Genomic DNA, 52,610 nt, shown 5'->3' with positions numbered 1-52,610 from the left:
AGCATCACCGGGCATCGGGATCCGAGGCAGCTGAAGCGCTATGCCAACCTGCGCGCATCCACACTGGCTGACCACCTTTGGTGATCAGCCTTTGACCTCGTATGCCGCGAGGTCGGGCGGGGAGATCCGCCGGACCTTCGCCGGCCTAGCCCGCGGGGGCGCAGGCTGCGCGCTGTTGGCGGCCGGCCGCTTCCCGATCGCTGCCTTCCTTTCCGCTGCCTGACGCCGGCCCTCTGCGCGCAGGAACTCGATCAGGTCCTCGCGCAGCATGACCGTGTGCTTCTGGTTGAGGCGAACAGCGGGTACCGTGCCTTCTTCCACAAGAGCCTTCATGGCTTCGAGGCCGAGGCGTAGGACCTTTGCGGCGTCCTCGAGGCCCAGGGTGTCTTCCTGCTCAAACTGCTCCCGACGTGCGCTCATGTCGCCTCCGACATTCGGTGGGCGGCAGCAATCTTCGTGCCTATCCATCTGACGACGGGTACGGCGAAGCTGTTGCCCAGCAGCTTGTAACGTGGGCCGTCTGCCATGGGCTTGCCCTTCGCATTTGGCGTCAGTGTCCAATCGTCGGGAACGCCCTGCAGCCGCTCGCACTCCCGCGGCGTTAGCCGGCGAACTCCGAACCACTGCGCGTCAAGCACGGACCACTCGACGAGACCGTTGTCACCCAGCGCAATGCCTTCGGATCCCCAGCCATTTGAGGGGACAGGCAGGTCGCATCCTGCCATCGCACCAACCACGACAGCAAAGTCTCGGCCCTCGTTGCTGCTGAATGCTCCAGGGACGTTCTCCCAGATGAGCCAGCGGGTGCCGCAAAAATGTCGAGCTGCATTGAAGATCCTCATCTGGTGGTGGAAGAGACTCGACCGCGCTCCAGCGAGGCCTGCGCGGCGGCCAGCGACAGACAGGTCTTGGCACGGGCTACCCCCGATCAAAACATCGAACGGTCCCAGAGCGGCCACCTGTCCGTCGGTGATCTCAGTGACACTTCCTAGGTTGGGAATGTGGGGCAGGTGGTACGCCAGCACCGCGCATGCAACCGGCTCGATTTCAGCCACGCCAACGCAGGTCCACCCTAGTGCTTCCCACGCGAGGTGCGCCGCTTCCATGCCGGAAAATAGAGATACGTAGCGCATCAGGCATAATCCGGCGTAAGGGACCGCCCGCATCGAGCGTGCGATCGATCAGTAAACCCAAGGAGGGCAACATGTTGGACTTTCTTCCGAACAGCCCAGATGCATTGCTGAAACTGCAGACCGTGGCATTCATCATGCAAGCGATTGGTGCGCTCGCAGCTTTGGTGATTGCGCTGATAGTTTCTGGCTGGCAGACAAGGGCCAGCAGAAAGATTGCTGAGAGGCAGGCAAGTGCAGCAACCCTCTTGGCGGAAGGCCAGGAAAGGGCGGCAAACGCCCGAGCGAACGAACAGGGCATAGCGGCAGCCGCTCTCGCGAAAGCTCAGAGGGACGAAGCGGTGCTTCGAGCCACTGAGCAGAATACTTGGGCGAGGGAGCTGGCTGAGCAGCAAGCTGCTAGTGCGAGGGGTCTCGCACTGAGCCAAGCAGAGGCTGCGAGGGTCTTGGCCGGTCAGCAGACGGCCGCTGCTGACGAGCGAGCCGCGCGACAAAACAACGCTGCTATGGCACTCGCAGAGAGTCAGCACAATGCAACTCTCGAGCTCTCGAATGAGCAACACAATCGGACCGTTGAGTTGATGAGGGCCGAGTGGGCGCGAGCCGATGCTATGCGCACGGGAGCGAGAGAGGACGACAGGAGGTGCATCGAGGAACTCTTCTCGGATTTCATCGCTGCCCTGGAAGGACTCTACGGGTCGGCATGCGTCGTGCCGAAGCGAGATCAAAATAATGTTGAGATCGCGACTACCGGTGTTCAGTTCCTTAGCACTGCGTATAACAATCTTAAGAACGAGGCTGGCTCCGCTAAGGACGAACTGGCTACAGTCCGTCCTGCACTTTTGCGGTCGCTTAGGGGAACGCTTGCTTATGCGCGACTCGAGGCCGCGATTGGGAAATGCGTGCGGCTTGACTACATGACGAGCATTCAACTTGCTGAAAATCATGAGTTTGCGAAGAACTGGGCAAGTGAAATAAAGGAAGAATTGAAAAGGGCTATCGACACCCTCTGAAGGCCGCAGTCGCAAGGCGTAATCGGGTTGTCCTACTGGGGTTCGCACGCTGAAGTCCTAGTGATGGTTGCCGGCTCGTGGAACCCGGCCGGCGCGGGACTCGGCATGGCCGAGCGGGCGAATTCAGTGGTGCCGGTAGCGCTTCTGCTGCGCTGCTCGACGGCGCGCGTCGGTGCGCACGCGCATCTCTCCCTTGAACGCTGGCCAGTTCTTGCGGGTTTCCGCATAAGTGCGCCAGGCGAAGAAGATCAGTGCGCCGAGGAACACGGCGACGAACGTGTGCGCACTGGTCCAGATCGCGCGCAGCAGCAGCGCAACCAGGAATGCCGTGGTGCCGGCGCAGTAGAGGGGGACGGTGAGGTGGCTCATCCCTTGGCGCTCTTCGCCATGCGGCTGTCGTTGCCTTGGCGGCGGTTCATTACGGACTTAAAGGGCGTGTTGCCTAGGACCTCTACCTTGCCGCCGGCCCGGCGGAACGCGTCGAGCTGGTCAGCGATCGCGGCACGTGCATCGTCTTTGTGCCGGATCGTCGTGCTGCTTTCGGACGGGCGGGCAGACGCCGCAGGGAGTGCACGCCGCGGACGGTTGAACACCGCCGCCGTAGCAGCCATTCGAGCCATCTCGGCCCGCGTCTTTGGCGTCAGGTGCCAGATGATGCTGTTCGGGCCCATCGCCATGGTCACCTGATCGCTCTTGCGCATGGCAATGAGCGAGGTCCCGATCGCGCTGAGCCTGTCGGACAGGTCGGCCGCAGCCTTGATCTCTACGGTGGTGGCGCCGGTGGGGATCGCGAACAGCACGTCGCGGATCTTGGCTGCGCGGCCGTAGCGCTGGATCTTTGCGGTCATCGCGCGGCCTCACTTCTCAGGGCGCGCATGGCAGCGCCGAAGTGCATCGATTGGTCGGTGCCTTGCACCTGTGCTTCAGGGTTGCTCGTAAGCACCAAGGCGCCTTCGCGCGGGTAGGCGCTTAGGCCGTCCCAGTCGTCGACCGTGGTTTCCAGTTCGAAATGGACGCGGAGCTGTTCCGCGTGCGTTGTCTTGCCGCACGCTCGCGGCCCGTAAATGACGATGGATCGGTTGCTCATACTGCCTCTGCGGGATTGGCTGCCCGGGTGCGGGCGGTGGTGGACACGGCGCGGACCGTCACTCCCTGGCGGTCGAGCCAGCGGTGTGCTGCCTGAAGCGACTTGCCGGTAAGCGGGAACGCGCCTGCACCGACCAACAGCTGGCTCGGAGTGATGCGGACCCTATGGCCGACGGTTGCCGCGACCTGGTACGGAGTGATGCTGTACGGCGTGGCGTAGAGGCCAGCCCACAGCCAGCCGGCACACACCATCAGCACCAACGTGGCGCCTTGCTGGCCGGTGGCGAAGGTGGCCTCGATGCAGCAGAGGGTCGACGGATCGTGGCTAGCGAGACTGAGTCCCGAGGATGGGTTGCATGCGCCGCTGCTGCTCAGGCCGTGCAGTTCGTTCGCTGCCGGCCGGCGGGGATGCGAGATGTGGGCGCTACGCCATGAGCAGGCGCTGCGCCGGAAGGTCGCAAAAAAGCTGCAATGGATCCAGGACAACGTCGTGCTGAGAGGCAGGGGGAAGCAGCTCGATCCCCAAAATGTCCTAACTGCATGCAGAGCTGGCTAACCTCTGACATTATTGCGTTCTGTCGCAGGGTTATGGAGGGGCATCTGTGAGATTGATTAATTGGCTTCGAGCGGTTTCGTGGGTTGGGCTTACGCTTTCCGTCGTATGGCTTGCAATAGACCGTTCGATTGAAGCATTGGTGCCTTTCTGTTTCGCAGTTGTTACTGTCGGGACTCTTTATCTTAAGAAAAGCCCGAAGAGCGCTGTCGGCGCGCAGTCACAGTCTCAGAAAGTGGCTGCAGGTGGTGTGGCCATGCAGGCTGGGCGCGATATCAATGTGCGAAAAGGTGACGCCGGTGAGCCATAAGCAATCGCAGTCGGTCGCCGAAGCAGGCACGGCGTTACAAGCAGGCGGTGACATTACTGTCTACTCAGGGGTGTCTTACGGGGAGGTGAAAGAGATAGCATTGGATGTCTTCAAAGCCAATTTCTATCAGCTGGCCGGCCCCGCAAGGGAGGAGGCTGGGCGTCGTGCGACTGAAATTACTGAGGGGTTTTTAGATAAGCTTCGTGCAGAAAATCCTGCTGGGTTTGGCGGTGCGGATGATCCTGGCTTCCAGTATGCGCTCTATTCTGTCCAAAGAGAGTACGCCAGATCGGGCGACAAGGACCTGGGTGATCTCTTGGTTGATTTGCTCGTTGATCGTTCGAAGCAGGAGCAGCGGGACATACTGCAGTTGGTCTTGGATGAGTCCCTTGTTACCGCTCCTAAGCTTACACGCGGGCAGTTTGATGTGCTTGCTCTTATTTTTGTTTTTAAGAACACCAGGAATGCCGGGGTTTTATCTTTAGATACGTTAGATACGTATCTAGACAAGTATATCCAGTCATTCATCAGTGAAAAGCCCGCGACCGATGCCTCGATGCAGCATCTCCAGTTCACTGGCTGCGGTGCTTCTAGCTTGTCGGTGTACTCACTTGAGCATTGTCTTATGAGGAGTTACAAAGGGCTGTTCATGAAGGGGTTCACAGCTCAGGATCTGGTTAATCGTGGGATTGAGCTGCCGGTGACTCACCCGATTTTCGTGAAATGTTTTAATGATTCTTCGCTGGGCCAGATCAATGCGATAGATGATGACCACTTGGCTCGTACTCTTGGCGAGCTATCCGTTTCGAATGATCAGGGTGAGTTGATTAAGAAGCTTTACGGTGAAAATGTTATGGATGAGGCGGGCATCAGGAGCATGGTTGTTGGGAGGAGGAGTTATATGGATGATTTGTTTACGCATTGGTCCTCTTCAGGTATGAGTCGATTTACGCTAACTAGCGTGGGTATGGCAATAGGGCATGCCAACATGAAAAGGCTGATCGGCGATTTTTCTGACTTGTCCATATGGATAAATTGACTGCGCGTGTGCCTGATGAGCCCTCTTGTCGCCGCAGGCTGGCGTGGATGAGTCAGTGGGCGCCGGGAGATAGTGCGGATGCCTCCGTAAAACCCGATGGAACGCGCCCAAGGAGCGGGGGTTTGCGTTGCAGGAATCCGTAACTATTATCGCTTTAAGTCTTTGATTCCTAAGGTCAGCGGTGAAGACTTTTAATCTTCTGCCTAATTGAGGCAGGGAGCTGCCCTTGTCCCAAGTTCACTAAGAGTTTGCTCGCGGGGCTTGCAGGGCAGGACGGAGTGTCGTAAAAGCTGTGCGCTGAACAACTAGTGAAGGAGCACCTATGTTGGAGCATGTACAAATTTCAGGGCCCTTGGCTCGCAATTCAGGACTTCCAGAGCACGCGATTAGTGGACTGGAGCGCTATGTAGTACTGGCGGGTAAAAATGGCAGCGGGAAGTCAAGAATTCTTAATTTTGTTAGTGAGTCATTAAGAATATCGGACGGCCATTCAGGACTGGACGAGCAACAGTTAGATGCGCACATAAATCATTATCAGACGGCTGTTGATAAGGGGCAGGTCGGACTCAAAACTATGCTTGACGAGCATTTGAGTACGAGGCATGTTCGCCAAAACTTTCGCTTTGATGCAATCCCCGGCTCAGCGCTTAAGTTTACGCCTTCTGCAGGCGATCTGGTTGATCCGGCTAAGCTTACCGAAGAGGCTATATGGGCGAGTGCTGAGCGTTTGTCCACCTCGCACGCTTCCGACTGGAAGAAGGAAGCTGTGCCGTATATCAAAGAGATATTTGACCGGCACTTCAATACTTCGCACGGTACGATTCAAGCGGAGGGTGTCAGAGCTGAGGATGCAGCGAAGTCATTTTCGTCTCTAGACGATGCTATCTTCAGCTTCTTGGGCCAGCGCCTCATGCGGGATGGGCGCGGCCGCCCCACGTTGTTTGGTCGGCCTATCGCTAACGCAGGGCTGTCTTCCGGCCAGATGGTTATGCTCCAGCTGGTTACAGCCTTGCATGCGAAAGCTCAAGGAATAGGGGAGGCAATCTTGTTCATGGATGAGCCGGAAACTCATCTGCATCCGTCAGTACTGGTGGATTTGCTGCAGCATATCGAGCAGAACGCGCCGCTTGTCCAGGTTTGGATCGCAACACACTCAATTCCTCTGCTATCTTTCATAAATTCTAGAAACTCGAGGAGTATCTGGTCAGTCGTCGAAGGCAAGGCTACTCGTGCGGGCCGCAATCCAATGAAGGTGATTTCTGGGCTTCTAGGTGATGAGCAACAAGTCGCAATGCTTGCGTCTTTCCTTTCTCTGCCTGCTCAGATCGCGGTCAACAATTTCTCCTACCAATGCCTAATGCCACCTGCTGTTGTGATGACAGAAGCAGATGATCCGCAGCTCACGCAGATAAGGGAGACGCTTGCTAAAATAAGCAGTGATGCTGAGTTGAAAATTGTGGATTACGGAGCGGGAAAGGGTCGGCTAGTTGACGCGCTGAAGGAGGGTGGAAGATCCATCTCTTACCATGCGTTTGATGCCTATACCTCTGATAGTGAGGAGTGCAAGGCTGCAATCGAGCTTTATCACGGGAGTCATTCTGGGCGATATTTCAATGACGTCCATTTAATGCTTGGAGAGCTGGGGCTCGGAAGTATTGACTGCATAGTTATGACAAATGTGCTTCATGAGATCGAGCCTGACCAATGGCCTGGGTTGCTCGGTAAAGGTTCTCCGCTATTTAGGTTGCTCAAGGACGATGGCTACCTTCTCATCGTTGAGGATCAGCGTCTGCCTACTGGCGAGCGCGCATACAGCGATGGTTTTCTGATTCTCGACACGGCCGATCTTCGCGAACTATTCTGCATACCCAGCGTCGGTGCATCCGAAGACTCGTTTTACGCTGCCCGGGCCCGCGAGGGTAGGCTAACGGCACATCTCGTCTCAAAGAACCATATGGCTTGCGTGACCGCCGCTTCACGCAATGAGGCTGTGAGGAGCGTTACTAACCATGCGCGTACTAAAATTCGAAGTCTGCGAAACTCTCAGCATGAGTTCACAAGTGGTCTGGAGCTGGCACTATGGGCCCATCAGTTCGCCAACGGTATGCTAATGCTTGAGCAGTGGGATTAGGCGGTCGTGCTGCGAGCTAATCTTCATGGCAGCGCTAACAACGCCCGAGAACGTGGCAGGTGGAGTGGCAAGCATCTATAAGCATATGACACAGCGGAAGTTGGCGAGGCCTGCAAAGCCGCGTACGCCGGTTCAATTCCGACCCAGGCCTCCAGACAAAGCCCTGATTTATCAGGGCTTTTTTTATGTCTGGCGTTTGGCAGGCAGGTCTGCAGTCCCCTGATTTGGGGGTGAATCGACGCGCCGCCACGCAGTACGTGTTCGCGCGCGCTATCCCGCGGCCCCTGGCACTGGAAGGAGGTCGCCCCGGACCACGTGGTGCAGGAGGACTATCTGGATCGCCACCGTCACCGCGCGTAACGGCGACGGTGCCAGCAGCTTGACGACAGACGACGGGTGAAAATGCGTGCTGTCGAACAGCTGGTCTTGCCGATTCCTTACAAGGATGTGCGGGTGCGAAGCGGGCGTGTCCTTGAGGCTGCGCAAACCTGAGGTGGTCCGTGAAAGGCCGGGCGAGCCTGCTCCGCGCTTCTATCCGATGGCTCGCCACGTTTTCGCTCTAGATGAAGAGAATACGAGCCCGTCCAGCGAAGAGGGGCGCGCCGCTGAAGTAGCTCTCGTGAAGTCAAGCAAAAGTTGGCCGGCAGCATGCAGCAGCCATACAACCACGGATTTGTGGCGCTCCTTTCAGCATTTGGTTTTTCCCTCGAGTGCACTTGACCTCGACAGGTTGCCGATTGTTCCTGGCTTCTTGAAGCGCGATCATTTCGTCTCGATGTGAGGTATTACAGGCTCAATCAAGTCAGACATGCTTGCTCGACATGGCGAGTTTGGTGCAGAGTCCTTCATGAGTCTTTCTATCTCAGTGGACTGCTCTCACCAGCTGGTGCTGTAAGTGTCAAGAGATCGATGGGTCAACAACCCTGCATCTGCCGACGCTGCCGCGTGGCCGCACGAAAATTTTGATCGCCACTTCAATTGAACTGCACAAAGCCCTCGTCGTTGACGTCGCGAAACTACAAATTGGAGCGAACTAAGATGGCGGCACTGCTTGCGATCATTCAACTATTTCTTGTGCCTGTACTCCTCATTCCCGCACTGGCTGTTCGCTATGCAGGAAAATCTCGGCCGCTAAATGTCGTCAACTACGCGCGAGTAAACGACCCTTCCGCCCTTCACCGCTGGGCTGGGAATCGACTTGCTGTTCTTCCTCTGCTCTTCCTGATATCTGGACTGGTTTCGCTGCATAAACCAAGTCTATCAGCGGCGCTTCTAACGCTGATGATAATTACAATGCTGGTTGTTGCCGTATCAATTGCCGTAGGCTCTGAGAAGTTTCAAAGCGCGCCCTGACGTGAAGGCAGGTGCACCGCCGGCCGTTCTCTACTTCGGAACGACACCACCGGTGGCTGCGCCACGCTATGGCCCTTAGGAAAGAGCCATAACGTCTGGCTAAGGCCCCAAGTAAGAAACGGTGCACCCGGCCTGCAGTAGTTGCGTGTAGCACAACTGGGCTACTGAGGTGCGCTAGCCAATTTCTCAAGGAGCGCATCGTGCATCGCTCCCGTGCTGAGCTTGGACAGATCGACATCAACCAGCATCCAAAAGCCGCCGGTGTGCTCGCCGCTCTGGCTGTAGCGATCCAACCGCGATTTGGGCTTGGGACCGTTCGATTCGCCCTCGTACACCGCCTCTACCTCCTCCTGCCCCATGCGCGATATATCCGCTGCCTCGTTGGCTGCAGAGAAGACGCCAGTCACCCCACGCCCATCGCCAGCAGCGCCCGGCTGGTCCGCATCGTGCGGTCGGCCATGCCCTCCGGCGTGGCCTTGCTGGTGCTCGATCCCAGGTTGATCCGTCGGCTTACACCCAGCAGGTCATCGCGGTCGGCCAGTGCATTGAGGCCGGCATCCTGCCACCACGCTGCAGCAGCCAACGCACCCACTTCCGGTGATTCCAGCAGCTCGGGCTGTTCCTCCAGCGGCAGGCCGAGCAGCTCGCCGATGCGGCGATAGTTGTCGCGGCCGGTCAAGGCGATCGGTCCGCGGCCGCGGTAGCGATACCCATCCCCACTGGCCTCGTCGCGGTTGCCATTGCGGTTGGCGTACACGCGGTTGGCCAGCCGCTCCGGCTTGCGCACATACTGCGGCTGCTCGGCCTCGGACAGGCGCCGGCCGAATACCTCACCGATGCGTTTGCGGCTGTATGAAAGGTTTTCCTGCAGGTGCTGCAGGCTCAGACTTTCATGGCCGATCTGTGCCAGGAAATGCGCGATCCGCCGCGGGATGGTGATGTCGAAACGTTGCATCGCCTCGTTCAGCGGCGCGGTCCAGCGCTGGGCCAGCGCCAGGGGGCACATCAGGATCTGCGAGAGCAGGGCGGCGTTGATCATCAGTCACTCCACGGGCTGGCGTTGGAAGGTGTGCACCAGATGAACGCACCATCGCCCTGCAGTGGCCTGCAATCCAGTAGGGGCCGGCCGCGCGCTGCGCCACAGGGGGCAACTGATGCGCGGTCCGCAAACGGCCACGCGCATTACGGCATCCCGCGCAGCCCCTTATGCGGCTGCTGTCGTCACAACTGCGATGAATCCACATAGTGGCGGCCTTGCTGGGTCAGGTCGATGTCGCCGTCTTCGCCCTGTGCGGCAAGTCCCGCTTCAACCGCCCAGTTCGCGTCTTCCTGCGCAACCGGGCGGGTGGCCTGTATGTCTTCCAGAATGCGTTGTTGCTGCGCGGTCAACTGCATGCGCGTTTTCTCCGTCTGGCGATTGAAGGTTTCAGCCTACGCAAGCGCGGTGAGGAGCGCGTCGGGACACGTCGCAGCACGCCACACGCGGCGGGCGATTGAGGTGAATCATTCAGTGAGGTTCGCGGAATGTGTCTGCTGTGTCATTGACGCGTAGACAAAAGCATGTCTAATTCATAGGCATCGTGTTGCCTCGACGGATGCCCCCGCATCCGCTGCCACCGATTTCGTGGAGGTCGTACATGGATTACGGCAGACAGGACCTGGCCGACCAGGTTCGCGACGAGCTGCAGGACAGCTACCAGCGGCATGGATGCGGCCCGGAGTTCTGGAATACCTACCAGCAGGTGCTGGCGCGGCTGGTACCGGAGGGGCGTGAGCGCACCCAGGTGACCAACGATATGGCGTTGCTGATCGAACAGCTTGGCATCGTCCGGCGCGCCCAGCTGGTGCCGCCGGCGGACCCGCCATCGCGTTGATTCACCCTGCCAGCGCGGCACCCAGCACGATCAGTCCCAGCAGCAGGCTCAGCAGTCCCAGCAGCGCAAGCGTCCGCGGTCGTATCCACTGCAGCCGATGTCCGGCCAGTCGCTGCGGGCTGATGTGCTGGATGAGCCCGGGGCCCAGCCCTGCCGCCCGTTGCGATTGCTCACAGGCCACCGCGCAGGCACCGCAGTCCAGGCAATCGGCCTGCGGGCCATCGCGCACGTCCAGCGCCATCGGGCAGGCCTGCACGCAGCGTCGGCAGTCGGTGCAGTCGCCCAGCCGATCATCGGCGAAACGGGGCATCGGTCCGGCCAGCTGCGGATGGGCCCAGCGGAATACGTAATCCTGTGCGGTGCCGGCATCGAGCAGGCCGCGTCCGCGCTGGGCAATGCTGCCACCTCCCGGCCGCCTTGGCCCGCGCGGCTCGCCACGAGGCGCCAGGTACAGCATGCGCGGGGTATGTCCATCGCGCAGCAGCGGCTGCAGACGCGCGAAGGGACACAGCAGGCGGCAGACATGCCAGCGCAGGAAACTGGCGTTTCCCCATGTGGCCACGGTGTAGAAGACGATCCAGAACGATTCGAAGCCGTCCAGCCGCAGGGTGACGGCGCGGGCCAGCAGCGACTGGATGGGAGTGAACAGGCCGACGAAGCTCAACGCAGTCCACAGCGCGATTACGATCCAAAGCGCATGGCGCGCGAGCGGCTCTACGCGGGACTTTCCAAGCAGGCGCCGTGTGCCGTGCTCCACCCAGGCGAACAGCGTGCTCCACACGGTCTGCGGACAGGCATGCCCACACCACAGGCGGCCGGCCAGGTGCGTGCACAAGGCCAGCGTCACCGCCAGCACCGCAAGCGCCCCCAGCAACAGGCCGGCCTGGCTGGGCCACAGCGTGAGGCAGAACACATCGAAGCGGCGCTCCACCACGTCCAGCAGCACCGCCTGGCGGCCGTCCCAACGAAGCCACGGAAGGGCGTGGAAGCCGATCAGCAGCACGACCGGCAGGGCCGTTCGGGTCCATGACGGCAGCGTGGGCGGATTCATCCCAGCGGCACCTCGTCGTCGTCTCCACCGTGCGCCGATGCCGGCCGCAGCAGGTAGCAGGTGGTGGCGCTGGACAGGCTGGTGATCCCCCAGAACATGAAGAACCCAAGCGTGTAGCCCAGCCCGCGGCTGATGCCGTGGCCGGGGAAGCTGATATCGCGCAGGCGCAGCGGATCGACGAAGGCGAAGAACACCACGCACGCCAACGCCGCGGTGATGAAGCCTGGCCAGAGGATCGCGCCCAGCGCGGGCAAGCGTCGCCCTGGGGGCCAACGGGCGTGGGTGAGGCACTGTCGGGGCATGGGTCACATTCCGGCAGGAGGGCGGTGGGGACCGACGGGAGCAGGGAGCGTCCCACCGGCAGCGGCCACTGTAGAAACCGCCCAGGCCGGCGTCCTTGATCCTGATCAAGCGGGAGTTGTGGAGCCCGGTGCGATCATGGGCCATCAGATCCGCGCCGATTCCATGGACACCCTGCCACTGCCGCTCCCCGTAGCCTCCCCCGACCTGTGCACCGAAGCGGAAGTGACCCGTCTGGTCCACGACTTCTATGCGCGCGTACGTGACGAACCCCGGCTGGGTCCGGTGTTCACTGCGCACGTGCAGGACTGGCCGACCCACCTGGCGCAGCTGGTCGATTTCTGGTCGGCCCTGCTGCGCGGCACCCGGCGCTTCCAGGGCTCGCCGATGTCCAAGCACATGGCCATCGATGACATGGACCGCGATCTGTTCGACCGCTGGCTGGTGTTGTTCCGGATGACCTCGGCGGAAAGTGGCAACCCGCAGATGCAGCGGCTGGCCGATGACATCGCCGCGCGCATCGCCGATACGTTCTGGAAGCGCTACCGGATGCTGCGCCTGCCATCTATCGGCCTGCCGATCGTCGGCTGATCGGCCTGGATTGATCTGGGTCAAGGCGTCTGCGCGCGGGCGCAGGCACGCTGCAGGCATGGACACGTACTCACCTGTTGAAGGCGGCCTGGCCTGGTGTTTCGACGCAGCGACCCTGCGCCGGCACGACAAACCGGGTCCGCGCTACACCTCCTACCCGACCGCGCCGCATTTCCATGAGGCATTCGGCGAGAGCGAATTCACCGCTGCCTTGGCACGTAGCAACGGGCAGGCACGCGCGTTGTCGTTGTACGTGCATGTCCCGTTCTGCAGCAGCCCGTGCTTCTATTGTGGCTGCAACCGGATCATCAGCCGCGACCGCAGCCGTGGCCACGCGTACGTAGCGCGGGTGCTGGCCGAGGCGGACCTGATCGCTTCGCACATCGACCCGTCCCGCGAGGTGATCCAGCTGCACCTGGGCGGCGGAACGCCCAATTTCCTCACCCGTGAGGCGATGACCGAACTGCTGCAAAGCCTGCGCAGGCGCTTCCGATTCAGTACTTCCGCGGCGCGCGATTTCTCCATCGAACTCGATCCGCGCTTCATCGACCGCGACGACGTGGCCCTGCTGGCCGAACTGGGATTCAACCGGGCCAGCCTGGGAGTACAGGATTTCGATCCGGCGGTACAGGCATCGATCAACCGCCTGCAGGGCGTGGAGCAGACGCTGGATATCCTGCAGGCCTGCCGCGATCACGGGATGCGCTCGGTCAACGTGGACCTGATCTACGGCCTGCCAGGACAGAACGAACAGGGCTTCGGGCGCACGCTGGAGCAGGTGTTGGCACTGCGCCCGGATCGGCTGGCGGTATACGGCTATGCGCACCTGCCACAGCTGTTCCGCGCGCAGCGGCAGATCGACGAATCCCGGCTGCCGGCGCCGGAGCAGAAGCTGGCGCTGCTCGGGCTGGCAGTGGAGCGGCTGCTGCAGGCCGGCTACCAGTACATCGGCATGGACCATTTCGCGCTGCCGGAAGAAGACCTGTCGCGTGCCCAGCGCGCCGGCCAGCTGCACCGCAACTTCATGGGGTACACCACCCATGCCGATACCGATCTGCTGGGCCTGGGGGTGAGCGCCATCAGCACGGTGGCCAGCACCTACAGCCAGAACCCGCGAGACCTGCCGGCGTGGGAGGCGGCGGTCGATGCCGGGCATCTGCCGGTGTGGCGCGGCGTACAGCTCGACCAGGACGACCTGCTGCGCGCGGAGATCATCCAGCGGCTGATGTGCCACGGCCACGTCGATGCGGCGGCCCTGTGTGCCGCGCGCGGTATCCTCTTCGAAGCGTACTTCGCCGATGCGCTGGTGCAGCTGCACGCGCTGCAGGCCGACGGGCTGGCCGAGCTGGACGAGGGAGGGGTGCGTGCCACTGAAGCGGGGCGCCCGCTGCTTCGCCTGCTGGCGATGTGCTTTGACCGCTACCTGTCGCGGCCGGGACAGCCGGCGCGTTACTCGCGTGCCCTGTGAGGCATCGGGGTGCTGGCAAGCGGATCTGGTGCCCGGAGCCGGGATCGAACCGGCAAGACCTTGCGGTCGGCGGATTTTAAGTCCGCTGCGTCTACCAGTTTCGCCATCCGGGCCGCGCGGCATAGGGTGCACCACGGGGCGCGAATTTGGAATGGCGGCGCGCGTGCGTGGAACCGTGACCAGATACGCGGTATGGGCAATCCAACTGTAAACAGTGCGTCGTTCATGCCATATTCGGCTTTGTAAGGGGCCAGGGAGTGACCATGTCGTTGCACGCGATTGCCTACGTCAGCCAGGCCCGTCCGGAGCTGGCACCGCAGGAGCTGGATGCGCTGCTGGCCGATGCGACGGCGTTCAACCGGATGGCCGGTGTCACCGGCGTGCTGATGTTCGATGGCGAACGCTTCCTGCAATACCTGGAAGGCCCCCGTGATGGCCTGGATTCCGTCTACGGCAGGGTCCTCAACGCCAGTCGCCACCATGGCGTACGGCAACTGGCCGCGGCAGTGGTGGGCACGCGCCGGTTCCCCCACTGGACCATGGCCAACCGGCGGATCGATCCACTGACGATGAGCCACATCATCGACGCGCCCTGGACGGGCATCAGTGCCGACCCGCCCACGGCCGAGCAGGGGCTGGCGCTGCTGCTGCGCAGCTGGACCGGCGGCGATGGCGAGCTGGAGCCCGCGGCGGTCAGCCTGGGCTCCTGATCACGGGCGTGGTCAGCGCCGGGCATGGCGGTTACCCTTGTGCCTCTTTGAGTTGGAGGCGGGTGCGCAATGGAACGATCGAGCCGCATCGCGCAGCAGGAAGGCTTCGCATGAGCGTCCCGGTTTCGGCTGCTGCGTCACCGCGTCCTGCGATCATCGGCCTGGGGTATGTCGGCCTGCCGCTGGCGGTCGCCTTCGGGCGGTTGTTCCCCACCCTGGGCTTCGACATCGATGCCGCGCGGGTTGCCGAACTGCAGCAGGGCCACGACCATACCCTGGAACTGGAGGACGGCGAGCTGGCGGGCGCACCGCTGCTGCGCTGTAGCGCCGATGCGGCCGAACTGGCGGCCTGCAACGTCTACATCATCACCGTGCCCACGCCGATAGACGCGCATGAGCAGCCCGATCTGGGCCCGCTGCGCTCGGCCAGCGAACGCGTGGCCAGCGTGCTGAAGGCCGGCGACCTGGTGGTGTATGAGTCCACCGTGTATCCCGGCACCACCGAAGAAGTCTGCATTCCCCTGCTGGAAGCGGGTTCGGGACTGCGCTTCAACCAGGACTTCTACTGCGGCTACAGCCCCGAACGGGTCAGTCCGGGCGACCGCACGCGCCGGCTGGCCGACATCCGCAAGATCACCTCCGGTTCTACCCCGGAGGTCGCCGCGATCGTGGACGCGCTGTACCGCCGGATCATCACCGCCGGCACGTTCCCCGCACCGTCGATGCGCGTGGCCGAGGCCGCCAAGGTCGTGGAAAACATCCAGCGCGACGTCAACATCGCGCTGGTCAACGAACTGGCGCTGATCTTCGACAAGCTCGGCATCGATACCCAGGACGTGCTCGACGCAGCCGGCAGCAAGTGGAATTTCCTGCCGTTCCGGCCCGGCCTGGTCGGCGGGCATTGCATCGGCGTGGATCCGTATTATCTGCTGCACAAATCCGAGAGCGTGGGCTACCACCCTGATCTCATCCATACCGCACGCCAGGTCAACAACCGGGTCGGCGCGCACGTGGCCGAGCGCGTGCTGTCGCTGCTGGCCGAACGCGGCCGCTCCCCGGCCCAGGCCCGCATCCTGGTGCTCGGGGTGACGTTCAAGGAAGACTGCCCGGACCTGCGCAACAGCCGTGCGCTGGAACTGGCCGGACAGCTCCAGGCCAGTGGTGCGCGGGTGGAGGTGCACGATCCATGGGTGGGTCCGGCGGTATTGGCGGACACCGCGGTGCAGTGGGTCGCCCGTCCAGAACCCGGTGCCTACGATGCGGTGGTGCTGGCGGTGGCGCACGCCGCGTTCCTGGACATGGATGCGGCACGGATCGCGGCCCTGCAGGCACCGGGCGGCATCGTCTACGACGTCAAGTCGGCGTGGCCCCGTGCTTCGGTGGACGGCCGCCTGTAAGCGGCTGGCGCGGCGTCGACGCCGTCGCGGGTAGACTGGTTGCAGCCATCCTGAAAGGAACGCCATGCACCGCTACCTGGCCTACGCGCTCGCCATCATCCTGTTTCCGGTCTGCCTGTGGCTGGCCACGTACTGGGTCGCCTGGTACTGGGGGGTAGGGCTGACGGCTGCATTGGTGGTGCTGGGCACCTGGGACCTGCTGCAGTCGCGCAGCACGCTGCGCCGCAACTATCCGGTGCTCGCGCATTTCCGTTACGGGCTGGAATCGATCGGCCCGGAGATCCGCCAGTACTTCGTGCAGAGCGACCTGGAAGACGTGCCGTTCTCGCGCCAGCAGCGCGCGCTGATCTACCAGCGCGCCAAGAACGAGATGGACGTGGTGCCGTTCGGCACGCTGCGCAGTACCTACGCGGTGGATTACGAGTGGATCAACCACTCGCTGGCGCCCACCAGCATCGGTCACAGTGATTTCCGCGTGCTGATCGGACCCAACTGCGCCAAGCCCTATTCGGCCAGCGTGTTCAATATTTCCGCCATGAGCTTCGGCTCGCTGTCGGCCAATGCGATCCGCGCGCTCAACGAAGGCGCGCGGCGCGGCGGCTTCCACCACGACACCGGCGAAGGCTCGATATCGTCCTACCACCGCGAGAAGGGCGGCGACCTGGTGTGGGAAATCGGCTCGGGCTACTTCGGCTGCCGCCATGACGATGGCAGCTTCAGCGAAGAGCGCTTCGTCGCCAATGCGACCACCGATCAGGTCAAGATGATCGAGATCAAGCTTTCCCAGGGCGCCAAGCCGGGCCACGGGGGGGTGCTGCCGGCGGCCAAGGTAAGCGCGGAGATCTCCGAGACCCGCGGCGTGCCGATGGGCGTGGACTGCGTGTCGCCCTCGCGGCACTCCGCGTTCTCCACGCCGATCGAACTGCTGCAGTTCGTCGCCCGCCTGCGCGAGCTGTCCGGCGGCAAGCCGGTCGGATTCAAGCTGGCGATCGGCCATCCGTGGGAGTGGTTCGGCATCGCCAAGGCGATGAGCGAGACCGGCCTGCTGCCGGACTTCATCGTCGTCGATGGCGCCGAGGGCGGTACCGGCGCGGCCCCCGCCGAGTTCGTCGACCATGTCGGCGTGCCGATGCACGAAGCGCTGCTGCTGGTGCACAACACGCTGGTCGGCCTGGACCTGCGCGATCGCATCCGGCTCGGCGCGGCGGGCAAGATCACCAGCGCCTTCGACATCGCGCGCATCATCGCGCTGGGTGCGGACTGGTGCAATGCCGGGCGTGGTTTCATGTTCGCGCTGGGCTGCATCCAGTCGCTCAGCTGCCACAGCGACAAGTGTCCTACCGGTATCGCCACCCAGGATCCATCGCGCTGGCGCAGCCTGGACCCGACCGACAAGGCCGAACGCGTGCACAACTACCATCGGCATACCCTGCATGCGTTGAAGGAGCTGCTGTGCGCGGCCGGACTGAATGATCCGGCCGAGCTGGGGCCGGAACACATCCTGCGCCGGGTATCGCCGGTTGAGATCCGCTCGCTGGCCTCGTTATACCGCTACCTAGCCCCGGGCGAGCTGCTGCGCCAGGTCCCGGACCACGCGGTATTCCACGATTACTGGGCCGATGCGCGCAGTGATTCGTTCCAGCCACCGGCACGGATCCAGGCGCTGCGCGCGAGCAAATCGCGGTGAGCGTGGAGGCGTTGCCGCGCTTCCGTGGCGGTCGCGCCGACGATGCGCCGGCGCTGTGGGCACTGCGCACGCGTTGCGTGCGCGAACTGTGCCGCAGCCACTATCCACCGGACGTGATCGCGCGCTGGTCGGCTTCACCGCCGCCACCGCGATATGCGGGGCTGATCGCCGAAGGAGGCTGCGTGGTGGCCGACGATGCGAACGGACAGTTGCTCGGCTACGGGATACTGGTGCTGCAGGACAACGAAGTCGATGCGCTGTTCGTCGCCCCGGAGCAGGCCGGGAAGGGGCTGGGCCAGGCCGTGCTGCAACAGCTGCTGGCCCTGGCTGATCCGCAGCGCGACGTGCTGCTGTCGGCCTCGCTCAACGCGGTCGCGTTCTACCAGCGTGCCGGCTTCCTGGATGAAGGGGAACAGGCGTACCCGCACCCCAGTGGCATCACGCTCGCAGCCAGGCGCATGCGCCGACCCGCGATGTCAGCGCGTCGCTAGCCAGTGGATGACGCCGTCGGCCGCCCGTTTGGCGCTGGCATAGCAGGCGGTCAGCAGGTAGCCCCCGGTGGGGGCTTCCCAGTCCAGCATCTCGCCTGCGCAGAACACGCCCGGCACGGCCTTCAGCATCAGCCCGGCATCCAGCGACGGCAGGGTCACCCCGCCGGCGGTGCTGATCGCCTCGGCCATCGGCCGCGGGCGCTGCAGCGGGATGGGCAGGCGCTTGAGGGTGGCGGCAACTGCGGCGATGTCCTGCCCGGCGTCCTTGCCCAGCACCTCGAACAGCAGCGATGCCTTCACCGCATCGACGCCGGTCTGCCGGCGCAGGTGCTCGCCGAAGCTGCGACCCTTGCGCGGGCGCGCCAGGTCGGCCGCCAGGCGGTCCTGCTCGCGTCCCGGCACCAGGTCCAGCCACAGGGTTGCGCTGCCATCACGATTGATCGTCTCGCGCAGGTCGGCCGACAGCGCGTAGACCAGGCTGCCTTCGATGCCGTACTCGCTCACCACGCATTCGCCTTGTTGATGCCGCGGCGCGCCGTGCAGGTCGGTCCAGTGGGCCACCACGGACTTCAGCGGCGTGCCGGCATGGCGCTGCACGAACCACGGGGTCCATGGCACATCGAAACCACAATTGGCCGGTTGCAGCGGCGCAATCGCCGCACCGCGGGCCTGCAGCAGGGGAACCCACGCACCGTCCGAGCCCAGCTGCGGCCAGCTGCCGCCGCCGAGCGCGAGCAGCGTGGCGTCGGCGTGCACCCGCTGCTCGCCGTTTTCACTGGTGAAGCGCAGCGCGCCGTCGGCGTCCCACCCCTGCCAGCGATGCTGCACGTGGAACCGGACGCCTTGTTCCTTCAGCCGGCGTACCCAGCCGCGCAGCAACGGGGCCGCCTTGCGGTCCACCGGGAACACGCGCCCGGAACTGCCGACATAGGTCTCTACGCCAAGGCCGGCGGCCCAGCGGCGCAGTGCGTCGGCATCGAACGCGTCCAGCCATCCGGCGACCGCCGCGGTCTGTTCGCGGTAGCGGCTGTCGAACAGCGGGCGGAGGTCGGAATGGGTCAGGTTCAAGCCGCCCTTGCCGGCGATCAGGAACTTCCGCCCGGGCGAGCCCTTGGCTTCGTACAGATCCACCGACAATCCTGCCGCGCACAACTGTTCGGCGGCGAACAGGCCTGCCGGGCCGCCGCCTACCACCGCGACGCGCGCGGGCGGGCCGGATTCAGCGGGGCTGGACATCAAGCAGCTCGACATCGAACACCAGCGACGACCCGGCCGGAATCGGCCCTACGCTGCGCTGTCCGTAGCCCATGTCCGGGGTGATCATCAGGGTGCGCTTGCCGCCTACCTTCATGCCGGCCACGCCTTCATCCCAACCCCGGATGACCTGGCCACCGCCGAGATCGAACGAGAATGGCTCGCCACGGGTCACCGAGCTGTCGAAGGTCTGGCCATGCTTGTCTGCTGCGCGCTCGTCGTAGATCCAGCCGGTGTAGTGCACGGTGACCTTGCTGCCCGGCGTGGCGACCGCGCCGGTACCGGGCTGGGTATCGATGGTTTCAAAGGCGGCGATGGTGCCACCCGGCGGTGGGCCGGACGGCGCGCACGCGGCAAGGGCCAGGGACAGCAGCAGGGGAGCGAGCAGGCGGCGCATGGGCGGCATCCAAATCGAAGGGATGCAAGGGTAGCGCATCGCGCTGGAAACGGAGGCCGCGTCACTACCGGGAGCCGCCCGGCGCGCCGCCGCGCTGCCCTGGAACGACGACATGGCCCAGGGTGACCAGATGAAAACGCTCAAAACGTGGCACAACCGCATTGACCAGCGTAATGCCGTTGTCGAAGGTGTGGATCACGTTGTAGCCGGCAACCAGCCCGTCTGCTTTCAGGGCCTGCGCGAGCTGCTGGACCTGTGCCTCCACTGTCCCTGCCGGCCGATCTTCCAACGGGACGGTAATGATCGGCTGGCTCGCCAGGCGGTCTTCGATGTCCATGCGTGCGCTGGGCTGCAGCCGCGGCCATTGCTGCAGCAACTGCACCGGATGGACGGAGGCGGCCCGACCAGCGCGTGCCGGGGTGGCGTTGCTGGCAAGCGCCAGATGCGACTGCAGCAGCTCGTGCAGGGCCCTGCGTGCGGCGTGGGCGGGATTGAGTGAAGCGCCAGCGCCATATGGGCGTGCGTGGTCATAGCAGAGGTGCGCGACGGCAAGGCAGCTGGTGATGCCGGGCGTGCTGGAAATGTCGAGCAGGCAGATATCGGCATCCACGCACTGTCTGACCTGGCGATACAGATCAGCGACATCAGCGGGCAGGCCCGCAGGACCGACCACGCGCAGTGATTCGTTGGCGGCGTGGAAGAAGTGGGTGAGCAGGAACATGGAGATGGCATCGCGCTCGGCGCATTCGTTGAGTGCGTGCAGCAGCGCTTCGTCCAGGCTGCCGCCGATCGCCGTGCCGCTGTTGCTGGCATAGCGGCGCAGGGGAGCGTAGTCAAACGTGTCGGCCGCCAGTGGTGCATCGGCATAGGTGGGTGCGGAGAGCGCAACCGGATAGGGGAAGTCCGTCGCGCCGACCAGGCCGGTGTAGCAGCGCGTGGCGATCGTTTCCTCGATCTGGTCGAACAGCAGCGCGCCGGGCAGGTAGCCGGTGAGATCAGGACCGAGCAGCCCGATCAGGTCCTCCACCGGGCGCACCTCAGCCCCGTGCGCGGCATGGCGATCCATCAACAGGTGTTCCATGGCCTCATACAGCGACCCGACCGCTGCCGCCTCACGCGCGCCTTTCCCCCATCCGCCGGTCAACAGGACACCCTCGGCGTCGTGAAGTTCGGTCAACGCAGCGCACGGCGACTGCCCGGTAAAGGTCGTGACAGGCCGTATATCGAGACTGTCGAACGCTGCCTGGATGCGCTGCGCGGCATCGAACAGGCTGAAATGTCGTTCCTCGGGAATGCTTGTGTTCATTGTCTGCACGGGTCCGCAGGAGGGGGCTGGTGGCGATACTGCTTGCGAACCGGCACCGCGCCTGCGGTCCAGTCCGGTGTCGAAGTGACTGCGGGTGCGAAGGCTGCAGCCCGAAAGCGGGAGGGCTGCAGCGCTTTCACTCAGCCTAGGGTCAACCCAGCAGCGCGATTTCCTGCGCATTGAGCTGCAGGTCGGCGACCTGGATGGCGCCGGAGATCAGGAACGGAATATTGAAGATGCCCATGATGTTTCCTTTGAAAGGATCGCCGCCGTTTGCGGCAAGGCAAGGGTCTCAACCCGGCAGCTGCACAGGCATCATCCACTGCAGCGCAACGGCGTAGGAGTAGTCCGTGGCCTTATGATGGGCACCATGTCGAAACTCCTGCTCAACCTGCGCCACGTCGGCGATGACGAGTACCACGATGTGTGCACGCTGCTGGATCAGCACCGCATCGCGTGGTATCGCACCGAACCCAGCCCTTGGGGCATCTCCAACGGCGGCCTGTGGATCGGCGAGGACGAAGACCATCCACGCGCCCGCGAGCTGATCGGCGCCTACCAGGCGCAGCGCAGCGTGCGCATGCGCGCCGAGCGCGCGCAGGCCCTGCAGGACGGCAGTGCGGAGACCTTTGGCAGCCTGCTGCGGCGTCGGCCGGGGTTTGTCGTGCTGGTGCTGCTGGGCATGGGGGTGGCGGCCGCGCTGGTGCTGCTTCCGTTCATGCTGCTGCGCGGCTGAGCGGCCGCGCAGCGGGTAAAATGGGCGGATGATCGCCAATACCGCTGCCTACCACTTCGTCACCGTTGAAAACCCCCAGCAATTGGCCGACCAGCTGCTTGCGCGGGCCGAGGCCGCAGGGCTGCGGGGCAGCATCCTGGTGGCGGGCGAGGGGCTGAACCTGTTCCTGGCAGGAGCGCCGGCTGGAATCGACGGCTTCTATTCAGCCCTGCAGGCTGACGACCGATTCGCCGGGATGCGGGTCAAGACCAGCTTCAGCGAGCACCAGCCGTTTGCCCGGCTGAAGGTGAAGGTGAAGGAAGAAATCATCAGTTTCCGTCGCGATGACGGCCAGCCGCTGGCGTATCCACGCGCCCCGGCGATCGACCCGGCCACCGTCCAGCGCTGGCTGCGCCAGGGCCACGACGATGCCGGAAAACCGGTGGTGATGCTCGACACGCGCAACCTGCAGGAAGTCGAATTCGGCACGTTCCAGGATGCGCTGGTGCTGCCGATCGAGAAGTTCACCGACCTTCCGGCAGCGCTGGCACCGCACCGCGACGCGCTGAAGGACAGCACCGTGGTCAGCTTCTGCACCGGCGGCATCCGCTGCGAAAAGGCCGCGCTGTGGATGCGCAACGACGGCATGGAGAACGTGCTGCAGCTGGAGGGCGGCATCCTGGGCTACTTCGAGGAAGTGGGCGGGGAAGGCTACGACGGCCGCTGCTTCGTGTTCGACGAGCGGGTGGCGTTGGATGCACAACTGCAGCCCTTGGTGGACCAGCCGCTGCCGGAGCCCAGGCCCAGCGCGTTCTGACTTCGGGCGGTAGCTCCGAGCCAGGCTCGGCGGGTAGTGACGGGGCATCGTGGGATCCGAAGCAGGGGCCGCGGGCATGGCCCGGCGCTACCGGGGGTTCACGGCATTCAGGGCCACGGGAATCAGCGTCCCGCCATCGACACTGGCAAGCGTGTCCGGCCGTCCCCATACCGTGGGCATCTCCTGATGGAATGCCTGCCTGATGATTCCCCTGTCGATCCTCGACCTGGCCCCGGTCTGCGAGGGCAGTGACACCACCGCCGCCTTCGCCAACATGCTCGAACTGGCCCAACAGGCCGATGCGCTGGGCTACCGCCGCTTCTGGCTGGCCGAGCACCACAACATGCCGGGCATCGCCAGCGCCGCCACCGCGGTGCTGATCGGCCATGTCGCCGGTGGCACCCAGCGCATCCGGGTCGGGGCTGGCGGCATCATGCTGCCCAACCACGCCCCGCTGCAGGCCGCCGAACAGTTCGGCACGCTGGCCTCCTTGTATCCGGATCGCATCGACCTGGGGCTGGGCCGCGCGCCCGGTACCGACCAGCCCACCGCCCGCGCGCTGCGGCGCTATTTCGACAGCGCCGACCAGTTCCCGCAGGATGTCCGCGAGCTGCTGCACTACTTCGAGCCGGCTCAGCCCGGGCAGGCCGTGCAGGCGGTGCCGGGGGCTGGCCTGCGGGTGCCGGTGTGGATACTGGGCTCGAGCCTGTTCGGCGCGCGCCTGGCCGCCTCGCTGGGCCTGCCGTACGCCTTCGCCTCGCATTTCGCGCCTGATTCGATGGACGAGGCGCTGGCCGTCTACCGCCGTGATTTCCGTGAATCGGCCACGCTCAAGCGGCCGCATGCGATGTTGGCCCTGAACGTGGTGGCCAGCGAAAGCGAAGCCGAATCGCGGCGGCTGTTCACCAGCCAGCAGCAGAGCTTCGTCAATCTGCGACGCGGCAATCCCGGCCGGATCCCGCCGCCGGTGGACGACATCGATACGTTCTGGCAGCCGCATGAAAAGGTAGGCGTGGAGCGTGCGCTGGCCTGCACCGTGCTGGGCGACGCGCAGCAGGTGGGCGAGGGCATCGCCGCCTTCGTCGATCGCCACCAGCCTGACGAACTGCTGTTGACCGCGAACATCTACGACCATCGCGCGCGCCTGCGTTCGTTCGAACTGGCCATGCAGGCTTGGCACACGCGCCACGCTGCCTGAATGCCGCGCGTACGCCACCACGCGCGCTGAACATCCGCCTCACGCGGCGTTGCACGGCGCTCGCGTGAGATGGAGCTCTACCAAGGAGCAACTCATGAACGCAGATCGCCAGCAGCACATCACCCAGCTCGCCGCCCTGATCAAGGATGTCGAGGTGGCGATGTTCACCACCACCGGCGTCGATGGTCGCCTGTACAGCCGCCCGCTGGGCACCCAGGAAGTGGAATTCGACGGCGACCTCTGGTTCGCCACCTCGGCCGACAGCCCGAAGGTGGCCGAGATCGCGCTCAATCCGCGGGTCAACGTGGCCTATGCGTCGCCTTCAAAGAACAGCTACGTGTCCGTCGCCGGCACCGCGCGGATCGTCGACGACCGGGCGAAGATCGATGCGTTGTGGTCACCGGCGATGAAGCTGTTCTTCCCGGAGGGCAAGGATGATCCGAACCTGCGGCTGATCCACGTCCAGGCCGAATCGGCCGAATACTGGGATGGCCCGGGTACCCTGCTGGGCAAGGCGCTGAGCTTCGTGCTGTCGGCGGTGCAGGATGAGCCGAGCCGGCTGGGCGACAACGGGTTCGTCGACCTTCGTTGATTCCCGGTCTGCTGTGTCGAGCAAGCTCGACACTACGGTCTGGTCGGCAGTCGGTCAGTAGTGTCGAGCTTGCTCGACACTGCGGTCGGTCAGAACCAGCGCTGCAACAGTTCCGCTACGTACTCGACCAACTGCCCGGAACTGAAACCGAAGAACACCACCGCGACCACCGCGGCCATCCAGTTCACCAGCATCAGCACGCCGTCGCGTTCCAGCAGCGCCAGCGAAAACAGCAGCAGCTGGAAGCCGAACAGATAATTGGTGAAGGGGATCGGCAGCGACAGCAGCACCCCCAGCAACACCAGCAGCAGGCCGCTGAAGGCGTTCGCGGCAACCGGCTGCAGGAGCTGCGGCAGCCGGGGCTTCAGCAGGCGGTCGAGCCGGCGCAGCGCGCCACCGATACGGTCCAGGAACCTGTGCATCGTGCCGCGCTTGGGTCCACGGCGGGCGATGAAACCCGGCACCCACGGCTTGCGCAGCCCGCACATCATCTGTGCGCCGATCAGGATCACCAGCGGACCGCTGAGGGCCCCACCCACGCCCGGAATCGGGATGAACGAGGGCAGGATGGCGATGAACAGGAACACGCCGAACGCACTCTGCTGCAGGTTCTGTAGGATCTGCCCCAGCTTCATGTGCTGGGCCGGGTCGCCGAACTCGAACATCGCCAGGAGCGTGCGGATGCCTTCGTTGCGGTAGGTCGACCCGCTGTCTGCGGGGCACGCCTCGTCCGGCGGCAGGCCGGGATCAGGCGGTGAGTTCATCGGCCTGCTCGTCGGAAAGCGTGCGCAGCAGCAGTTTGTCCACGCGCGCACCGTCCAGGTCGATCACCTCGATGCGCCAACCGGCCCAGTCGAAGTACTCGCCCACGTGCGGGATGCGGCCGAAGAAATGGATGCACATGCCGGCCAGCGTGTAGTAATCGCCATCCTCGGCATCGGGCAGGTCATTGGTGCCCAGCAGCTCGCGCAGGTCTTCGATCGGCAGCGAACCGTCCACCAGCAGCGAGCCGTCTTCGCGGGTCACCACCAGCGCATCTTCGTCGGCGTTTTCGGTGGCCTGCAGACGGCCGACCACCGCGCCCATCAGGTCGCTGATGGTGACCAGGCCCTGGATTTCGCCGTACTCGTCCACCACCAGCGCGACCGACTGCTGTTCCTCGCGGAAGATCTCCAGCAGCTTCATCGCATGGGTGCTTTCAGAGACGTACAGCACCTCCCGCAGGTTCTGGAACAAGGCGTGGTCACCGCGCGCCATGCGCGTGGCCAGGCTCTTCATTTCAAGGATGCCGACCACGTCCGAGTCATTGTCCCGGTACACCGGATACCGCGAGAACTCGTTCTCGCTCATGATCTCCAGGTTCTTCTCCAGCGCGCCCTGGGTATCCAGCCATGCAATGCGGTTGCGCGGAGTCATCAGGCTGTCGGCGGTGCGGTCGCCCAGCCGCATCACGCGGTTCATCATGTCGCGCTCGTGCGCGTCGATCACGCCGGCCTCGTGGCTTTCGGCCACCAGCATGCGGATCTCTTCTTCGGTGACGCTGGCCGCTTCATCCTTGCCCAGCCCGATCACCCGCAGCACAAGCCGGGTGCTGTGGGAGAGCAGCCAGACGGCCGGGAAGGCGATCCGCGACAGCCAGCCCATCGGCCAGGCAACCAGGCCGGCGATATCTTCCGAGCGGGTGATGGCAAGACGCTTGGGCACCAGCTCGCCGAAGATGAGCGTCAGGAAAGTGATCAAGGCCACGGCCAATGCCTTGCCGACCTGGCTGGCGTAGGCGAAGCCGGGGAACAGCTCGTGCAGCCAGGTGGCGATGGCCAGGCCGATCGCCTCGCCACCGAACACACCGGTCAGGATGCCGATCAGGGTGATGCCGATCTGCACCGTGGACAGGAAGCTTTCCGGTTTTTCGGACAGTTCCAGTGCGCGTTCGGCGCGCTTGCTGGTGGCGGCCATCTGCTTGAGGCGGCTCTTGCGCGAGGTCATGACCGACATCTCGGACATGGCGAAGAAGCCGTTGAGCAGGATCAGGGCCAGGACAATAATCAGTTCAAACACGGGCATCGTCCCCGGTTGGTGGCAGGGAAGAAGGGTGTCTGCGATGGCGGCAGGCGCTGGGGACCGGGGTCGGGCGCGGCGGCGGGGGGTAAGGGTCGTCGTCCATAGGTGTGCGCCCGTAGGCGCGCTGGCATCTTAGCAAACCGAGGGTGGCGAGCGGCAACTGCCCGTTCAGGTTGGGGGCGGATTCCGTCAGAAACGTCCGGGAGTACCCGCAACGGTCATCTAGCCGTCATAATTCCATCTGGTGCCGTCCTTCCCGTGACGGCGAACAGGTTTCTCAATGTTCTCTCTGCAGACCATTTTCGGCTCCGGCAAACAGTTCTACACCCTGCTTGATGAGGCCGCCGTCGCGGCCAGCGACAGCGCACGCGCCCTGCACGCGATGATGCGCGAGTCCGACCGCCAGCCTGCGCTGGATGCCTTCAAGCTTGCTCGTCTGCGTGAACGCGCCGCGTCGGACAAGATCAGCCAGGCGCTGGTGGACAGTTTCATGACCCCGATCGAGCGCGAGGACATCGAAGCGCTCGGCTCGGCGCTGTACAAGATTCCCAAGCAGGTCGAAAAGTTCGCTGACCGCTATTCGCTGGCCGTAGCCCACCTGGAGCACATCGACTTCGCCCCGCGCGCGGCGATGCTGGAACAGGCCGCTGCGGTGGTGGTGGAAATGGTGGCGGACCTGCGCCACATGAACCTGGACCGGATGACCGCGCTCAACGAAAAGCTGCGTGCGCTGGAAAACGAGGCCGACCGGCTGATGCTGGAGCTGTACCGTGACATCTATTCCGGTCGCCTGGACCACCTGCAGATGTTCCTGCTGAAGGAATTCTTCGAGATCCTGGAAAAGGCCATCGACCGCTGCCGCGAGGCGGGCGTGGTGGCGTACCAGATCGTCTTGAAGAACAGCTGACGGGCCGCACGGATGCTGACCCTTGTCCTGGTGGTGATTTTCGCCGCGCTCGTCTTCGAGTTCATCAACGGCTTCCACGATACCGCCAACTCCATCGCCACCGTGGTCGCCACCAAGGTGCTGTCGCCGGGTTGGGCGGTCATGCTGGCGGCCTTCATGAACCTCATCGGCGCACTGACCGGCACCGCCGTCGCGCTGACCATCGCCTCCGGCCTGCTCAACACCAACGTGGTCGACGTGACCCCGCAGGTGATCCTGTGCGCACTGCTGGGCGGCATCATCTGGAACCTGATCACGTGGTGGAAGGGGCTGCCGTCCTCTTCCTCGCACGCGTTGATCGGTGGCCTGTGCGGCGCCGGCCTGGCCGCTGCCCACAACAACTGGGATGCGTTGATCTGGTCCGAGCGGCTGGGCAGCTGGGCGCAGAACAAAGGCCTGCTGTGGAAGGTGTTCGTGCCGATGATCACCTCGCCGGTGGCCGGCTTCCTGCTCGGCATCGTGGTGATGCTGCTGCTGTGGGCGATGATCGCAGGCCTGGCAAAGGTGGGCGGGGCGATCGGTCGCTTGGCACGCCCGCGCTTCGTCAACATGTTCTTCGGCAAGGCGCAGATCGTTTCGGCGGCCTATATGGGCTTCGCGCACGGGCACAACGATGCGCAGAAGACGATGGGCATCATCGCCATGACGCTGATCGGCGCCGAGGCCACCGGTGCACTGGACAACCTGCCTTCGTTCCTGGCCTTCATGCATCCCGACGCGAGTGCGGGTGACGGCATCGCGATGTGGATCGTGCTGACCTGCGCGGTGGTGATGGCGGCCGGTACCGCGTCTGGTGGCTGGAAGATCATCAAGACGCTTGGCCACAAGATGGTCAAGCTGCACCCGATCCATGGCTTCGCTGCGGAAACCAGCTCGGCCACGGTGCTGACCGTGGCGGCGCACTTCGGCATGCCGGTGTCGACCACGCACAGCATCTCCACCGCGATCATGGGCGTTGGCTTTGCCAAGAACCCGCGTTCGCTGCGGTTGGGCGTGATCGAGCGCATCGTATGGGCCTGGATCCTGACCATCCCGGCGGCCGGTGGCTGTGCCTACCTGATCCTCAAGCTGTTCGAGATGGTGGGCTGGGCCTGACCGCCCGACGCCGCGCATCGGCACAAAAAAACGCCGGCCCTCAAGGCCGGCGTTTTTTGTTGGTCAGGCTTCAAGCGAGGCCAGGTCGCCCTTGGTCTCCAACCACCCCTTCCGATCCGATGCACGCTTCTTCGCCAGCAGCATGTCCATCAGCGAATGGGTCTGCTCGCCATCATCGATGGTCAGCTGCACCAGACGGCGCGTATCGGGATGGATGGTCGATTCACGCAGCTGCGGCGGGTTCATTTCGCCCAGGCCCTTGAAGCGGGTCACGCTGATCGCACCCTTGATCTTCTCGCGCTCGATCTTGTCCAGCATGGTGCGCTTTTCTTCCTCATCCAGCGCGTAGAACACCTGCTTGCCCACGTCGATGCGGAACAGCGGCGGCATCGCCACGAACACGTGGCCGGCATCGACCAGCGCCGGGAAATGCTTCAGGAACAGCGCGGTGAGCAGGGTGGCGATGTGCAGGCCGTCGGAGTCGGCGTCGGCCAGGATGACGACCTTGCCGTAGCGCAGGCCACTGATGTCTTCCTTGCCCGGATCGCAACCGATGGCGATGGCCAGGTTGTGCACTTCTTCGGAGGCCAGCACGCTGTTGGAGGAGACCTCCCAGGTGTTCAGGATCTTGCCGCGCAGCGGCATGATGGCCTGGAAATCCTTGTCGCGGGCCTGCTTGGCGCTGCCGCCGGCCGAGTCACCTTCCACCAGGAACAGCTCGGTGCGGGACAGGTCCTGGCTGATGCAGTCGGCCAGCTTGCCGGGCAGGGCCGGGCCCTGGGTGACCTTCTTGCGCACCACCAGCTTTTCGGTCTTCAGGCGCGCGCTGGCGCGTTCGATGGCCAGCTGGGCGATGCGCTCGCCGATCTCCACGTTCTGGTTCAGCAGCAGGCTGAAGGCATCATGGGCGGCGCCTTCGACGAAGCCGGCGGCCTGCCGCGAGGACAGGCGTTCCTTGGTCTGGCCGCTGAACTGCGGGTCGGTCATCTTGATCGACAGCACGAAGGCGACCCGGTCCCAGACATCTTCCGGCGCCAGCTTGACGCCGCGTGGCAGCAGGTTGCGGAAGTCGCAGAACTCGCGCAACGCCTCGGTCAGGCCGGTACGCAGGCCGTTGACGTGGGTGCCGTGCTGGGCGGTGGGGATCAGGTTGACGTAGCTTTCCTGCACCAGCTCGCCTTCGGGCATCCACGCCACGGCCCAGTCGGCGATCTCGCTTTCCTTCTTGACGTGGCCGACGAACAGATTGCCCGGCAGCATCTCGCGCTCGCCGAGTTCCAGCTTCAGGTAGTCGCGGAGGCCGTCTTCGTAATGCCAGGTATCGACCTCACCGGTCGCCTCGTCGGTCAGCTTCACGGTCAGGCCCGGGCACAGCACGGCCTTGGCGCGCAGCAGGTGCTTGAGCGCGCGCACCGCGAATTTGGGCGTATCGAAGTACTTCGGATCCGGCCAGAAGCGCAGGCGGGTGCCGGTGTTCTTCTTGCCCACGCTGCCGACCACTTCCAGCGGCGAGGCCAGATCGCCGTTGCGGAAGGTGATGCGGTGCTCGGCGCCTTCGCGCTTGATATGCAGTTCCACCAGGGTGGACAGCGCGTTGACCACGCTCACGCCCACGCCATGCAGGCCGCCGGAGAAGGTGTAGTTGTTGTTGTTGAACTTGCCGCCCGCGTGCAGGCGGGTCAGGATCAGTTCCACGCCGGGGATCTTCTCTTCCGGGTGGATGTCCACCGGCATGCCACGGCCGTCATCGCTGACTTCCACGCTGCCGTCCTTGTACAGCGTGATCTCGATGGAGCGCGCGTGGCCGGCCAGCGCTTCGTCCACCGAGTTGTCGATCACTTCCTGCGCCAGGTGGTTCGGGCGGGTGGTGTCGGTGTACATGCCGGGGCGGCGCTTGACCGGGTCAAGGCCGGACAGGACTTCGATATCGGCGGCGTTATAGCGGGTGTTCATCTATGTTTCAAAGCGTTGGAGCGACGCGCAAGTGTGCGGTCTGGGCAGGGATTTTGCACGCCTGCGGTTCATCTGCCGGGCCAGCGGCGGCGCTAAAATGGCCGCAGCTGGGAAATCGACCCCAGCGCCCCGATGTTCAGGGTCGTTACCGCGAGGAGGACTCCATGAAGAAGCTGCTCACTATCGCCATCGTTGCCGCTGCCGTGGTCGCCGTGCCGCTGGCGCTGGCCCAGAACGCCGGCCAGCCGGCGCCGCAGCAGGGCGACCAGGCCAATCCGGCGCAGGCCGAAGCTGATGCCAAGGCCAAGCGCCGCGCGCAGGCCAACGCCGAAATGAAGGCCAACGGCCAGCAGGCGCCGCAGCGCGAGGAAGAAGAGGAAGAAGCCCGCAAGAAGCGCTGATCTGCCGCGCTTGCGTGCCCGGGCCCCGGTTCTGCCGGGGCCTTCTTTTTGCCTGGTTGTCGGCTGCCCCTTGGGCTTGGGGCCTTCAATCTGTAAACTATCGCTTTCCGGGAGTAGTGCGTGTCCACCATCAGCGATTGGACTGGCAAGGCCATGCGTGGCAGCCAGCAAGGCTGGGCGCAGGTGACGGTCTCCACGACCGGCACGGCCAAGCTGACCTCGCTCGCTGGCCACCGCCCCACCTCCCTGCTCGCCGCCTCGGCGAGTCGCCAATCCCCCTTTCTGCCTACCCCCCGCCCGTTGGGCCGGAGGGGCGTGGCCGTTCCTCAATTCAATACAGGATGCTTGCAGCCATGACTCCCTTGATTTTCGTAACCGGCGGCGTGGTGTCCTCGCTCGGCAAAGGCATTGCCGCCGCGTCACTGGCCGCAATCCTCGAAGCCCGTGGCCTGAAGGTCACGATGATGAAGCTCGACCCGTACATCAACGTCGACCCGGGCACCATGAGTCCGTTCCAGCACGGCGAGGTGTACGTCACCGATGACGGCGCCGAGACCGACCTGGACCTGGGCCACTACGAACGTTTCGTGCGCACCCGCTTGAGCCGCAAGAATTCGGTCACCACCGGGCGCATCTACGAGAACGTGATCCGCAAGGAGCGTCGCGGCGACTACCTCGGCGCCACCGTGCAGGTGATTCCGCACATCACCGATGAGATCCGCCGCTGCATCGACGAAGCGACCGAAGGCTTCGACGTGGCGCTGGTGGAGATCGGCGGCACGGTCGGCGACATCGAGTCGCTGCCGTTCCTGGAAGCGATCCGCCAGGTACGCACCGAGCGCGGCCCGGAGAAGGCGTTGTTCATGCATCTCACCCTGGTGCCGTACATCAGCGCGGCCGGCGAGCTGAAGACCAAGCCGACCCAGCATTCGGTCAAGGAGCTGCGATCGATCGGCATCCAGCCGGACGTGCTGCTGTGCCGTTCCGAACAGGCAGTGCCGGACTCGGAGCGTCGCAAGATCGCCCAGTTCACCAACGTCTCCGAGCGTGCGGTGATCAGCGTGCCGGACGTGGACGTGCTGTACAGCATCCCGATGGGGCTGCACGCGCAGGGCCTGGATGACATCGTGGTGAACCAGTTCAAACTGGCCGACAAGGCCGGTCCGGTCGACCTGTCGATGTGGGAAGACGCGGTGGATGCCACGCTCAACCCGCTCGATGCGGTGACCATCGCGGTGGTGGGCAAGTACGTGGACCACCAGGATGCGTACAAGTCGGTGGGCGAAGCGCTCAAGCATGGCGGCCTGCGCCAGCGCACCAAGGTCACCCTGAAGTGGCTGGAAGCGCAGGAGCTGGAAGGCAGCGACATGTCCGCGCTGGCCGATGTCGATGGCATCCTGGTGCCCGGTGGCTTCGGTGATCGCGGCTTCGAAGGCAAGGTGCTGACCTCGCAGTACGCCCGCGAGCACAAGGTGCCGTACTTCGGCATCTGCTACGGCATGCAGGCCGCGGTAGTGGATTACGCCCGCCACGTGGCCGGCCTGGAAGGCGCCAACAGCACCGAGAACGACCGCCAGTCGCCGGACCCGGTGATCGGCCTGATCACCGAATGGCGCACCGCCACCGGCGACGTGGAGAAGCGTGACGACAAGAGCGACCTTGGTGGCACCATGCGCCTGGGCCTGCAGGAGCAGCGCCTGAAGCCGGGCACGCTGGCCCGCGAGCTGTACGGCAAGGACGTGGTGGAAGAGCGCCACCGCCATCGTTACGAGTTCAACAACCGCTACCGCACCCAGCTGGAAGATGCCGGCCTGGTGATCGCCGGCAAATCGATGGACGACACCCTGGTGGAAGTGATCGAACTGCCGCGCAGCGCTCACCCGTGGTTCCTGGCCTGCCAGGCGCATCCGGAGTTCCTGTCCACCCCGCGTGCCGGCCACCCGTTGTTCATCGGCTTCATCCGTGCCGCGCGCGAGCGCAAGGCGGCGGGCCAGCCGCTGGCCGACGCCGTCGCCTGACTTGCAGTGGGGGCGTGCAGCCCCCATGTTCCGCGCTTGAACCCCTGATGCCTGCCGGCCCGTGCCGGCGCCGCGCCACAACAAGGAAACGCCATGAAACTGTGTGGATTCGAGGTCGGGCTGGACCAGCCCCTGTTCCTGATCGCCGGCCCCTGCGTGATCGAGTCGATGCAGCTGCAGCTCGACGTCGCTGGCCGCCTGAAGGAAATCACCGGCCGGCTCGGGGTGAATTTCATCTTCAAGTCCAGCTTCGACAAGGCCAACCGCACTTCCGGTACCGCCTTCCGTGGCCCGGGCCTGGAGGAAGGCCTGAAGGTACTGGCCGAAGTGAAGAAGCAGATCGGCGTGCCGGTGCTGACCGACGTGCATGAATACACCCCGATGGACGAAGTGGCCTCGGTGGTCGATGTGCTGCAGACGCCTGCGTTCCTGGTCCGGCAGACCGATTTCATCACCAAGGTCTGTGCCGCCGGCAAGCCGGTGAACATCAAGAAGGGCCAGTTCCTGTCCCCGTGGGACATGAAGCCGGTGGTTGAGAAGGCCAAGGCGACCGGCAACGAGCAGATCATGGTCTGCGAGCGCGGCGCCAGCTTCGGCTACAACAACCTGGTCAGCGACATGCGCTCGCTGTCGGTGATGCGCGATACCGGCTGCCCGGTGGTGTTCGATGCCACCCATTCGGTGCAGCTGCCGGGCGGGCAGGGCACCAGCTCCGGTGGCCAGCGCGAATTCGTGCCGGTGCTGTCGCGTGCCGCGGTCGCGGTCGGTGTGTCCGGCCTGTTTGCCGAAACCCATCCGGACCCGTCCAAGGCGCTGTCCGATGGCCCCAATGCCTGGCCGCTGGATCGGATGGAAGAACTGCTGGAGACCCTGATGGAGCTCGATGCGGTGACCAAGAAGCACGGTTTCTCGCGCTTCGCATGAGTCTTGATCCGTGGGCGGCGCTGGATGCGCGCCGCCAGCGGCGGCAGTGGCGCCACTGGCCATGGGGCTGGACGGCCCTTGGCCTGTCTCTGGCGGCTTGGGCCAGCGTGTTCATGCTGGCCTTCCTGGTGCTCGCCAGTGTCGGCATGCCCGGCGATGGCGACCATGCCCTGCGGGCGACCCGCATTCCCCTGCTGATCACACTTTCCATCGGCGCGCTGGTCACGCTCGGCTGCCTGGTGGCCACCGTGCTGTCGCTGCGCCTGCCGCAACGGCCGGCCGCAGGCATCGCAGCGCTCGCGCTGCTGGCCCTGCTGGTGGCCTGCCTGCTGTTGCCGCGCCTGTTCTAGTCGCACCGCTGCAGGCGTGGCGGCACGGGATTCAGTCGCCGATTTGGCAATGGGCGGCCGTGCGGGGATAATCACGCGGCATTCGTTTTTGTCGCCTTCCTCTACAGACAGGTAACCGGCCAGACCATGAGTACGATCCGCAGCATCCACGCCCGTGAAATCCTCGACAGCCGTGGCAACCCCACGCTGGAAGCCGACGTCATCCTGGAGGACGGTTCGTTCGGTCGCGCCGCAGTCCCCTCCGGCGCCTCGACCGGCACCAAGGAAGCGGTGGAACTGCGTGACGGTGACAAGACCCGTTACCTCGGCAAGGGCGTGCGCAAGGCCGTGGAGAACATCAACGGCGCCATTGCCGGCGCACTGACCGGCTTCGATGCCACCGACCAGGAGGGCCTTGACCGCCGCCTGATCGACCTCGATGGCACCGAGAACAAGGGCCGCCTGGGCGCCAACGCGCTGCTGGGTGTTTCGATGGCCGCCGCGCATGCTGCCGCCGCATCGAACAAGCAGGCGCTGTGGCAGTACCTGGCTGGCAAGACCGGTGTTTCACCGTCGCTGCCGGTGCCGATGATGAACATCATCAACGGTGGTGCGCACGCGGACAACAACGTGGACTTCCAGGAGTTCATGGTGCTGCCGGTGGGCTTCAGCTCGTTCTCCGAAAGCCTGCGTGCCGGTACGGAAATCTTCCATTCGCTGAAGTCGGTGCTGAAGGGCCATGGCCTGAGCACGGCGGTCGGCGACGAAGGCGGCTTCGCGCCGGACTTCCGCAGCAACGTCGAAGCGCTCGACACCATCCTGGAAGCGATCGGCAAGGCCGGTTACACCGCCGGTGACGACGTGCTGCTGGGCCTGGACGTGGCCTCCAGCGAGTTCTACGAAAACGGCAAGTACAACCTGGTCGGCGAGAACAAGCGCCTGACCTCCGAGCAGTTCGTCGACTTCCTTGCTGACTGGTCGAACCAGTACCCGATCATCACCATCGAAGACGGCCTGGCCGAGAACGACTGGGCCGGCTGGAAGCTGCTGACCGACCGCATCGGCAAGAAGGTGCAGCTGGTCGGCGACGATCTGTTCGTCACCAACCCGAAGATCTTCAAGGAAGGCATCGATTCGGGCACCGCCAACGCGATCCTGATCAAGGTCAACCAGATCGGCACGCTGAGCGAAACGCTGGAAGCGATCGCCATGGCCGACCGCGCCGGTTACGCGGCCATCGTGTCGCACCGTTCGGGCGAGACCGAAGACACCACCATCGCCGACATCGCCGTTGCTACCACGGCGACCCAGATCAAGACCGGTTCGCTGTGCCGCAGCGATCGCGTGGCCAAGTACAACCAGCTGCTGCGCATCGAAGAAGCGCTGGGTGCCGGCGCGCGTTACGCCGGTCGTGATGCCTTCGTTTCGTTGAAGCGCTGATCCCATGCGCAACTGGCGGTGGGCGCTGTTGGCCTTGGCCCTGCTGCTGGCATGGTTGCAGTACCGTTTCTGGTTCGGCCCGGGCAATTCAGGCGAAGTGATGACCCTGGAAGCCCAGGTCGAGCACCAGAACCGTGACAACGATGGCCTGCAGCAGCGCAATGATGCGCTGGCTGCCGAAGTCCAGGATCTGAAGGAAGGACAGGCGGCCATTGAAGAGCGCGCGCGCAGCGAGCTGGGCATGATCAAGCCCGGCGAGAAGTTCTACCGCGTGGTCGAAGATGCGCCGGTGGCCCCGGTGCGTGCCCCTGTGGCCGCGCCGACGCCGGCCGATCACCCGGCCGACGTGCCATGAGCGCGGCGATCTGGGTGATCGTGCCCGCTGCCGGTCGTGGCAGTCGTTTCGGTGCTCCGGTGCCGAAGCAGTACCTGCAGGCAGGCGGCCGGACCCTGCTGGCCCACACCCTGGATGCCCTGCTGGTGCACCCTGCGGTGGCCGGTGCGATGGTGGTGATCAGTGCCGACGATGCGGATTGGCCGGGCTGGACCGAATGGTCCGGCAAGCCCGTCCTGACCTGCCACGGCGGCGAGACGCGGGCGGCGTCGGTGCTGGCCGGGCTGCTCGCCTTGCCCGACAGCGTGCGCGCCGATGAGTTCGTGCTGGTGCATGACGCGGCGCGGCCCAACCTGGCGCTGGCCGATCTCAGCCGGCTGCTGGAAGTGGGGCGCGCTGATCCGGTGGGAGCGATCCTGGCCGCCCCGGTGCGCGACACGTTGAAACGCGCCGGCGACGATGGCGGCATCGATGGCACCGAGCCGCGCGCGCGGCTGTGGCGGGCACTGACCCCGCAGCTGTTCCGTCGCCACCAGTTGGCGCGGGCACTGACCGAGGCGGCTGCCGCTGGCATCGAGGTCACCGACGATGCCATGGCCATGGAATGCCAAGGCCAGCGTCCAGTGCTTGTGGAAGGCAGCGAGGACAACTTCAAGGTCACCACGCCCGCGGACCTGGATCGCTTCGAATTCGTACTTTCCCGTCGCGCCGAATGACCGGCGCGCGCGCTGCATAGCAAAGGCTGTTCCGATGACCACGCTTCCTTTCCCGCCTGTCCGCATTGGCCAGGGTTACGACGTCCATGCCTTCGGCCCGGGCGACCACATCATGTTGGGGGGAGTGCGCGTTGCGCATACCGCCGGCGTGCTGGCGCACAGCGACGGCGATGTGATCCTGCACGCGCTGTGCGATGCCATGCTCGGTGCGCTGGCGCTGGGCGATATCGGCCAGCATTTCCCGCCCAGCGATGACCGCTGGAAGGATGCCGACAGCAGCGATTTCCTTCTCCACTGCGACGTGTTGCTGCGCTCGCGTGGCTGGCAGGTCGGCAACACCGACATCACCGTGATCTGCGAACGTCCCAAGGTCGGGCCGCATGCCGCAGCCATGCGCGAGCGCATCGCCGAGCTGCTGCAGCTTCCGGTCGAGGCGGTCAGCATCAAGGCGACCACCTCGGAGAAGCTGGGCTTCACCGGCCGCGAGGAAGGCATTGCCGCGCAGGCCATCGTGCTGCTGGTGGCGGCATGATGCCGTTGCCGCTGGCCTTTGGTGAGCCACTGTTCGCAGGTGCGCTGATCCGTAGCACGCCCGATGATTTCCAGGTCGACGAGCTGCCGTCCTTCGAAGCCACCGGCGAAGGCGAACACCTGCTGCTGGAGATCCGCAAGCGCGGCGCCAATACGGTGCACGTGGCCAAGCTGCTGGCGCAGTGGGCCGGCCTGCCGGAGATGGCGGTGAGCTTCGCTGGCATGAAGGATCGGCACGCGGTCACCACCCAGCGCTTCAGCGTGCACCTGCCCAAGCGCGTGGCGCCGGATCTGGCCCTGCTGGCCAGCGACGACGTGGAGGTGGTGTCCTCGACCTGGCACAACCGCAAGCTGCAGCGCGGGGCGCTGGCCGGCAACCGCTTCAAGCTGGTGCTGCGCGAAGTGCACGGTGATGCCGCAGCGATCGACGCACGCCTGCAGCAGATCGCCGAACGCGGCATTCCCAACTGGTTCGGTGAGCAGCGCTTCGGCCGCGACGGTGGCAACGTACCCGCCGCGCTGGCGATGTTCGGCGGCCGCCGCATGCGCAAGGACCAGCGTTCGCTGCTGCTGTCGGCCGCCCGTTCGGCCCTGTTCAACCGTGTGCTCGGCGCCCGCGTGGAGCAGGGCAGCTGGGACCAGCCGATCGACGGCGAGGTCTGGATGCTGGATGGCAGCCGCAGCGTGTTCGGTCCCGAGCCGTGGAGCGAGGTGCTGGCTGAACGTCTGGCCCGTTTCGACATCCATCCCAGCGGCCCGTTGTGGGGCGTCGGCGACCTGCGCAGCAGCGATGCCGCGCGTGCGCTGGAGCTGGCTGCGATCGACGATGAGCAGTCGCAGGCGCTGCGTGCCGGGCTGGAAGCCGAAGGCCTGAAGCACGAGCGCCGTTCGCTGCGCCTGCGCCCGGCGCTGCTGCAGCACCAATGGCTGCAGGACGGCGTGCTGGAACTGTCCTTCGCGCTGCCGCCGGGTTGCTACGCTACCGCCGTGCTGCACGAACTCGGGCCGGTGACCGACGCTTCGTGACAGAGAGGAGGCGGGGCCAGCACCCCGCCTTTTGCATGCTCTCAGCAGAGCAGGCCGTCACAGTTGCGTAGTGAAGACACCTGCGGGAGTGGCACCGTTCTGCGATTCCCGGTGGTCTTGCCGTCGTTGCGCAGGCAATCCACGTAGATCGTGCAGTTGGTCTGATCCCAGACTTCCATCCTGGCATTCCTGCAGCTGCTCGCGGCGGATGACGCGTTGAAGGCGTTATGGCATTGCTGCGGGGTGGTACGTGCCAACATCGTCACAGCGTCGATGTCCTGGCCCGATGCGGTAGTGCTTGCCAGAAGGCAGGCGAACAGTGAAGCGTAGGCGAACGTGTTCATTGGCAATTCTCCAGTGGTAAGAAGCCCGTCGGGGACGTGCTTGACGGGCATCGCCATTGAAGGCGTTGGATCGGGGCTGAAACGTGACGTCGTTGGCGGCCACTCGTATGCGAGTCTGTAACGTCAAAGGGTGGCGTCGTTGGGCTGAAGACGGCCGCAGCCCACCTAAAGCGTCGATCTATTCGATGCCGTTGGCTTATCACCCAGGGCCTGGGCCGGCCGAAAGCGGCAGCTATCTCGCCAGCAGCACCAGCACGGCGCCGGTGCCGCCCTGTGCGGTGGGCGCGGAGTGGAAGGCCAGCACGTCGTTGCGCAGGCGCAGGTGGCGGTCGACCAGGTTCTTCAGCACCGGCGCACCGCCATCGGACTGCAGGCCCTTGCCATGGATGATGCGCACGCAGCCATGTTCGTGGTCGTGCGCCTCCAGCAGGAACTGGCGCAGCAGCTGTTCGGCCTGGGCCGCCGTGGCGCCATGCAGGTCCAGTTCGTCCTGCACCGAATACTGGCCCTTCTTCAGCCGCTGGAACATGCGTGGGGGCAGGTTGTCGCGGCGGTAGCTGAGGGCATCACCGGCATCCAGCGGAGCACCGTCGCGCAGCAGCCGGGCGAACTCTCCCAGCGCTTCCTGTTCATCACGTTCGGCCATCCGGGCACGCGGGCGCGGCTTGGGGCCAGCCGGGGCCGGGCCGCTTCCTTTGCGCAGCGGGGTAACCTGCCCGATGGCTGACCGGAACAGTTCGGCGGGATCTTCGTCATGCGGATGCGACATGCCGACAGGTTAACGCATGCCGCCACCGTCATGAGGATGCCCAATGACCCATGGCAGGGTAGGCCCTGCGAGCCGCATGCGGCACAATACAAGACGCACCTGCGAGGTCGCCGCCGCCGGGGGAGCGCCGTGACCACGTCCATGTCAGCAGTGATTGGAAGCGAAGTCTTGAACGATGAAGTGGTGAAAACCCAGATGCGGGTCCTGGTCAGCAATGACGATGGTGTCGATGCCCCGGGCATCGCCATGCTGGCGGCGGTCCTGCGCCAGGCCGGGCATGAGGTCACCGTGGTCGCTCCTGACCGGGACAGGTCCGGCGCCAGCAACTCGCTGACCCTGGACCTGCCGATCCGCCTCAAGCGCCTGGATCACCACACCGTCTCCGTCGCCGGCACCCCGACCGACTGCGTGCACCTGGCGTTGACCGGATTGCTGGACCAGGAGCCGGACATCGTCGTGTCGGGCATCAACAACGTGGCCAATCTGGGCGACGACGTGATCTATTCGGGCACCGTCTCGGCGGCGATGGAAGGGCGGCATCTGGGCCTGCCTGCGGTCGCCATGTCGCTGGTCAGCCACAACCATGAGCCGAAGCATTTCCAGACCGCCGCGCGCGCGGCGGTGGAGATCGTGGCGCAGCTGAAAGCCGATCCGCTGCCGGCCGACACGATCCTCAACGTCAACGTGCCGGACCTGCCGTGGAGCGAGGTCAAGGGCTTCGAAGTGACCCGGCTGGGCAACCGCCACCGCGCCGAGGGCTGCATCGCCCAGAAGGACCCGCGCGGCAATGCGGTCTACTGGATCGGCCCGGCAGGGCGCGAGCAGGATTCCGGCCCGGGCACGGATTTCCATGCGGTGCGCACCGGCTTTATTTCCATCACCCCGATCCAGGTCGACCTGACGCGCTACCAGGCGCTGGAAAAAGTCGCCAGCTGGGTCGGCGGGCTGAGCGCCGCACTGGGCCGCCCGGCATGACCGCGCGCCTGCGACTGCAGCCCGAAGCGGTAGGCATCGGCATGACCTCCCAGCGCGTGCGCGATCGCCTGGTCGAGCGCCTGCGCGAAGCCGGCATCGTCGATGAGGCCACCCTCAATGCCATCCGCGTGGTGCCGCGCCATCTTTTCATCGATGAAGCGCTGGCCTCGCGTGCCTACGAAGATACCGCCCTGCCGATCGGCCACGGCCAGACGATTTCCCAGCCGTGGGTGGTCGCGCGGATGACCGAGGCGATCCTGCAGGTTGCGCCGAAGACCGTGCTCGAAGTGGGTACCGGTTCCGGTTACCAGGCCGCCGTACTGGCCGCGGTCGGCCTGGAGGTGTTCACCGTCGAACGCATCGGCGACCTGCTGCGGCAGGCGCGCAAGCGGTTCCGCTCGCTGGCCATGAACATCCGCACCAAGCACGACGATGGCCGGGTCGGCTGGCCCGAACATGGGCCGTACGATGCCATCGTGGTCACCGCCGCGGCGCCGGCGCTGGTGGATGCATTGATCGAGCAGCTGGCCCCCGGCGGCCGGCTGGTGGCGCCGGTCGGCGGGCCGGGTGCGCAGTCGCTGGTGCAGCTTGATCGCCTGCCTGACGGCAGCATCACGCAGTCCGTGTTGGCGCCGGTCACCTTCGTCCCGCTGCTGTCTGGCATGCTGGACTGATTTTTCACGGAGCAGGGCATTCATGAAGATTTTCGGGCCGCTGTACGAGCGCGCATTGAAGTGGGCCAACCATGAGCGGGCACCGACCTACCTGACGGTGCTGAGCTTCATCGAAGCGATCATTTTCCCGGTGATGCCGGAAGTGATGCTGGCCCCGATGTGCGTGGCCCAGCCCAAGCGCGGCTGGTGGTTCGCCACGCTCAGCCTGTCCGGTTCGATGGTGGGTGCGGTGGTCGGCTACGCGCTGGGCCATTTCGCGTTCGAGGCGGTCAAGCCGCTGCTGGATACGATGGGCATGCTGCCCGGCATCGAGCGCGGCATTGCGATCGTGCAGGCCAAGATGGCCGAGTCGCCGTGGGCGGTGTTCACCTTCCTGGTGCTGGGCGGCTTCATGCCGATCCCGATGAAGGTCTTCACATGGGCGTCGGGTATCGTCGGCGTACCGATGCCGCAGTATCTGCTGAGCATGCTGATCGGTCGCGGCAAGCGCGTGTTCGTGCTGGCCGCGGTGATCCGCATCGGTGGACCGCGCGCCGAGGCGGCGCTGCGTCGCTGGATTGAACCGCTGGGCTGGATCGCCACCGCGATGGTGGTGGCCCTGGTTGCCTGGCTTGTATGGAGGTCGAAGTTCGCATGAGTGCTGATCGTTTCAACAGGGGGCTGCGCCTGGGCGCGCTGGCCATCACGCTGACCGCGTTGACGGCCTGCGGTACCGCCACCGTGGTGCGTCCCTCCGGTTCGGGTGGCAGCGGTGCGTCGGCCACGCCGAAGGCCTCCATCGCCCAGCCGGGCAAGACAGTGCGCGTGCAGAAGGGCGACACCATCTACGCCCTGGCACGCATCCACAGCATTACCCCGGCGGACCTGATCGCCTGGAACAGCCTGTCCAACCCGTCGACGATCTACCCTGGCCAGGTGATCCGCCTGTATCCGCAGGGTGCGGGCGGTGGCCGCGTGCCGACCACCGTGGTGACCGCGCCGCGGGCGTCCGGTGGCGCCGCCGCCACGACCCGGCCGCTGGCAACCACGCCGCCGGTGCGCAGCAGCATCAGCTGGCGCTGGCCGGCTGATGGCGCGGTGGTGGGGCGCTTCGTGGCCGGTGAGACGACCAAGCAGGGCGTGGACATCGCCGGCACCAGTGGCCAGGCGGTCAAAGCTGCCGCCGACGGCGTGGTGGTGTACTCCGGCGCCGGGCTGGTGGGCTACGGCGAGCTGATCATCGTCAAGCACAACGAGCAGTGGCTGTCGGCCTACGGGCACAACCGCAAGCGCCTGGTCAACGAAGGCCAGAGCGTGAAGGCCGGCCAGCAGATCGCCGAGATGGGCCGGACCGGCGCGAACCGGGACATGCTGCATTTCGAGATCCGCTACAACGGCAAGCCGGTGGATCCGCAGCAGTACCTCCCGGCGCGGTGAGGGGTTACCGCTGAGAGCGCGGCTGCCGTTTGACGCCGGATGGGCGGGTAGCGGTAGGCTATCCGGGACACGCCGTGAATCCGTCCTTGGAGGCTCGTCGCCGCATCCATGCGGCTCTAACGGTCCCGGCTACCCCACCGCCACCCGCCTGGATACACCCCCTCGGCGGGGGGAAGAAAGAAAATCAAAGCAAACGCAAAGCAGCCGATCCTTGGATCGGCTGTCTGCTTTTGCTCTGCTTTTGCTTTTTCTTTTTCCCCCGGCCACCGGGGATTGTCGGGGGGCGGGGTAGGGGGCGTTGGCAGGACCGTCTTTTCGCATGGATGCGAAAAGCGAGCCCCCATGGACGGGTTCACGGCGTGTCCTGCCAATGCCCCCTATCCCGCTCCAACACACAAAACCCGTGGCCGAGAGCCGCTCTCAGCGACCAGAATTCAACGTTCGAGAATGAACGCCGCGGCGACCTTGCGGCCTTCGCCGGCGAGGATGTTGAAGGTGCGCGCCGCAGCAGGATTGTTCATCACTTCCAGCCCGATCCCGCGCGACAGGCACGCGGCCATCAGCTGCTGCGAAGGAAACACCTGCGTGGCGCCGGTGCCGAGGATGATCAACACCGGTTCCAGCGAAAGGATCGCCTCCAGATGGGCCGGCTGCAGCTCGGCCACCGAACCCACCGGCCAGTCTTCCACCAGCACCTGCGGGGTGACGATGAAGCTCGCGGTCAGTTCGCGGTCGTTGATCCGCGCCGAGCGACCATCCGCACCGCGCAGCGTGTAGGCGTAATCAGGGGCTTCGTGGCTCAGTTGCATGGCAGGACCGGGTTATCAGCCGCGCGGCAGCACGATCTGGCGGTTTTCCTTGCTCGGCCGGTACAGCACGGCCACGTGGCCGATGCGCTGGACCAGCGCCGCCCCGGTGGTACCGACCAGCTCGGCGACCATGGCGTCGCGGGCTTCGCGATCCTCTGCCGCCACCTTCACCTTGATCAGTTCATGGCGCTCCAGCACCTCTTCCAGCTCGGCCAGGAAGGCCGGGGTCACGCCCTTGCCGCCAATCTGGAGCAGGGCTTTGAGGTCGTGGGCTTGGCCGCGAAGGAAACGGGTCTGGGATGCGGTCAGGGCAGTGGACATGCAGGAAAGCGCTGTGACTTGGGGGGTTCAGGGTATCATGGCCACCCCATCCGGCTGTATTTACCATGGTTTCCCGCAGCAAGAGCAGCCAGCGCTGGCTGAAAGAACACTTTTCCGACCCCTACGTGAAGAAAGCGCAGGCTGAAGGCATGCGCTCGCGCGCGGCCTACAAGCTGGAAGAGCTGCTCGAACGTGACCGGCTGCTGAAGCCGCACATGGTGGTGGTGGACCTCGGCGCTGCCCCGGGTGGCTGGTCGCAGCAGGTCCGCCGGCAGATGGGCGACACCGGCCGGGTGTTCGCGCTGGACATCCTTGAGATGCCCGCGCTGGCCGGCGTGGACTTCCTTCACGGAGACTTCAGGGAAGAAGCCGTCCTATCGCAGTTCGAGGCCATGGTCGGGGACCAGCCGGTAGACCTTGTACTGTCCGATATGGCCCCCAATAAGAGTGGAATGGACGCGGTGGACCAGCCGCGGATGATGCACCTGGCAGAGCTGGCCATGGATTTCGCCGACAACCACCTCAAGACCGGTGGGGCGTTCCTGATCAAGCTGTTCCAGGGTGTGGGTTTTGACGACTACGTGCGTGAAATGCGCAGGCGGTACGACAAGGTCTCCATCCGCAAGCCGGACGCCTCGCGCAAGCGCTCCCCCGAGGTCTATGCCCTCGGACAGGGCAAGCGCGCCGTGATGAAGTAAGCTCGTCAAGCAAGCCCGACCCATGCACCAGCCCGCACAAGAGGAATACCGGAGCCAATGAGGATGAACGACTTGACCAAGAACCTCCTGCTATGGGTGGTCGTCGCCGTCGTGCTGATGGTGGTATTCCAGAGCTTCTCGCCAAAGACGAGCGGCGCCGGTGCGCCGGGCGCGACCTATTCGCAGTTCCTGGACCAGGTAGACAGCGGCGCGGTGCAGAAGGTGACCTTCGCCGGCGACATGCGCGGCGGCACCAACGAAATCACCTACACCACGCGTGGCGGCCAGACCTCCACCATCACCGCACCGTTCGATCGCGACCTGATCAATGTGCTGCGCACCAAGAATGTTGAAATCGTCCAGCAGGAGCCGTCCAGCGGTATCTCGCTGGGCGCGATCCTGATGAACTTCCTGCCGGTGATCCTGATCATCGGCTTCTGGCTGTTCATCATGCGCCAGATGCAGGGCGGCGGTGGCGGGGCCAAGGGCGCGATGTCCTTCGGCAAGTCCCGGGCCAAGCTGCAGGGCGAGGACCAGGTCAAGGTGACCTTCGCCGACGTGGCCGGCTGTGACGAGGCCAAGGAAGAAGTCGGCGAGCTGGTCGATTTCCTGCGCGACCCGTCCAAGTTCACCAAGCTCGGCGGCAAGATCCCGCGCGGCGTGCTGATGGTCGGCCCGCCCGGCACCGGCAAGACCCTGCTGGCCAAGGCCATCGCCGGCGAAGCCAAGGTGCCGTTCTTCTCGATCTCCGGTTCGGACTTCGTGGAAATGTTCGTCGGCGTCGGCGCCAGCCGCGTGCGCGACATGTTCGAGCAGGCCAAGAAGCACGCGCCGTGCATCATCTTCATCGACGAAATCGACGCCGTCGGTCGTCACCGCGGTGCCGGTCTGGGCGGCGGTCATGACGAACGCGAGCAGACCCTCAACCAGTTGCTGGTGGAGATGGACGGTTTCGAAGGCGGCGAAGGGGTGATCGTCATCGCCGCGACCAACCGTCCGGACGTGCTGGATCCGGCGCTGCTGCGTCCGGGCCGTTTCGACCGCCAGGTGGTGGTCGGCCTGCCGGACGTGAAGGGTCGCGAGCACATCCTCAAGGTGCACATGCGCAAGCTGCCGCTGGCCGACGACGTCGAGCCGATGGTGATCGCGCGCGGTACCCCGGGCTTCTCCGGTGCCGACCTGGCCAACCTGTGCAACGAGGCCGCGTTGTTCGCCGCGCGCAGCAACGAGAAGGAAGTCCGCATGGACCACTTCGACCGGGCGCGCGACAAGATCCTGATGGGTGCCGAGCGCCGCTCGATGGCCATGAGCGAAGAAGAGAAGACCCTGACGGCGTACCACGAAGCCGGCCATGCCATCGTCGGCCGCCTGGTGCCCGAGCATGACCCGGTCTACAAGGTCACCATCATTCCGCGCGGTCGTGCGCTGGGTGTGACGATGTACCTGCCGGAAGGTGACAAGTACTCGATCAACCGCGTGGCGATCAATTCGCAGCTGTGCTCGCTGTACGGTGGCCGCGTCGCCGAAGAGCTGATCTTCGGCGCCGACAAGGTCACCACCGGTGCCTCCAACGACATCGAGCGTGCGACCAAGATGGCGCGCAACATGGTCACCAAGTGGGGTCTGTCCGAAACGCTCGGCCCGATCGCCTACGGTGAAGAGGACGATGAGGTCTTCCTTGGCCGTTCGGTGACCCAGCACAAGAGCGTGTCCAATGACACCGCGCGCCGCATCGACGAAGAAGTCCGCAGCATCCTGGACAAGGCGTATGCCCGGACCACCGAGCTGCTGACCGCCAACGTCGACAAGCTGCATGCGATGACCCAGCTGCTGCTGCAGTACGAAACCATCGATGCGCCGCAGATCGACGCGATCATGGAAGGCCGCGATCCGCCGCCGCCGATGGGCTGGGGCAAGTCGAATACCGATGGCAAGAATGGCGGTGGCAACGACAAGGGCGGCGATGCCCGTCCGGTGCCGCCGATCAGTGGTCCGGCCGAGCAGATCTGATCACTGCTGCTGCGCGTTGAGGGAAAGGCCGGGGAAACCCGGCCTTTTCCGTTCAGCCAGCCCGTGCATGCAGGGGGCGGCTGCGGGACAATAGGGACTACGTTTGGTTACTGACCGGAAACCGCATGTCGACGCCCCCGCCCGAACCGATTTCCCATACCGCTGAAATGGTCATTGCCACGGTGGTCGGCGTGGCCGTCGGCCTGGGCCTGGACAATCTGCTGCTCGGTTGCGTGGTCGGCATCGCGCTGGGCGTGGTGCTCAGCATCGGCAAGACGCTGTATCTGGATCGCAAGCGTCGCAGACGCTGACCATCACGGCGGGTCGCGCCGCGGCATGCCCGGCGGATCGGTTGAATTTCCTTTTGACGGCCAGCGGCCGTCGCTACCTTCGAGGGACCGCCATGTTCGACATTTCTCCCCAGCTCGATTGTGCCGGCCGCGTACTGCGCCTTGATCGTGCGCGGGTGATGGGCATCGTCAACGTCACTCCGGATTCGTTTTCCGATGGCGGCCAGCACGACAGTGCCGAGGCTGCCGTCGCCCACGGCCTGAAGCTGGTGGAAGAGGGCGCCGACCTGCTGGACATCGGCGGTGAATCGACCCGCCCGGGCAGCGCGCCGGTGCCACTGGAGGAAGAGCTGCGCCGCGTCCTGCCGGTCATCGAGCAGCTCGCCGCACGCACTGCGGTGCCGATCAGCATCGATACCTTCAAGCCGGAGGTGATGCGGGCGGCAGTGGCGGCCGGCGCCGGGATGATCAATGACATCCACGCGCTGCGGCAGCCCGGCGCACTGGAGGCTGCGGCCGACGCCGGCGTGCCGGTGGTGCTGATGCACATGCAGGGCGAGCCCGGCAGCATGCAGGCCGATCCGCAGTACGACGACGTGGTGGCCGAAGTACATCGCTTCCTGGTCCAGCGTCTGTTCGCCGCGGAAATGGCCGGTATCGCCAAGAAGAACCTGGTGATTGACCTCGGCTTCGGTTTCGGCAAGCGCGTGGACCACAACATGACCCTGCTCGCGCGTTCGGAACGCTTCCTCGAACTGGGCGTGCCGATGCTGGCCGGCCTGTCACGCAAGCGCACGCTGGGGGAGCTGACCGGCCGCCAGCTGCCTGCCGAACGCGTGGCGGCATCGGTCGCTGCACACCTGGTTGCGGTGCAGCGCGGCGCGCGTATCGTGCGCGTGCACGACGTGGCCGCCACCGTGGATGCCCTGAAAGTGTGGGCCGCCGTGGAGGCGGTACCGTCGCCGCGCAAAGACGCCGCGCCTGCGATCCGCTGGCCGGACGAAGGCTGATGGCCGAAGACCGTCGACCCACTGCGATCGCGGTCATGGGCCCGACCGCCAGCGGCAAGACCGCGCTGGCGATCGATCTGGCGCGGCGGCTGGACGGCGAGATCGTCAGCGTCGATTCGGCGCTGGTCTATCGCCATCTGGATATCGGATCGGCCAAGCCGGATGCCGACGAACGCGCGCAGGCGCCGCACCACCTTCTGGACCTGTGCGATCCATGGCAGTCATTTTCCGCTGCCGAATTCGCACGCGCCGCACGTGCTGCCGTGGATGACATCATCGCCCGCGGCAAGCGGCCCATTCTTGCCGGCGGGACCGGCCTGTATTTCCGCGCCCTGCTGGAAGGGCTGTCGCCGATGCCGCCGGCCGACGAAGCCACCCGCCTGCAGCTGTCGGCCGAGGCCGCCGAGCGTGGCTGGCCGGCGCTGCATGCCGAGCTGGCCGCGGTGGACCCGGCAGCCGCCGCGCGGATCCATGCCACCGACCCGCAGCGGATACAGCGGGCGCTGGAGGTCTACCGGATGACCGGCCGGCCGATCAGCGAATGGCAGCGGGTGCCGGGCGAAGGCCGGCTGCCGGTACGGACCCTCAAACTGGTGCTCGCACCGCGCGATCGCGCCGTGCTGCACCAGCGCATCGAGCGGCGCTTCGATGCAATGCTGGCCGGCGGCTTCCTGGAGGAAGTGCGGGCCCTGCGGGCGCTGCCCGCGATGGCGACGGTGGCATCACCACTGGACCTGCCGGCAGTGCGCGCGGTCGGCTACCGACAGGCCTGGGAGTATCTGGACGGCAACCAGGACGCCGCCACGTTCCGCGATAAAGCGATCTTCGCCACGCGCCAGTTGGCCAAACGGCAACTGACCTGGCTGCGTGGCGAGCTTGATGCGCGCTGGTTCGATCCCCATGTAGACCAGCAGCGGTTGACGGCGGCGGTTTCCGCGTTCGTCCCGCCCTGACAGCGTGCCGGGCGCCTGCCGTGTACCATCGACCTGTCGGTGGGCGGCTGGGGGGCCGTGGCATCTGCCGACACCCATAAAAACAATAATCAGGAGTTAGCAATGTCCAAGGGGCAATCGCTGCAGGACCCGTTTCTGAATGCACTTCGGCGCGAGCGCGTGCCGGTTTCGGTGTATCTGGTCAACGGCATCAAGCTGCAGGGCACGATCGAGTCGTTCGACCAGTTCGTGGTGCTGCTGCGCAATACCGTCAGCCAGATGGTCTACAAGCACGCCATCTCCACCGTGGTCCCGGCGCGCAACGTCAAGCTCGGTCCGGGCGGTGGTTTCGTGCAGGCCAACGAAGATGGCCAAGCAGCGGGTGAAGAATCCATTGAATAATCCTGGAGTGGTACGTGTTTGATCGCTCGAAAAAGGGTGAAAACGCCCTGTTGATCCAGCCCCATTTCGGCAAGCTGGAAGAAGACGTGCTCGAAGAGTTCGGCGATCTGGCACGCTCGGCCGGTGCCAGCATCGCAGCGACCATCACCGCGCGCATCGACCGGCCCAATCCCTCCACCCTGATCGGCAGCGGCAAGCTGGACGAGGTGAAGGCGGCTGCCGACGCGACCGGTGCGGACCTGATCCTGGTCAACCATGCGCTGTCGCCCGGCCAGGAGCGCAACCTGGAAAAGTTCCTGGAGCGGCGGGTGATCGACCGCACCGGGCTGATCCTGGACATCTTCGCCCAGCGTGCGCGCAGCCACGATGGCAAGCTGCAGGTCGAGCTGGCGCAGCTGCGCCATATGTCGACCCGGCTGATCCGCGGCTGGACCCACCTGGAGCGCCAGCGTGGTGGTTCCATCGGCCTGCGCGGCCCGGGTGAGACCCAGCTGGAAACCGATCGCCGCCTGTTGCAGAAGCGCGTGGAGCAGCTGCAGAAACGGCTGGAAAAGGTGGAAGTGCAGCGCACCCAGATGCGCCGTGCCCGCCTGCGCAGCGAGCTGCCGCGCGTGGCGCTGGTCGGCTATACCAACGCCGGCAAGTCAACGCTGTTCAATTCGCTGACCGGCGCGGAGGCCTATGCCGCCGACCAGCTGTTCGCGACCCTGGACCCGACCGTGCGACGCATCGCGCTGCCCGGTGGCAACGTGGTGCTGGCCGATACGGTGGGCTTCGTTCGCGACCTGCCGCATGACCTGGTGGCTGCGTTCCGCTCCACCCTGTCCGAAGCGCGCGAGGCTGATTTCCTGCTGCATATCGTCGACGCCGCCGATCCACATCGCGAAGAGCGCATCGCCCAGGTCGACGAAGTACTGGCCGCCATCGGTGCGGGTGACCTGCCGCAGCTGCTGGTGTTCAACAAGATCGACCGCATCGAAGGGGCCGAGGTGCGCCACGATGGCCACGACGGCGTGCCCGATGAATCGCGCCGCGAGCGGGTGTGGATTTCCGCGCGCGACGGCCGCGGGCTGGACGTGCTGGAAGCGACACTGGGCAAGCGCCTGGGGCTGCAGCATGTGACCGGCGAGCTGCGCCTGCCCCCTTCCCTGGGGCGCCTGCGCGCGCGCTTGCACCAGCTGGAAGTGGTCCGCGCCGAAACCGTGGACGAAGAAGGCTGGCTGCTGCAGGTGGAAATCCCGATCGCGGAGGCGGAGAAGCTGGCCGCCGGCGAGGACGGGGCCGCGATCCAGGCACTGCTGCCGGAAAAGCTGCCGGAGTGGTGATTTCACCTGCGGTTGGGGTCAGCGTGCCTTTTCGTAGTAAAAGGACGCTGACCCCGCGTTCCAGGAATTTTCCATGACCCTCCCCACCGACGACATGCTGGCCGGCCTGGCCAGCGAGCTGGGCCGCACGCTGCACGCAGCGAGCCTGCAACTGGTTACCGCTGAAAGCTGCAGTGGCGGCTGGATCGCCAAGGCGATGACCGATATCGCCGGCTCATCGGCGTTCTTCGATTGCGGCATGGTGGTGTACAGCTACGAAGCCAAGCAGCGGCTGCTGGGCGTACGCGCGCAGACGCTGGAAGCGTTCGGCGCGGTCAGCCGCGAAACCGTGCTGGAGATGGTATCCGGTGCACTGGTCAACTCCGGCGCGGGCATCGCGGTGGCGGTGACCGGCATCGCCGGCCCCGGCGGCGGCAGCGACGATAAGCCGGTGGGCAGTGTATGGATCGGCTGGAAACGCCGTGGCGGGTATGCGCAGGCACAACTGTTCCACTTCCATGGCGACCGCGATGCGATCCGCCGGCAGACCGTTTCGGCGGCATTGAACGGACTGCTCGCGCAGCTGTGAGATGCTGCGCGCTCGCACAGCCTGGAGCATGCATCGATGTGGGAAACGCTCGGCACCGTCCGTGATCTCGGCCGCCTGCAGGAAATCGCATCGGTATTGATCCGCAACGGCTTCGGCGACCTGGTGCGGCGGATCGGCCTGGCCGACGTGCTGGAGCGGGCGGGGCGCCTGCTGCACTGGGGCGACGACACCCAGCGCACGCCGCTGACCGCCCCGATGCGCGTGCGCCGGGCGATGGAAGAACTGGGACCCACCTTCGTCAAGCTGGGCCAGGTGTTGGCCACCCGCGTGGACCTGTTTCCGCCGGACTGGATCGCCGAATTCTCCGAGCTGCAGAACGCGGTGCCGGCGCTGCCGTACGCGCAGATCCGCGAACAGCTGGAGCGGGATGTCGGCGGCGATCCGGCGCAGGTATTCGCCTGGCTGGATGAAGTGCCGATGGCGGCCGCCTCACTGGCGCAGGCACATCGTGCGCGCCTGCACGACGGCCGCGAGGTGGTACTGAAGGTGCGCCGCCCCGGTATCCGCGACGTGGTGGAAGCGGACCTGCGGCTGCTGGCGCGGCTGGCGGAGATCATCGAGGCGCGGTTGCCCGACCTGCGCCGTTACCGGCCAGCAGAGGTCGTTCAACAGTTCACCGGCTCACTGCGACGTGAGCTGGATTTTGCCGCCGAATGCCGCAATGCCGAGCGCATCGCGCGCGACTTCGGCGGCCGCACCGACATCCTGATTCCTTCCGTGCACTGGCAGTGGACGTGCGAAAGCCTGAACGTGCAGGACTTCGTCGATGGCATCGCCGGGCGGGACCTGGCGGCGGTGGACGCGGCCGGACTGGATCGCCGCCAACTGGCAGCGCGGGGTGCCGACATCGTGCTGAAGATGGTGCTGCAGGACGGGTGTTTCCACGCCGATCCGCACCCGGGCAACATCATCTACCTGCGCGATGGCCGGATCGGCGTGATCGATTTCGGCATGATCGGCACGCTGTCCGAGTCGCGTCGCTTCCAGGTGGCGCAGCTGCTGCACGGCCTGGTGGAGCAGGAACCCGAAGCGGTTGCCGACATCCTGCTGGACTGGGCGGGCGGGGTGGCGGTGGACGAAGGGCGGTTGCAGCAGGACATCAGCCAGTTCGTCGACCGCTATCGCGGCGTGCCACTCAAGGACCTGCGCATCGGCTTGATGCTGAGCGACATCACCCTGTTGCTGCGCAGCTACAACCTGATGCTGCCGGCCGACCTGGCCTTGATGATCAAGGCGTTCCTGACGCTGGAGGGCATGGGCCGCCAGCTCGATCCCGAGTTCGACATGGCCAGCGCGGCACGCCCGTTCCTGGAGCAGGTGGTGCTGCAGCGCTATGCCCCGCGAGCGCTGCTCAAGCGCGGCCGGCGTAGTCTGTTGGGGATGATCGAGCTGGCCGGCGAACTGCCGCGCGACCTGCGCCGACTGGTGCAGGCCGCACGCCGCGGACGCCTGCAGATCAAGGTCGAAACCAACGCGCTGAAAGGCTTCGGCGACCAGGTGAACCAGGCGGCCAACCGCATGGTGGTGGGTATCGTGACGGCCGCGCTGATCATCGGCTCATCGATCGTGATGCACAGCGTAGGCGGGCTCTCCAGCCGCTGGCTGCTGGTGTTGGGCGTGGGGGGGTTCATCGGGGCCGGGTTGTGCGGGGTGTGGATCCTGTTCTCCATCTGGCGCAGCGGCCACAGACGCTGAGGCGGCGAACGGCAAGGCCCCTCGTGGTGGGGCGCTGGAAGCTGTCTGCTGGGGCTGGGCCGGGCGGGAGGGGTTGGTGGGGGACGGCAAGAGCCGCTCCTGCGGGCCTCGTTT

At 65.0% G+C, this 52,610-nt stretch carries 61 protein-coding genes and 1 tRNA gene (1 of these 62 running past the window's edge); 40 read left to right on the top strand and 22 right to left on the bottom strand.

Annotated features, from left to right (window positions below; all coding sequences use genetic code 11):
- On the top strand, positions 1-84 hold the end of the coding sequence (locus H9654_RS16370; protein WP_191771803.1) for a site-specific integrase. It extends 1,032 nt beyond the left edge of the window; 84 of the gene's 1,116 nt are visible here — the last part of the coding sequence; the start codon falls outside the window, past its left edge; its stop codon occupies positions 82-84.
- On the opposite strand, the gene H9654_RS16365 is transcribed toward H9654_RS16370, so the two are convergent.
- The gene (locus H9654_RS16365) at positions 85-420 is read right to left on the bottom strand and encodes a hypothetical protein (RefSeq protein ID WP_191771802.1); all 336 of its coding nucleotides are present in this window, start codon (positions 418-420) and stop codon (positions 85-87) included.
- Positions 417-1,133 carry a DNA cytosine methyltransferase gene (locus H9654_RS16360; protein ID WP_225212122.1) on the bottom strand — a complete coding sequence of 239 codons (717 nt, stop codon included), beginning with the start codon at positions 1,131-1,133 and terminating at the stop codon, positions 417-419. Before H9654_RS16360 ends, H9654_RS16365 begins: the two co-directional genes overlap by 4 nt.
- 71 nt (positions 1,134-1,204) lie before the next feature.
- On the opposite strand from H9654_RS16360, the gene H9654_RS16355 reads away from it, so the two are divergent.
- Positions 1,205-2,143, top strand: a complete 939-nt coding sequence (locus tag H9654_RS16355; RefSeq protein ID WP_191771800.1) for a hypothetical protein — start codon at positions 1,205-1,207, stop codon at positions 2,141-2,143.
- Between the two features lie 123 nt (positions 2,144-2,266).
- On the opposite strand, the gene H9654_RS16350 is transcribed toward H9654_RS16355, so the two are convergent.
- The 4 genes from H9654_RS16350 to H9654_RS17840 are packed head-to-tail and all read right to left on the bottom strand — an operon-like array spanning position 2,267 to position 3,715.
- The gene (locus tag H9654_RS16350) at positions 2,267-2,512 is read right to left on the bottom strand and encodes a hypothetical protein (protein WP_191771799.1); all 246 of its coding nucleotides are present in this window, start codon (positions 2,510-2,512) and stop codon (positions 2,267-2,269) included.
- Positions 2,509-2,991: a hypothetical protein gene (locus H9654_RS16345; RefSeq protein ID WP_191771808.1), complete on the bottom strand. Its 483-nt coding sequence runs from the start codon at positions 2,989-2,991 to the stop codon at positions 2,509-2,511. The genes H9654_RS16350 and H9654_RS16345 overlap by 4 nt, the downstream gene beginning before the upstream one ends.
- A complete protein-coding gene (locus tag H9654_RS16340; RefSeq protein ID WP_191771798.1) occupies positions 2,988-3,230 on the bottom strand; it encodes a hypothetical protein in 243 nt (80 codons plus the stop codon). The genes H9654_RS16345 and H9654_RS16340 overlap by 4 nt, the downstream gene beginning before the upstream one ends.
- A complete protein-coding gene (locus tag H9654_RS17840; protein WP_225212121.1) occupies positions 3,227-3,715 on the bottom strand; it encodes a hypothetical protein in 489 nt (162 codons plus the stop codon). The genes H9654_RS16340 and H9654_RS17840 overlap by 4 nt, the downstream gene beginning before the upstream one ends.
- A gap of 366 nt (positions 3,716-4,081) precedes the next feature.
- Here H9654_RS17840 and H9654_RS16330 point away from each other — a divergent pair, with 366 nt between their 5' ends.
- The 3 genes from H9654_RS16330 (at position 4,082) to H9654_RS16320 (ending at position 8,615) form a co-directional block, all read left to right on the top strand.
- Positions 4,082-5,131 (top strand): LPO_1073/Vpar_1526 family protein, encoded by a 1,050-nt coding sequence (locus tag H9654_RS16330; protein ID WP_225212120.1) that lies wholly within the window; start codon positions 4,082-4,084, stop codon positions 5,129-5,131.
- A 322-nt stretch (positions 5,132-5,453) separates the two neighbouring features.
- Positions 5,454-7,262: an AAA family ATPase gene (locus tag H9654_RS16325; protein WP_191771797.1), complete on the top strand. Its 1,809-nt coding sequence runs from the start codon at positions 5,454-5,456 to the stop codon at positions 7,260-7,262.
- A 1,038-nt stretch (positions 7,263-8,300) separates the two neighbouring features.
- The gene (locus H9654_RS16320) at positions 8,301-8,615 is read left to right on the top strand and encodes a hypothetical protein (RefSeq protein WP_191771796.1); all 315 of its coding nucleotides are present in this window, start codon (positions 8,301-8,303) and stop codon (positions 8,613-8,615) included.
- A 161-nt stretch (positions 8,616-8,776) separates the two neighbouring features.
- Here H9654_RS16320 and H9654_RS16315 read toward each other — a convergent pair whose 3' ends face one another.
- From H9654_RS16315 to H9654_RS16305, 3 genes are all read right to left on the bottom strand, one after another.
- A complete protein-coding gene (locus H9654_RS16315) occupies positions 8,777-8,974 on the bottom strand; it encodes a type II toxin-antitoxin system HicB family antitoxin (protein WP_225212119.1) in 198 nt (65 codons plus the stop codon).
- A gap of 44 nt (positions 8,975-9,018) precedes the next feature.
- A complete protein-coding gene (locus H9654_RS16310) occupies positions 9,019-9,654 on the bottom strand; it encodes a glycoside hydrolase family 19 protein (protein ID WP_191771794.1) in 636 nt (211 codons plus the stop codon).
- A 182-nt stretch (positions 9,655-9,836) separates the two neighbouring features.
- Positions 9,837-10,010, bottom strand: coding sequence for a hypothetical protein (locus H9654_RS16305; RefSeq protein ID WP_182655478.1), 174 nt, complete (start codon positions 10,008-10,010; stop codon positions 9,837-9,839).
- A 242-nt stretch (positions 10,011-10,252) separates the two neighbouring features.
- Between H9654_RS16305 and H9654_RS16300 the strand changes: the two genes are divergently transcribed.
- Positions 10,253-10,489 (top strand): hypothetical protein, encoded by a 237-nt coding sequence (locus H9654_RS16300; RefSeq protein WP_042613007.1) that lies wholly within the window; start codon positions 10,253-10,255, stop codon positions 10,487-10,489.
- Between the two features lies 1 nt (position 10,490).
- Here H9654_RS16300 and H9654_RS16295 read toward each other — a convergent pair whose 3' ends face one another.
- Positions 10,491-11,540, bottom strand: a complete 1,050-nt coding sequence (locus tag H9654_RS16295; protein WP_191771793.1) for a 4Fe-4S dicluster domain-containing protein — start codon at positions 11,538-11,540, stop codon at positions 10,491-10,493.
- Complete coding sequence (locus tag H9654_RS16290) at positions 11,537-11,842, bottom strand: hypothetical protein (protein ID WP_191771792.1); 306 nt, start codon at positions 11,840-11,842, stop codon at positions 11,537-11,539. The genes H9654_RS16295 and H9654_RS16290 overlap by 4 nt, the downstream gene beginning before the upstream one ends.
- 136 nt (positions 11,843-11,978) lie before the next feature.
- Between H9654_RS16290 and H9654_RS16285 the strand changes: the two genes are divergently transcribed.
- Positions 11,979-12,431 (top strand): group III truncated hemoglobin, encoded by a 453-nt coding sequence (locus H9654_RS16285; protein WP_406833487.1) that lies wholly within the window; start codon positions 11,979-11,981, stop codon positions 12,429-12,431.
- 58 nt (positions 12,432-12,489) lie between these two features.
- Entirely contained in the window at positions 12,490-13,899 is a 1,410-nt protein-coding gene (gene hemN, locus H9654_RS16280; RefSeq protein ID WP_191771791.1) for an oxygen-independent coproporphyrinogen III oxidase, read from the top strand.
- A 26-nt stretch (positions 13,900-13,925) separates the two neighbouring features.
- On the opposite strand, the gene H9654_RS16275 is transcribed toward hemN, so the two are convergent.
- Positions 13,926-14,012: transfer RNA gene (locus tag H9654_RS16275), tRNA-Leu, on the bottom strand.
- A 150-nt stretch (positions 14,013-14,162) separates the two neighbouring features.
- Between H9654_RS16275 and H9654_RS16270 the strand changes: the two genes are divergently transcribed.
- From H9654_RS16270 to H9654_RS16255, 4 genes are all read left to right on the top strand, one after another.
- Complete coding sequence (locus H9654_RS16270; protein WP_191771790.1) at positions 14,163-14,609, top strand: BLUF domain-containing protein; 447 nt, start codon at positions 14,163-14,165, stop codon at positions 14,607-14,609.
- Positions 14,610-14,719: 110 nt separating this feature from the next.
- Complete coding sequence (locus tag H9654_RS16265; RefSeq protein ID WP_191771789.1) at positions 14,720-16,006, top strand: nucleotide sugar dehydrogenase; 1,287 nt, start codon at positions 14,720-14,722, stop codon at positions 16,004-16,006.
- A gap of 64 nt (positions 16,007-16,070) precedes the next feature.
- Positions 16,071-17,693 (top strand): FMN-binding glutamate synthase family protein, encoded by a 1,623-nt coding sequence (locus H9654_RS16260; RefSeq protein WP_101100045.1) that lies wholly within the window; start codon positions 16,071-16,073, stop codon positions 17,691-17,693.
- A 2-nt stretch (positions 17,694-17,695) separates the two neighbouring features.
- A complete protein-coding gene (locus tag H9654_RS16255) occupies positions 17,696-18,184 on the top strand; it encodes a GNAT family N-acetyltransferase (protein ID WP_318241152.1) in 489 nt (162 codons plus the stop codon).
- Here H9654_RS16255 and H9654_RS16250 read toward each other — a convergent pair.
- The 3 genes from H9654_RS16250 to H9654_RS16240 form a co-directional block, all read right to left on the bottom strand.
- Positions 18,170-19,420 carry a TIGR03862 family flavoprotein gene (locus H9654_RS16250; protein ID WP_191771788.1) on the bottom strand — a complete coding sequence of 417 codons (1,251 nt, stop codon included), beginning with the start codon at positions 19,418-19,420 and terminating at the stop codon, positions 18,170-18,172. The genes H9654_RS16255 and H9654_RS16250 overlap by 15 nt on opposite strands.
- A complete protein-coding gene (locus tag H9654_RS16245; RefSeq protein ID WP_191771787.1) occupies positions 19,404-19,835 on the bottom strand; it encodes an FKBP-type peptidyl-prolyl cis-trans isomerase in 432 nt (143 codons plus the stop codon). The genes H9654_RS16250 and H9654_RS16245 overlap by 17 nt, the downstream gene beginning before the upstream one ends.
- 64 nt (positions 19,836-19,899) lie before the next feature.
- Positions 19,900-21,141 (bottom strand): YcaO-like family protein, encoded by a 1,242-nt coding sequence (locus H9654_RS16240; protein ID WP_191771786.1) that lies wholly within the window; start codon positions 21,139-21,141, stop codon positions 19,900-19,902.
- Positions 21,142-21,511: 370 nt separating this feature from the next.
- On the opposite strand from H9654_RS16240, the gene H9654_RS16235 reads away from it, so the two are divergent.
- The 4 genes from H9654_RS16235 to H9654_RS16220 all read left to right on the top strand — a co-directional run bounded on the left by H9654_RS16235 (position 21,512) and on the right by H9654_RS16220 (position 24,463).
- Positions 21,512-21,877, top strand: coding sequence for a DUF6164 family protein (locus tag H9654_RS16235; protein WP_191771785.1), 366 nt, complete (start codon positions 21,512-21,514; stop codon positions 21,875-21,877).
- 28 nt (positions 21,878-21,905) lie between these two features.
- Positions 21,906-22,673 (top strand): sulfurtransferase, encoded by a 768-nt coding sequence (locus tag H9654_RS16230; RefSeq protein ID WP_191771784.1) that lies wholly within the window; start codon positions 21,906-21,908, stop codon positions 22,671-22,673.
- Between the two features lie 202 nt (positions 22,674-22,875).
- Positions 22,876-23,871, top strand: coding sequence for an LLM class flavin-dependent oxidoreductase (locus H9654_RS16225; protein ID WP_191771783.1), 996 nt, complete (start codon positions 22,876-22,878; stop codon positions 23,869-23,871).
- Between the two features lie 94 nt (positions 23,872-23,965).
- Positions 23,966-24,463 (top strand): pyridoxamine 5'-phosphate oxidase family protein, encoded by a 498-nt coding sequence (locus H9654_RS16220; RefSeq protein ID WP_101100050.1) that lies wholly within the window; start codon positions 23,966-23,968, stop codon positions 24,461-24,463.
- Between the two features lie 89 nt (positions 24,464-24,552).
- Here H9654_RS16220 and H9654_RS16215 read toward each other — a convergent pair whose 3' ends face one another.
- Together H9654_RS16215 and H9654_RS16210 are read right to left on the bottom strand one after the other, a co-directional pair.
- The gene (locus H9654_RS16215) at positions 24,553-25,227 is read right to left on the bottom strand and encodes an exopolysaccharide biosynthesis protein (protein WP_191771782.1); all 675 of its coding nucleotides are present in this window, start codon (positions 25,225-25,227) and stop codon (positions 24,553-24,555) included.
- Complete coding sequence (locus H9654_RS16210; RefSeq protein WP_191771781.1) at positions 25,211-26,521, bottom strand: hemolysin family protein; 1,311 nt, start codon at positions 26,519-26,521, stop codon at positions 25,211-25,213. The genes H9654_RS16215 and H9654_RS16210 overlap by 17 nt, the downstream gene beginning before the upstream one ends.
- Positions 26,522-26,804: 283 nt before the next feature.
- Here H9654_RS16210 and H9654_RS16205 point away from each other — a divergent pair, with 283 nt between their 5' ends.
- On the top strand, positions 26,805-27,431 hold the full coding sequence (locus H9654_RS16205) for a DUF47 domain-containing protein (protein WP_042613020.1): 627 nt from the start codon (positions 26,805-26,807) through the stop codon (positions 27,429-27,431).
- A gap of 12 nt (positions 27,432-27,443) precedes the next feature.
- Positions 27,444-28,565, top strand: a complete 1,122-nt coding sequence (locus H9654_RS16200; RefSeq protein WP_101100052.1) for an inorganic phosphate transporter — start codon at positions 27,444-27,446, stop codon at positions 28,563-28,565.
- Between the two features lie 63 nt (positions 28,566-28,628).
- Here H9654_RS16200 and parE read toward each other — a convergent pair whose 3' ends face one another.
- A complete protein-coding gene (parE, locus tag H9654_RS16195) occupies positions 28,629-30,518 on the bottom strand; it encodes a DNA topoisomerase IV subunit B (RefSeq protein ID WP_191771780.1) in 1,890 nt (629 codons plus the stop codon).
- Positions 30,519-30,682: 164 nt separating this feature from the next.
- Here parE and H9654_RS16190 point away from each other — a divergent pair, with 164 nt between their 5' ends.
- The 9 genes from H9654_RS16190 to truD all read left to right on the top strand — a co-directional run bounded on the left by H9654_RS16190 (position 30,683) and on the right by truD (position 38,237).
- Positions 30,683-30,919, top strand: coding sequence for a hypothetical protein (locus H9654_RS16190; protein ID WP_191771779.1), 237 nt, complete (start codon positions 30,683-30,685; stop codon positions 30,917-30,919).
- A 353-nt stretch (positions 30,920-31,272) separates the two neighbouring features.
- Positions 31,273-32,937, top strand: a complete 1,665-nt coding sequence (locus tag H9654_RS16185) for a CTP synthase (RefSeq protein WP_101100054.1) — start codon at positions 31,273-31,275, stop codon at positions 32,935-32,937.
- A gap of 93 nt (positions 32,938-33,030) precedes the next feature.
- Positions 33,031-33,861, top strand: coding sequence for a 3-deoxy-8-phosphooctulonate synthase (gene kdsA / locus H9654_RS16180; RefSeq protein ID WP_191771778.1), 831 nt, complete (start codon positions 33,031-33,033; stop codon positions 33,859-33,861).
- Positions 33,858-34,211, top strand: coding sequence for a hypothetical protein (locus H9654_RS16175; RefSeq protein ID WP_191771777.1), 354 nt, complete (start codon positions 33,858-33,860; stop codon positions 34,209-34,211). Before kdsA ends, H9654_RS16175 begins: the two co-directional genes overlap by 4 nt.
- Before the next feature lie 126 nt (positions 34,212-34,337).
- Positions 34,338-35,630 (top strand): phosphopyruvate hydratase, encoded by a 1,293-nt coding sequence (gene eno, locus H9654_RS16170; protein WP_191771776.1) that lies wholly within the window; start codon positions 34,338-34,340, stop codon positions 35,628-35,630.
- 4 nt (positions 35,631-35,634) lie between these two features.
- On the top strand, positions 35,635-35,985 hold the full coding sequence (gene ftsB / locus H9654_RS16165; protein WP_042613028.1) for a cell division protein FtsB: 351 nt from the start codon (positions 35,635-35,637) through the stop codon (positions 35,983-35,985).
- On the top strand, positions 35,982-36,680 hold the full coding sequence (gene ispD, locus H9654_RS16160) for a 2-C-methyl-D-erythritol 4-phosphate cytidylyltransferase (protein ID WP_042613029.1): 699 nt from the start codon (positions 35,982-35,984) through the stop codon (positions 36,678-36,680). Before ftsB ends, ispD begins: the two co-directional genes overlap by 4 nt.
- A gap of 34 nt (positions 36,681-36,714) precedes the next feature.
- Positions 36,715-37,212: a 2-C-methyl-D-erythritol 2,4-cyclodiphosphate synthase gene (gene ispF / locus H9654_RS16155; RefSeq protein ID WP_191771775.1), complete on the top strand. Its 498-nt coding sequence runs from the start codon at positions 36,715-36,717 to the stop codon at positions 37,210-37,212.
- On the top strand, positions 37,209-38,237 hold the full coding sequence (gene truD, locus H9654_RS16150; protein ID WP_191771774.1) for a tRNA pseudouridine(13) synthase TruD: 1,029 nt from the start codon (positions 37,209-37,211) through the stop codon (positions 38,235-38,237). Before ispF ends, truD begins: the two co-directional genes overlap by 4 nt.
- A 41-nt stretch (positions 38,238-38,278) precedes the next feature.
- Here truD and H9654_RS16145 read toward each other — a convergent pair whose 3' ends face one another.
- On the bottom strand, positions 38,279-38,581 hold the full coding sequence (locus tag H9654_RS16145; RefSeq protein WP_191771773.1) for a hypothetical protein: 303 nt from the start codon (positions 38,579-38,581) through the stop codon (positions 38,279-38,281).
- Between the two features lie 232 nt (positions 38,582-38,813).
- On the bottom strand, positions 38,814-39,350 hold the full coding sequence (locus tag H9654_RS16140; protein ID WP_191771772.1) for a Smr/MutS family protein: 537 nt from the start codon (positions 39,348-39,350) through the stop codon (positions 38,814-38,816).
- Between the two features lie 195 nt (positions 39,351-39,545).
- Between H9654_RS16140 and surE the strand changes: the two genes are divergently transcribed.
- From surE to H9654_RS16120, 4 genes are read left to right on the top strand one after another with little or no spacing between them, the layout of a single operon-like run.
- Positions 39,546-40,325, top strand: coding sequence for a 5'/3'-nucleotidase SurE (surE, locus tag H9654_RS16135; protein ID WP_042613041.1), 780 nt, complete (start codon positions 39,546-39,548; stop codon positions 40,323-40,325).
- On the top strand, positions 40,322-40,999 hold the full coding sequence (locus H9654_RS16130; RefSeq protein ID WP_191771771.1) for a protein-L-isoaspartate(D-aspartate) O-methyltransferase: 678 nt from the start codon (positions 40,322-40,324) through the stop codon (positions 40,997-40,999). The genes surE and H9654_RS16130 overlap by 4 nt, the downstream gene beginning before the upstream one ends.
- Before the next feature lie 22 nt (positions 41,000-41,021).
- Positions 41,022-41,636: a YqaA family protein gene (locus H9654_RS16125; protein ID WP_042613034.1), complete on the top strand. Its 615-nt coding sequence runs from the start codon at positions 41,022-41,024 to the stop codon at positions 41,634-41,636.
- Positions 41,633-42,415 carry a peptidoglycan DD-metalloendopeptidase family protein gene (locus H9654_RS16120; protein WP_191771770.1) on the top strand — a complete coding sequence of 261 codons (783 nt, stop codon included), beginning with the start codon at positions 41,633-41,635 and terminating at the stop codon, positions 42,413-42,415. The genes H9654_RS16125 and H9654_RS16120 overlap by 4 nt, the downstream gene beginning before the upstream one ends.
- Positions 42,416-42,849: 434 nt before the next feature.
- On the opposite strand, the gene H9654_RS16115 is transcribed toward H9654_RS16120, so the two are convergent.
- Together H9654_RS16115 and yhbY are read right to left on the bottom strand one after the other, a co-directional pair.
- Positions 42,850-43,224, bottom strand: a complete 375-nt coding sequence (locus H9654_RS16115; protein WP_191771769.1) for an Mth938-like domain-containing protein — start codon at positions 43,222-43,224, stop codon at positions 42,850-42,852.
- Positions 43,225-43,239: 15 nt separating this feature from the next.
- Positions 43,240-43,545, bottom strand: a complete 306-nt coding sequence (yhbY, locus tag H9654_RS16110; protein ID WP_042614911.1) for a ribosome assembly RNA-binding protein YhbY — start codon at positions 43,543-43,545, stop codon at positions 43,240-43,242.
- Positions 43,546-43,610: 65 nt separating this feature from the next.
- Here yhbY and rlmE point away from each other — a divergent pair, with 65 nt between their 5' ends.
- From rlmE to H9654_RS16065, 9 genes are all read left to right on the top strand, one after another.
- Entirely contained in the window at positions 43,611-44,243 is a 633-nt protein-coding gene (rlmE, locus tag H9654_RS16105; protein WP_101100066.1) for a 23S rRNA (uridine(2552)-2'-O)-methyltransferase RlmE, read from the top strand.
- 63 nt (positions 44,244-44,306) lie between these two features.
- Positions 44,307-46,253 (top strand): ATP-dependent zinc metalloprotease FtsH, encoded by a 1,947-nt coding sequence (gene ftsH, locus H9654_RS16100; protein WP_182655496.1) that lies wholly within the window; start codon positions 44,307-44,309, stop codon positions 46,251-46,253.
- Positions 46,254-46,378: 125 nt separating this feature from the next.
- On the top strand, positions 46,379-46,564 hold the full coding sequence (locus H9654_RS16095) for a hypothetical protein (RefSeq protein ID WP_042614908.1): 186 nt from the start codon (positions 46,379-46,381) through the stop codon (positions 46,562-46,564).
- 92 nt (positions 46,565-46,656) lie between these two features.
- Positions 46,657-47,553, top strand: coding sequence for a dihydropteroate synthase (folP, locus tag H9654_RS16090; RefSeq protein WP_191771768.1), 897 nt, complete (start codon positions 46,657-46,659; stop codon positions 47,551-47,553).
- The gene (gene miaA / locus H9654_RS16085) at positions 47,553-48,506 is read left to right on the top strand and encodes a tRNA (adenosine(37)-N6)-dimethylallyltransferase MiaA (protein WP_191771767.1); all 954 of its coding nucleotides are present in this window, start codon (positions 47,553-47,555) and stop codon (positions 48,504-48,506) included. Before folP ends, miaA begins: the two co-directional genes overlap by 1 nt.
- 102 nt (positions 48,507-48,608) lie before the next feature.
- On the top strand, positions 48,609-48,887 hold the full coding sequence (hfq, locus tag H9654_RS16080) for an RNA chaperone Hfq (RefSeq protein ID WP_191771766.1): 279 nt from the start codon (positions 48,609-48,611) through the stop codon (positions 48,885-48,887).
- Positions 48,888-48,901: 14 nt separating this feature from the next.
- Positions 48,902-50,212 carry a ribosome rescue GTPase HflX gene (hflX, locus tag H9654_RS16075; protein ID WP_191771765.1) on the top strand — a complete coding sequence of 437 codons (1,311 nt, stop codon included), beginning with the start codon at positions 48,902-48,904 and terminating at the stop codon, positions 50,210-50,212.
- Between the two features lie 73 nt (positions 50,213-50,285).
- Positions 50,286-50,780: a CinA family protein gene (locus H9654_RS16070; RefSeq protein ID WP_191771764.1), complete on the top strand. Its 495-nt coding sequence runs from the start codon at positions 50,286-50,288 to the stop codon at positions 50,778-50,780.
- Positions 50,781-50,816: 36 nt separating this feature from the next.
- Entirely contained in the window at positions 50,817-52,496 is a 1,680-nt protein-coding gene (locus H9654_RS16065; RefSeq protein ID WP_042614902.1) for an ABC1 kinase family protein, read from the top strand.
- Positions 52,497-52,610: the final 114 nt, after the last annotated feature.

It is taken from the genome of Stenotrophomonas lacuserhaii (assembly GCF_014836545.1).
In the GTDB taxonomy this organism is placed as follows: domain Bacteria; phylum Pseudomonadota; class Gammaproteobacteria; order Xanthomonadales; family Xanthomonadaceae; genus Stenotrophomonas; species Stenotrophomonas lacuserhaii.
Note: the sequence above shows the minus strand (reverse complement) of the source record. Positions and strands in the feature narration are given on the sequence as shown.

What these genes read in the sequence shown, in the direction of transcription:
- folP (WP_191771768.1), top strand. Translation starts at nt 46,657, where the DNA reads ATGTTCGACATTTCTCCCCAGCTCGATTGTGCCGGCCGCGTACTGCGC.
- H9654_RS16115 (WP_191771769.1), bottom strand. Translation starts at nt 43,224, where the DNA reads ATGCAACTGAGCCACGAAGCCCCTGATTACGCCTACACGCTGCGCGGT.
- hfq (WP_191771766.1), top strand. Translation starts at nt 48,609, where the DNA reads ATGTCCAAGGGGCAATCGCTGCAGGACCCGTTTCTGAATGCACTTCGG.
- rlmE (WP_101100066.1), top strand. Translation starts at nt 43,611, where the DNA reads ATGGTTTCCCGCAGCAAGAGCAGCCAGCGCTGGCTGAAAGAACACTTT.
- ftsH (WP_182655496.1), top strand. Translation starts at nt 44,307, where the DNA reads ATGAACGACTTGACCAAGAACCTCCTGCTATGGGTGGTCGTCGCCGTC.
- H9654_RS16305 (WP_182655478.1), bottom strand. Translation starts at nt 10,010, where the DNA reads ATGCAGTTGACCGCGCAGCAACAACGCATTCTGGAAGACATACAGGCC.
- parE (WP_191771780.1), bottom strand. Translation starts at nt 30,518, where the DNA reads ATGAACACCCGCTATAACGCCGCCGATATCGAAGTCCTGTCCGGCCTT.
- H9654_RS16360 (WP_225212122.1), bottom strand. Translation starts at nt 1,133, where the DNA reads ATGCGCTACGTATCTCTATTTTCCGGCATGGAAGCGGCGCACCTCGCG.
- H9654_RS16295 (WP_191771793.1), bottom strand. Translation starts at nt 11,540, where the DNA reads ATGAATCCGCCCACGCTGCCGTCATGGACCCGAACGGCCCTGCCGGTC.
- H9654_RS16285 (WP_406833487.1), top strand. Translation starts at nt 11,979, where the DNA reads ATGGGCCATCAGATCCGCGCCGATTCCATGGACACCCTGCCACTGCCG.
- H9654_RS16095 (WP_042614908.1), top strand. Translation starts at nt 46,379, where the DNA reads ATGTCGACGCCCCCGCCCGAACCGATTTCCCATACCGCTGAAATGGTC.
- ftsB (WP_042613028.1), top strand. Translation starts at nt 35,635, where the DNA reads ATGCGCAACTGGCGGTGGGCGCTGTTGGCCTTGGCCCTGCTGCTGGCA.
- H9654_RS16340 (WP_191771798.1), bottom strand. Translation starts at nt 3,230, where the DNA reads ATGAGCAACCGATCCATCGTCATTTACGGGCCGCGAGCGTGCGGCAAG.
- H9654_RS16215 (WP_191771782.1), bottom strand. Translation starts at nt 25,227, where the DNA reads ATGAACTCACCGCCTGATCCCGGCCTGCCGCCGGACGAGGCGTGCCCC.
- H9654_RS16230 (WP_191771784.1), top strand. Translation starts at nt 21,906, where the DNA reads ATGATCGCCAATACCGCTGCCTACCACTTCGTCACCGTTGAAAACCCC.
- H9654_RS16315 (WP_225212119.1), bottom strand. Translation starts at nt 8,974, where the DNA reads ATGGGGCAGGAGGAGGTAGAGGCGGTGTACGAGGGCGAATCGAACGGT.
- H9654_RS16220 (WP_101100050.1), top strand. Translation starts at nt 23,966, where the DNA reads ATGAACGCAGATCGCCAGCAGCACATCACCCAGCTCGCCGCCCTGATC.
- H9654_RS16320 (WP_191771796.1), top strand. Translation starts at nt 8,301, where the DNA reads ATGGCGGCACTGCTTGCGATCATTCAACTATTTCTTGTGCCTGTACTC.
- H9654_RS16070 (WP_191771764.1), top strand. Translation starts at nt 50,286, where the DNA reads ATGACCCTCCCCACCGACGACATGCTGGCCGGCCTGGCCAGCGAGCTG.
- yhbY (WP_042614911.1), bottom strand. Translation starts at nt 43,545, where the DNA reads ATGTCCACTGCCCTGACCGCATCCCAGACCCGTTTCCTTCGCGGCCAA.
- H9654_RS16120 (WP_191771770.1), top strand. Translation starts at nt 41,633, where the DNA reads ATGAGTGCTGATCGTTTCAACAGGGGGCTGCGCCTGGGCGCGCTGGCC.
- H9654_RS16140 (WP_191771772.1), bottom strand. Translation starts at nt 39,350, where the DNA reads ATGTCGCATCCGCATGACGAAGATCCCGCCGAACTGTTCCGGTCAGCC.
- ispF (WP_191771775.1), top strand. Translation starts at nt 36,715, where the DNA reads ATGACCACGCTTCCTTTCCCGCCTGTCCGCATTGGCCAGGGTTACGAC.
- H9654_RS16240 (WP_191771786.1), bottom strand. Translation starts at nt 21,141, where the DNA reads ATGAACACAAGCATTCCCGAGGAACGACATTTCAGCCTGTTCGATGCC.
- H9654_RS16265 (WP_191771789.1), top strand. Translation starts at nt 14,720, where the DNA reads ATGAGCGTCCCGGTTTCGGCTGCTGCGTCACCGCGTCCTGCGATCATC.
- H9654_RS16130 (WP_191771771.1), top strand. Translation starts at nt 40,322, where the DNA reads ATGACCGCGCGCCTGCGACTGCAGCCCGAAGCGGTAGGCATCGGCATG.
- H9654_RS16245 (WP_191771787.1), bottom strand. Translation starts at nt 19,835, where the DNA reads ATGCGCCGCCTGCTCGCTCCCCTGCTGCTGTCCCTGGCCCTTGCCGCG.
- H9654_RS16325 (WP_191771797.1), top strand. Translation starts at nt 5,454, where the DNA reads ATGTTGGAGCATGTACAAATTTCAGGGCCCTTGGCTCGCAATTCAGGA.
- H9654_RS16185 (WP_101100054.1), top strand. Translation starts at nt 31,273, where the DNA reads ATGACTCCCTTGATTTTCGTAACCGGCGGCGTGGTGTCCTCGCTCGGC.
- surE (WP_042613041.1), top strand. Translation starts at nt 39,546, where the DNA reads ATGCGGGTCCTGGTCAGCAATGACGATGGTGTCGATGCCCCGGGCATC.
- H9654_RS16365 (WP_191771802.1), bottom strand. Translation starts at nt 420, where the DNA reads ATGAGCGCACGTCGGGAGCAGTTTGAGCAGGAAGACACCCTGGGCCTC.
- H9654_RS16175 (WP_191771777.1), top strand. Translation starts at nt 33,858, where the DNA reads ATGAGTCTTGATCCGTGGGCGGCGCTGGATGCGCGCCGCCAGCGGCGG.
- H9654_RS16355 (WP_191771800.1), top strand. Translation starts at nt 1,205, where the DNA reads ATGTTGGACTTTCTTCCGAACAGCCCAGATGCATTGCTGAAACTGCAG.
- H9654_RS16200 (WP_101100052.1), top strand. Translation starts at nt 27,444, where the DNA reads ATGCTGACCCTTGTCCTGGTGGTGATTTTCGCCGCGCTCGTCTTCGAG.
- H9654_RS16260 (WP_101100045.1), top strand. Translation starts at nt 16,071, where the DNA reads ATGCACCGCTACCTGGCCTACGCGCTCGCCATCATCCTGTTTCCGGTC.
- miaA (WP_191771767.1), top strand. Translation starts at nt 47,553, where the DNA reads ATGGCCGAAGACCGTCGACCCACTGCGATCGCGGTCATGGGCCCGACC.
- eno (WP_191771776.1), top strand. Translation starts at nt 34,338, where the DNA reads ATGAGTACGATCCGCAGCATCCACGCCCGTGAAATCCTCGACAGCCGT.
- H9654_RS16225 (WP_191771783.1), top strand. Translation starts at nt 22,876, where the DNA reads ATGATTCCCCTGTCGATCCTCGACCTGGCCCCGGTCTGCGAGGGCAGT.
- H9654_RS16345 (WP_191771808.1), bottom strand. Translation starts at nt 2,991, where the DNA reads ATGACCGCAAAGATCCAGCGCTACGGCCGCGCAGCCAAGATCCGCGAC.
- ispD (WP_042613029.1), top strand. Translation starts at nt 35,982, where the DNA reads ATGAGCGCGGCGATCTGGGTGATCGTGCCCGCTGCCGGTCGTGGCAGT.
- H9654_RS16145 (WP_191771773.1), bottom strand. Translation starts at nt 38,581, where the DNA reads ATGAACACGTTCGCCTACGCTTCACTGTTCGCCTGCCTTCTGGCAAGC.
- H9654_RS16270 (WP_191771790.1), top strand. Translation starts at nt 14,163, where the DNA reads ATGTCGTTGCACGCGATTGCCTACGTCAGCCAGGCCCGTCCGGAGCTG.
- H9654_RS16290 (WP_191771792.1), bottom strand. Translation starts at nt 11,842, where the DNA reads ATGCCCCGACAGTGCCTCACCCACGCCCGTTGGCCCCCAGGGCGACGC.
- H9654_RS16125 (WP_042613034.1), top strand. Translation starts at nt 41,022, where the DNA reads ATGAAGATTTTCGGGCCGCTGTACGAGCGCGCATTGAAGTGGGCCAAC.
- H9654_RS16235 (WP_191771785.1), top strand. Translation starts at nt 21,512, where the DNA reads ATGTCGAAACTCCTGCTCAACCTGCGCCACGTCGGCGATGACGAGTAC.
- H9654_RS16350 (WP_191771799.1), bottom strand. Translation starts at nt 2,512, where the DNA reads ATGAGCCACCTCACCGTCCCCCTCTACTGCGCCGGCACCACGGCATTC.
- H9654_RS16205 (WP_042613020.1), top strand. Translation starts at nt 26,805, where the DNA reads ATGTTCTCTCTGCAGACCATTTTCGGCTCCGGCAAACAGTTCTACACC.
- kdsA (WP_191771778.1), top strand. Translation starts at nt 33,031, where the DNA reads ATGAAACTGTGTGGATTCGAGGTCGGGCTGGACCAGCCCCTGTTCCTG.
- H9654_RS16310 (WP_191771794.1), bottom strand. Translation starts at nt 9,654, where the DNA reads ATGATCAACGCCGCCCTGCTCTCGCAGATCCTGATGTGCCCCCTGGCG.
- H9654_RS16190 (WP_191771779.1), top strand. Translation starts at nt 30,683, where the DNA reads ATGAAGAAGCTGCTCACTATCGCCATCGTTGCCGCTGCCGTGGTCGCC.
- hemN (WP_191771791.1), top strand. Translation starts at nt 12,490, where the DNA reads ATGGACACGTACTCACCTGTTGAAGGCGGCCTGGCCTGGTGTTTCGAC.
- H9654_RS16065 (WP_042614902.1), top strand. Translation starts at nt 50,817, where the DNA reads ATGTGGGAAACGCTCGGCACCGTCCGTGATCTCGGCCGCCTGCAGGAA.
- truD (WP_191771774.1), top strand. Translation starts at nt 37,209, where the DNA reads ATGATGCCGTTGCCGCTGGCCTTTGGTGAGCCACTGTTCGCAGGTGCG.
- H9654_RS16250 (WP_191771788.1), bottom strand. Translation starts at nt 19,420, where the DNA reads ATGTCCAGCCCCGCTGAATCCGGCCCGCCCGCGCGCGTCGCGGTGGTA.
- H9654_RS16300 (WP_042613007.1), top strand. Translation starts at nt 10,253, where the DNA reads ATGGATTACGGCAGACAGGACCTGGCCGACCAGGTTCGCGACGAGCTG.